The sequence below is a fragment of the Methylocystis sp. sgz306128 genome (genome assembly GCF_056032725.1).
In genome coordinates this window covers 170980-227128 of record NZ_JBVYWO010000002.1, presented here as the reverse complement: position 1 = coordinate 227128, position 56149 = coordinate 170980, and the positions used below count along the sequence as shown (strand labels likewise).

Genomic DNA, 56149 nt, shown 5'->3' with positions numbered 1-56149 from the left:
TGCATCACACCGGTTCGGCGCTGCGCCCGCGCACCGACGCCGACAAGGCCGCAATCGCCGCCGCGCTGAAACGGCATGTCTGGCCGCTGCTGGAAAAGGGGCTGTGCAGGCCGGTGATTGATTCCACATTCAGCCTGACGCAGGCGCCCGAGGCGCACAGGCGGATGGAAAGCTCGGGACATATCGGCAAGATCGTGCTGACGCTCTGAAAATCCGGCGTGAAAATTGCCGTCCGCCAGCGATAGAATTTGCCTTTGAACGCGCTTGCGCATATAGAGGAGCTATTCCCGTCATGAACAAGAATAGAAGGGACGCGCCTCACAGCCCGTTCCTGCCCCGAAAGGGCCTGACTTGGCATGGCCGCAAGCAAGATCGATGGAGTTTTTTATGAGCAACGCCCCCTTGATGCCGAAGGCAACCGCCGTATGGCTCGTTGAAAATACATCGCTGACGTTCCAGCAGATCGCGGATTTCTGCAAGCTCCATCCGCTCGAGGTGAAAGGCATTGCCGATGGCGAAGTCGCCACCGGCATCAAGGGCCATGATCCTGTGACTTTCGGCCAGTTGACGCGCGAGGAAATTGCCAGAGGCGAGAAGGACCCTGACCATCACCTCCAGCTCGCCGTCTCCAAGGTGAAACTGCCTGAGCCCAAAAAAATCCGCGGTGCCCGTTACACGCCGCTCTCGCGCCGGCAGGACCGGCCGAACGCCATTTTGTGGCTGCTGCGCAACCATCCCGAGCTCAAGGACGCCCAGCTGATGCGTCTTGTCGGCACGACAAAGACGACGCTGGATTCGATCCGCGAGCGCTCGCACTGGAATTCGGCAAACCTGACGCCGATGGACCCCGTGACGCTTGGCCTCTGCTCGCAGATCGATCTCGATTTCGAGGTGGCGCGCGCCTCCAAGGACAAGCCGCGCGTCGAGGAAGATCGCAGCCAGACCCTCGTCTCCGCGGAAGTTACGACGGGCCGCGCCGCACCGGAGCGCACCTCGGAAGAGGAAGTGTTCGGCATCCGCGTGCCGCAGGCGCCCAAGGACGACGAAATCGATGTCGACAGCGTCTTTGCCCAGCTCAAAAGCCTGAAAGACAAGGACTGAATGTCCGGCTGGCACCATGAGATCCGCGTCTATTATGAGGACACGGATTTTTCCGGGCTTGTCTATCACGCCTCCTACCTGCGCTTTCTGGAGCGCGGCCGCACGGAGGTTCTGCGCGCGCTCGGCATTCTGCAGTCCGAGGCGCATGAAGGCGAGGCGCTCGCCTTTGTCGTGCGGCGGATGACGATCGATTTTCTCAGGCCGGCACGCATGGACGACCTCATCCGCGTCGAAACGCAAGTCGCGGAAATCGGCGGAGCGTCGCTGCTGATGCGGCAGAAGATCCTGCGCGGCGAAACCTGCCTGATCGAGGCGGATGTAAAGATCGCCGTGATGAAAAATGGCCGTGCGGCGCGTCTGCCCGACAGTCTTCGCGCAGTTTTGTCGCAAAACACTTGATCCGCAGTCAAAGCGGGGTCATATAGAATTGTTATCCACCTCCGGCCTTGAACCGGCGTGTCAGGAGCTGAACATGTTTATCCAGACTGAATCCACCCCGAATCCGTCCACACTCAAATTTTTGCCCGGGCGCAGCGTGCTTGAAGGCGGCGCCGTCGAATTCACCAGCATCGAAGACGCGCGCCAGTCGCCGCTGGCTTCGGCGCTGTTCGCCGTCAATGGCGTCACCAATGTATTTTTTGGTTCGGATTTCGTTTCCGTGACCAAATCCGCCGGCGAATGGCAGCATCTGAAGCCTGCGATTCTCGGCGCGATCATGGAACATTTCATGTCCGGAGCGCCCTTGCTTGAGGGCGAGGCCGCCGCCGACAGCGATGGCGGCAGCGAATTCTTCGCGCCGTCGGACGCTGAAACGGTCGCCACCATCAAAGAATTGCTGGAAACGCGCATACGCCCGGCGGTTGCGGGAGACGGCGGCGACATCACCTTCCGCGGCTTCAAAGATGGCGTCGTTTTCCTGAAAATGAAGGGCGCCTGCTCGGGCTGCCCGTCCTCGACGGCCACGCTGAAACATGGCATTCAGAACCTGTTGAAACATTTCCTGCCGGACGTGCGTGCGGTCGAGCAGGTCTAACTTCGGAATCGGCATGAATATTCTCGCGCTGGATACATCACTGGGTGCAGTATCAGCCTGTGTCCTGCGCGTGGAAGACGATGCCGTTCTGGCCCGTGAGACAATTGAAATGGAGCGGGGCCATGCCGAGGCCCTGCTGCCTCTGGTCGACCGCGTGATGTCGCAGATCAAGGGCGGTTTCGATTCGCTGGGCCGTATCGCCGTTACTGTCGGCCCAGGCTCGTTCACCGGCATACGTATCGGCATTTCGGCGGCGCGCGCGTTTGGCCTGGCCTGCGACGTGCCCGTTGTCGGGGTCTCGACTCTGGCGGCACTGGCCGCGCCGCTCATCCGGCAGGAGCCGCGCTGGACCACGGTCGCCGCCATCGATGCCCGCCATGGACATATTTACGTACAGGCATTCACGCCCGAGGGCCGCACATTGGTGACGGCGCGCCATGCGCCGGTGCGCGAAACCGTGCGGCTGTTTGGCTCCGGCCCGCTGCGCCTTTCCGGCTCGGGCGCGCAGGCGGTCGCCATAGAAGCGTGGGGCATGGGCCTCAAAGCCGAAATCGCTGACGTGCTGAACGCGCCGGACATTACCTTCGTCGCGCGGCTCGGCCTGCTTGCGGACCCGGATACCGCCGCCCGCCCGCTCTATCTCAAGGCGCCCGACGCCAAGCCGCAGACTGCCAGACGCCTGCCGGTGATGGGTGCATGAATGTTTGGTCTGTTCAGATCGCCGACGCCTTCCTTCCGCGCCCTGACCAGCCGCGATGGCGGCGAATGCGCCGCGCTTCATGCGCCGGCCTTTGCCCATCCCTGGAGTCGCAGCGATTTTGAAAAGCTGCTTGCCGACAGGTCGAGCATAGCGGACGGCGCATTCATCAGCCGCGCGATGGCCGGATTCTGCCTGGCGCGCCATGCGGCGGGAGAAGCGGAGATTCTCACCATCGTCGTCGCTGAACACGCGCGTCGCAAAGGCATTGGCCGGGGCCTTCTGGCCCATTGCATCGCACGTCTGGCTGCGGCAGGCGCGCGCGAGCTTTTTCTGGAAGTGGAAAGCGGCAATGCCGCGGCAATCGCGCTTTACCGCGAGTTCGGCTTCGCTCAGGTGGGCGAGCGTCCCGCATACACCCGTCTCAGAGACGGAACTCTGGCCAAAGCGCTGATCATGCGGCGCGCCCTGACATGAGGTGTCACGCGATGGTCAAATGGATGGGCAAGATTCCGTCATGATGATCACCCTGCGCCTTGGCCTTATTCTGCTGCTTGTATCGGCTTTCGTGCTGATCGGCATTCCGTTCAATGCGCTGGCGCGCCGGTTTTACCCGCGCCTGCAGGCCTTCATTCCGCTTCTCTTCCACCGCTGCCTGATCCGCATTCTGCGTCTGCGCGTCCACAGGCTCGGCGAGATCGCCGCGCCGCCGGCGCTGCTCATTCCCAACCATGTCTCGTGGACGGATATTTCCGTCATCGGCGCGCTGGCGCCGCTCTCCTTCGTTGCCAAGAGCGATGTGGCGCACTGGCCGGTCTTCGGACGTCTCGCCAAAGCGCAGGGGACAGTCTTCGTCGATCGCAACCGGCGCTCCGGCGTGCACCGGGTCAATCTTGCCATGGCGGAGCGGCTCAGGGCGGGGCGCTCGGTGGTGTTGTTCCCCGAAGGCACGACGGGAGACGGCAACCGCCTGCTGCCCTTTTTCACGTCGCATTTTGCCGCCGCGCGCGAAGTTCTGCGGCAGAACCCGCATCTGCGGTCGATCCCGGTTCAGCCGGTTTCCATACTCTACCAGCGCCGTCAGGGCATGAACATGGATCGCCTGACGCGGGCGCATGTGGCCTGGTATGGAGATACGACGCTGCTGCCGCACCTGCTCTGGCTGTTGCGTCAGGGGCCGTTCGACGTGACGCTGAAATTCCATCCGCCGCTGGCATTCGAGCGGGGCACGGACCGCAAGCATCTGGCCCGGATTGCCGCGCATCATATCCGCGCCGGAAATTATGCGCTCAATTACGGGCGTGGTGGCCGATTGACCCCGCCAATGGTGTGAAAGGATGCTGCGCAGCCCTTCTCAAGACCTGACAAAAACCGTAAACTGCACATGATTTTTATGGGCTTGCCGCTCCGGATGGCCTATAAAGCGAAAATACCCAAAGCCGAGAGTCAATGTCATCCTCTGAACCGCAGACATCCCAAAAACCGAAATCGAACCGGCGCAAGCTGTTCATCAAATCCTATGGCTGCCAGATGAATGTCTATGACGCCGGACGCATGGCGGATGTACTTGCGCCCGAAGGCTATGAGGAAACGGCACAGGCCGATGACGCCGACCTCGTCATTCTCAACACCTGCCATATCCGCGAGCGCGCCTCGGAAAAAATATTCTCCGAACTCGGCAAGATCCGCGAGATCAAGGACGCGCGCGCCGCGCAGGGCGCGGAAATGACCATTGCCGTCGCCGGCTGCGTGGCGCAGGCCGAGGGACGCGAGATTTTCCGCAGGCAGAAGGCCGTCGATCTGGTCGTCGGGCCGCAGAACTATCATCGCCTGCCGCACCTGCTGCGCAATGCCCGCGACAATGGGCCTGTGCTCGATACGGACTTTCCCGTCGAGGATAAATTCGATTTTCTTGCGCCGCCAAGCCCTGAAAAGACACGTTCGCGCGGCGTGACCGCCTTCCTGACGATTCAGGAAGGGTGCGACAAATTCTGCACGTTCTGCGTGGTGCCCTACACGCGCGGCGCGGAAGTTTCCCGTCCGGCGGCCAAAATCCTCGGCGAGGCCCGCGTTCTGGCTGAATCGGGCGTGCGGGAAGTGACGCTGCTCGGCCAGAACGTCAATGCCTATCACGGCGAAGGGCTGGACGGGAAAATCTGGCCATTCGAGCGTCTTGCCGAGGAAATAGCCAAGGTTCCCGGCATTGCGCGCATCCGCTATTCGACGAGCCATCCGCGCGACATGAGCGAGGGCCTGCTGCGCGCCCACCGCGACCTGCCGGCGCTGATGCCTTACCTGCATCTGCCCGTGCAATCCGGTTCAGATCGGATTCTCCAGGCCATGAACCGCGATCACAGCCGCAACGAATATTTCGATATTGTGGCGCGGCTGCGTGAAATGCGGCCCGATATCGCGTTGTCCTCGGATTTCATCGTCGGCTTTCCGGAAGAATCGGATGAGGATTTCGCCGACACGCTTGATCTTGTCGAGAAGGTGAGATTCTCGGCGGCATATTCCTTCAAATATTCGCCCCGCCCCGGCACGCCCGCTGCCGGAATGGCGCAGGTGCCCGAGCGGATCAGGCAGGAGCGTCTGGCCACGCTTCAGCGGGTGCTGGATGCCCAGAAGCAGGCGTTCCACGAACAGGCGCTCGGCCAGACATTCGATATCCTGTTTGAAAAGCCGGGCCGCAAAGCCGGGCAGATCGGCGGCAAATCGCCCTATCTGCACGGTGTCCACTGCGAAGGTCCGCCGCACCTAATCGGCCGGATCGGCAGGGTTGAAATCATCGCTACCGGCGGCACGTCGCTGCAGGGGCGCTTACTTGAAGGCGAGGAACCATGAAAGCTTCCGACCGGTCCGCTCCCACAGATCTTGCACTGAAGGCAGAACAGGCGGGCGCCGAGCCGCAGGTGGAAGCTGCTCTCTCCTTTGAGGATAATCGCGTCGCTTCGGAAGTTTTTGGCCAGTATGACCAGAATCTCGCCCAGATCGAGCGCAAGCTCAACGTCATCGCCCGCGCCAACGGCAATCAGATCACACTGAAAGGCACGAGCGAAGCCTGCGCCTATGCCCGGCGTGTGCTGGTGGCGCTGTACACGCAGGCGCGCAACGGGCGGCCGATCACCATGGGCGATGTCAACGGCGCCATTGCCGAGAGCGCCCTGCAGGGCCAGCTTTTCCCGAAACAGACGCCAAGCGCGGCGCAGGTGGTGTTCGACCAGATCGGCACGCGCAAGCGCGGCCCGGTCAAGGCGCGCAATGTCGCGCAGGACATATATCTGCGGGCGCTCAAGCAATATGAACTGGTGTTCGCCGAAGGGCCGGCGGGCACTGGCAAGACATGGCTTGCCGTCGGCCATGCCGTCGCGCTGCTCGAACAGGGTGTTGTCGAGCGGCTGATCATCTCCCGCCCCGCGGTGGAGGCGGGCGAGCGTCTCGGCTTCCTGCCCGGCGACATGAAGGAAAAAGTCGATCCCTATCTGCGCCCGGTGTATGATGCGCTGTTCGATTTCATGGAAGGACGCGTGGTTGAACGCGGCATGCAGACCGGCATGATCGAGGTCGCGCCGCTGGCCTTCATGCGCGGACGCACGCTCTCGCATGCCGTTGTCCTGCTCGACGAGGCGCAGAACACCACCTCCATGCAGATGAAAATGTTCCTCACCCGTCTGGGGGAGGGATCACGCATGATCATCACCGGCGATCCGACGCAGACCGACCTGCCGCCGGGCCAGAAATCCGGCCTGGCGGAAGCCATCGATCTGCTGTCCGGGCTGGAGGGGATCGGGCATGTCAGGTTCAAGGATGTCGACGTCGTGCGTCATGATCTGGTGCGGCGCATCGTCGGCGCCTATGAAGCCGCGGCCAGGCCGCCGCAAGGTCTGCCAAGATGATGGAACTGGATTTCGCGATCGAATCCGAACTCTGGCAGGGCCTGCCCAACGCGCAAGAACTGGGGCGCACAATGTTGGCCAAAGCTGCGGCGCTGAGCGGCAAGGCGCTGCACCCTGACGCCGAGATCAGCATCGTTTTATGCGACGATGCGGCGATCCGCACCCTGAACAAGCAATGGCGCAAGATCGACAAGGCGACAAATGTGCTGTCGTTTCCGGCGGGGGACATGAACAATCTTGCCCGTTCGCCGCTGCTGGGCGATATTATCCTGAGCTTCGAGACGCTGGAGCGCGAAGCCGGGGCCGAGGGCAAGACAATGGCCGATCATTATTGCCACCTGATCGTTCATGGCTTCCTGCATCTGCTCGGCTTCGACCATGAGACCGAGGCCGAAGCCGAGGAGATGGAAGCGCTCGAAATCAGAATTCTCGCGGCGCAGGGCATCGCCAATCCCTATGCCGAGCCGGAGCCGGGGACCGGACAATGAGCGACGATCCGTCCAGACCGGCGCAGGGCTCCGCGCAGGATCATAAGCCGGGGCTTTTCGAACGCCTCAAGATGCTGATCGGGCTTGGTGCGCCCTCTGTACGCGACGATATCGAGGATGCGCTCGAAGACACCAAGACCGGCGATGATTTCTCGCCGCAAGAACGCGCAATGCTCAAGAACGTGCTTGGCCTGCATGAGGTGCGGGTCGAAGACCTGATGGTGCCGCGCGCGGATATCATCGCGGTGCAGTCTTCGGCCAGCCTTGCCGAAGTACTGTCCATGTTCCGCACGGCGGGACATTCGCGCCTGCCCGTTTTCCATGAAACGCTCGATGATCCGCGCGGCATGGTGCATATCCGGGATTTTCTCGATCATCTGGCGGCGCGGGCGGAGATCGGCAGCAATGGCCGCCGCCGCAAGACAGCCAGTCAGCCGCGAGTCGGGGCGCTTGATCTTTCCGTGCCGCTTGCCAATGCCAAGATCCTGCGCCCGGTGCTCTTCGTGCCGCCTTCGATGCCCGCTCTGGATCTGCTCATCAAGATGCAGGCCAGCCGCACCCATATGGCGCTGGTCATCGACGAATATGGCGGCACCGACGGGCTGGTTTCCATTGAGGATATTGTCGAAACCATCGTTGGCGATATCGAGGACGAACACGACGAAAGCGAAGGCCCGACCTTCCAGCGCAATGAGGACGGCTCGATCACAGCCAGCGCCCGCGCCAGCCTCGAAGAACTTGCCGAGGCCTGGGGACAGCCGCTGGCCGATGTCGAGGAGACCGAATCCATCGATACGGTAGGCGGCCTTGTCACCTCGCTGGCGGGCCGTGTACCGGTGCGCGGCGAAATCGTCGCCGGCGAGGCCGGACTCGAATTTGAAATTCTCGATGCCGATCCGCGGCGGGTGAAGCGGGTGCGCATCGCCTGGCATGCCTTCGAAGCCGACAGCGCCGCCGAAGCGGCCAAAACGCCGGCGCGGCAGGCTGCGAAGCGAAAGTCCGCGCATAATGAATCCGACAACCCCGATTCCAAACCGGATTAAATTCGCTAGACTCTGCGCGCAGCGATTCGCTCTGGCCTGAAATTCCTGAGATTAGGTGCTGGTTGTCCTTCATTGACTGGATCATTCTGTCTTCCGGGTGGCGGCGCGCCATAGTGGCCTTTCTGGCGGGCGCCAGCGGAGCGCTGGCGCTGGCGCCCTTCGATATCTGGCCGCTGATGGCCGTGGCCATGTGCGTGGCCGTCTGGCTGCTGGACGGCGCCGGACAGGACAGGACTGCAGCTAAGAACAAGGCGGGGCTCCGCCGGTGGCTGGGCAGTTGGGGCGGTTTCTGGACGGGCTGGTTCTGGGGATTTGGCTATTTCACCGCTGGCCTTTGGTGGCTGGGCGCGGCCTTTCTGGTGGAGGCGGATAAATTTGCGGCACTCATGCCGCTTGGCGTCATCGGCCTGCCCGCCGGCCTTGCCTTTTTTCCGGCATTCGGCTTTGTGATCGCCAGATTGCTCTGGTCGCCCGGCATCTTGCGGATCTTCGCTCTGGCTTTCGGCCTCGGACTTAGCGAATGGCTGCGCGGCCATATCCTGACCGGATTTCCCTGGAACGAGCCGGGCATGGCGCTGGGCGATAATCTGATTCTGGCGCAGGCGGCTTGTCTTTTCGGCCTTTATGGACTGAATTTTCTGGCCATTGCCATTTTTGCGGCGCCGGCGGCGCTGATTATACCGGGCAACCGGCGCTTCGTCGCGTTCATCAGCGGCGGCGGACTGCTGGCCCTAGCGCTTTTTGGCATGGTGCGGCTGCATCTCAACCCGACGCAATGGGTGCCGGACGTGCATCTTCGCCTGATGCAGCCCAATGTGCCGCTGGACGATAATTTCAGGCCGGCGAATAAAGTGCCCATCGTGCAGCGCTATCTGGCCCTTTCTGGCCGGGCTGACAAGACACATCCCGACGGCATCCGCGGAGTCACCCATCTCATCTGGCCGGAATCATCCTTCCCGACATTGCTGGCGCAGGATCCGGAAATTCTTTCGATGATCGGCCAGTTTCTGCCCGATAGCACCGTATTACTGACCGGCGCGGTGCGATATGACGATACGGCAGCCGACGGCCGGGCACATTACATGAACAGTCTCGAAGTCGTCACCAGCGGCGGCATCATTACTGGCAGCTATGACAAGGTTCATCTTGTCCCCTTCGGCGAATACCTGCCGATGGAGGGACTTTTGCGCATGCTGGGGCTGCGGCAGTTCGTACAGATGCCGGGCGGCTTTGATGCAGGCACGCTCAATCATCTCCTCAATGTGCCGAACATGCCGCCTGTGGCGCCCGCCATCTGCTATGAAGCGATATTTCCGGGCGAGGTCTATGGTTCGGGGCTGAGGCCGGGGCTGATTCTCAATGTGACGAACGACGGCTGGTTTGGCCGGACGCCGGGACCCTACCAGCATTTTGCTCAGGCGCGTCTGCGGGCCATTGAGGACGGCCTGCCGCTGATCCGCGATGCCAACAGCGGCATTTCCGCCGTGGTCGACCCGGTGGGACGGATTCTGTCCAGCCTGCCGCTTGAAGCAGCGGATGTGCTTGATTCGGATCTGCCCAAGGCGCTGCCCGAAACAATCTTCGTCCGATTCGGCCCGCTGATGCCGGTGATTCTGTTCGCGTTAACGGCGGTTCTGGCGCTTTGGGGCCGGTTTCGCCCCGAAAGACGCCCGATGCACACTCTTTGACATTGCAATTTGATTAAAATTCGCTTAATACGAGTAAGTGACCTTGCGTAAGTAATTGCCAAATATAATTAAGTATATATCATCTTGTCAGAAAGATGCAGACTGAATGAAAAAGGTTCCTAATCCCATTGATCAACATGTCGGCAGCCGGGTGCGGATGCGGCGTGTCCTGATAGGCATGAGTCAGGAAAAACTTGGCGACGCCCTGGGCCTTACCTTTCAGCAGGTACAGAAATATGAAAAAGGCACCAATCGCATCGGCGCCAGCCGCCTTCAGGAGATTTCCAAGACTCTGAACGTGCCGCCCGCTTTCTTTTTCGAGGGTGCGCCCATCGCCGATAAAGTCGCCTTCAGCGGCTTTGAGGAAGCCTCGCCGCCGGATACGAATTATGTCGTCGATTTTCTCTCGACGGCAGAAGGACTTCTGCTCAACAAGGCATTCGCCCGCATCCGCGATGCAAAGGTGCGCAAGCGTATTCTTGATCTGGTCATTGCCGTTGCCGGCGAGGACGCGGACAGCGAGTCCGAAACGCCTCTGCCATTATAACAGCGCGTTCTCTATAACGAACATATCGTCCGATATGGCTTGACATAACGAACGCCTGCAGGCAAAAAATGCCATTGAGCGCGATCGTTCACGGCCTGCGCCTCCTCGCGCCCGGAGGTCAGGCATTTCCAATCAAGGATGCTGATTGTGGCACGTTTGGATTATCTTTTTACCAGTGAATCTGTCTCCGAGGGGCATCCCGACAAGGTCTGCGACCGCATTTCGGATGAAATCGTTGATCTCTATTATCGCGAGGCGACGCGCCTTGGCATGGATCTGAGCCAGATTCGCGTGGCTTGCGAAACCATGGCGACAACCAACCGCGTGATTATCGCGGGCGAGGTGCGCGGTCCGATGCTCTCGCATGAACTGATCGAAAAGACTGTGCGCAGCACGATCAAGGATATCGGCTATTCGCAGGAAGGCTTCCATTGGGAAAACCTGCGGATAGAAATCCTGTTGCACGAGCAATCCTCGGATATCGCGCAGGGCGTCGATTCGAGCGGCAACAAGGACGAGGGCGCGGGCGATCAGGGCATCATGTTCGGCTATGCCTGCGACGAAACTCCGGAACTCATGCCAGCGCCGATTTATTATGCCCACCGCATTCTGCATTCGCTCTCCGAGGCGCGTCGCTCCGGTACGCTCCATGCACTGGGCCCGGACGCCAAGAGCCAGGTCACGGTGAAATATGTCGGCGGCAAACCCGTGGGCGTCACGCAGATTGTGGTTTCCCACCAGCATGTGCACGAAGACCTCACCTCGGAAGGCGTGCGCAATCTGATTGAGCCCTATGTGCTCGAGGCGCTGCCGAAGGGCTGGGTGACGAAAGACACCGTCTGGCACGTCAATCCGACCGGCAAATTCTATATTGGCGGGCCGGACGGCGATTGCGGACTCACCGGCCGCAAGATCATCGTCGACACCTATGGCGGCGCCGCGCCGCATGGCGGCGGCGCTTTCTCGGGCAAGGATCCGACAAAGGTGGATCGCTCCGCAGCCTATGCCGCCCGCTATCTGGCCAAGAATGTGGTCGCCGCAGGTCTTGCGCGCCGCTGCACGCTGCAGCTTTCCTATGCCATCGGCGTGGCACAGCCCCTCTCGATCTATGTGGATACGCACGGCACCGGCAAAGTGGCGGAAAGCGAGCTTGAAGACGTGCTGATGAATATCATCAGCCTGACGCCGCGCGGCATCCGCACCCATCTCAGGCTGAATGCACCGATCTACGCGCGCACTTCGTCCTATGGGCATTTTGGCCGCCCGGCGGAAGCAGACGGCGGCTTTTCCTGGGAAAAGACGGATCTTGTGCCGCTGCTGCGGCAGAAATTCGGCATCGCGGGATGACCGGCACGACGGAAGCGGAGCCCCATGTCCAGCATGAGGGCTCCATGCTTTATGGCCGGCGCAAGGGCAAGAAGCTGCGATCCTATCATGCGCAGCTTGTGGAAACCCTGCTGCCGCGCCTCAGGGTAGATGTGTCCGCGCCGGTTGCGGCACAGGGCCTGTTTGACGGCGCACGTGAAATCTGGCTCGAAATTGGTTTTGGCGGCGGCGAACATCTGCTCCAGCGCGCCGCTGAAAATTCGGAGACGGGCTTTATCGGCTGCGAGCCGTTCATCAACGGCGTCGCCAAGGCTCTGGCAGGAATAGACGGCCAGAAGCTCGAAAATATCCGGCTGCATGACGGCGACGCAGGCCTGCTCATCGACCAGCTGGCGCCCGGAACATTGGACCGCGTTTATCTGCTTTATCCCGATCCCTGGCCCAAACGCCGCCAGCGCAAGCGCCGCTTTGTCTCGGACGACATGCTCACGCGGCTGGCGCGCGCCATGAAGCCCGGCGCGGAGCTGCGCTTTGCCACCGATATCGACGATTATGCCGGATGGACACTGGCCCGCATTCTGCGCAGTCGGGATTTTGTCTGGGACGCGCGCAGCGCCGATGACTGGCGCAAGCCCTGGGCAGGCTGGAAAAGCACGCGCTACGAGGAAAAGGCGATACGCGAAGGCCGGCCATCGGCCTATCTGACTTTCATCCGCCGATAAACGTCACCGGAAGGCCTGATCATGAACGCCGGCAAGATCATCGTCCTGACCGATCTGCATGTCCTGCCACAGGGCAAGACCATTATCGGCATCGATCCGCTGCAACGCCTCAGTACGGCCATAGCACATATCAACCGCCTGCATCCGGATGCGCACCGTGTCGTGATCACGGGCGATCTCACCCATCGCGGCGACATCGAATCCTACAGGCGGCTGAATGCCGAACTGCAGCGGCTTTGCGTGCCAGTTCAGCTCATGATCGGCAATCACGACAACCGCCGCAATTTTCTTGAGATTTTTGCCGGAGCCAGCACGGATACAGGCGGATTTGTGCAATCGGCGCTGGATCTCGGCGATTATCGCCTGATTTTTCTCGATACTGCCGACAACGGGCCGCAGGGCGACAGCCTGATCGCCGATGGCCTGCTGTGCCGGGAGCGTCTGGACTGGCTGCGCGCACAGCTTGCCGGGGCCAGCGGCAAAAAGATCGTCATTTTCATGCATCATCCGCCCCATGCCACCGGATTTCCGGGCATGGATCGCATCGGACTTCGCAACGGGCCGGAATTTTACGATCTGATCGCGCAATTTCCTCAGGTGAGGCAGATTATCGCCGGCCATGTCCATCGCACCATCTCCGGTTCATTCCGCAATGTGCCCTTCGCCGTTTTCAAAAGTCCCGCACATCAGCAGCCGATGGATTTCAGCACTGCCGACAGCACGCTTTCCGTCGATGAACCGGGCGCGTACGGCATCCTTCTGCTGCAGCCCGAAGGTGTGATCGTGCATACGGATGATTTCGAACTGAATGGCAATCGGCCGCAATCTTATCTTGCTCCCGGCCAAGGTTCTGGTGTATAGAGTCGCAAAATTTCTCAGTGCGGTTGTTGTGAAACGATCGAAAATGAGAGTGGGCTCCCGAAAGGAACCCGCTCTTTTTTTATGCTTGAGCGGGAGCCTCCTGCTCGTGCATGGGTGCCGCAGCGCCGCCGCAAGGACAGACCATGACGACAGAACTCAATGCCGATCTGCATGAGCCGCGCTTCATTCATGAAACAGGACCAGCCGCACGCGTCGCGCATCTGGTGGAGCCGGTGCTCAACGATCTCGGATTCCGGCTGGTCCGCGTCAAGCTGAGCGCCGCCGGCGGCAACACGCTGCAGATCATGGCCGAGCGCCCGGATGGTTTTATCAATATCGAGGAATGCGAGGCCATCAGCGAGGCCGTGTCGCCGGTTCTCGATCTGGAAGATCCGATCGCTGCGGCCTACCGGCTGGAAATCTCCTCGCCGGGCATCGACAGGCCGCTGGTGCGCATATCCGACCTGCTGCGTGCGCTGGGACATGAGGCCCGTTTTGAAATGGCCGTTCTGGTGGGTACCCGCAAGCGGTTCCGCGGCCTGATCCATGCGGTGGAAGACGATGTGCTCGTGCTGGAGAAACTGGAGACGAAAGAGGGCGAAGAGCCTCTCGTGCGTCTCAGCCTTGCCGATATCGGCGAAGGCCGACTTGTCCTGACGGATGCGCTGATCCGCACGTCTCTCAAGGCGGGCAAACAGGCCGAAAAGCAGCAAAAAGAGATCAAGAAGGAATTGCGGAAGGCTCAGGCGCAGCAAAAGCGTCAGCCCGCCGCCAAGAATTAGAACCCGACAAGCGCCTGCCCGGGCAGGCCACAACAGTTAAGAGGAGATTGCCATGGCTGTCAGCGCCAACAGACTCGAACTACTGCAGATCGCGGATGCCGTCGCCCGCGAAAAATCGATCGACCGTTCAATCGTGTTGAAATCCATGGAGGAAGCCCTGCAGAAGGCAGCGCGCTCCCGCTATGGGCAGGAAACGGAAGTGCGGGCCGAGATCAACCCGAAAACCGGCGAGGTGCGCTTCTCGCGCCTGCTGCTCGTGGTGGACCAGATTGACAATGACGCCATTCATATTTCGCTGACCGAAGCGCGCAAGAAAAACCCGGCTGCGCAGGTTGGCGACTGGATTTCCGAAACGCTGCCGCCCTTCGATTTCGGCCGGATCGCCGCCCAGAGCGCCAAACAGGTGATCGTGCAGAAAGTGCGCGAGGCCGAGCGTGACCGCCAGTATGACGAGTTCAAGGATCGCGTCGGTGAAATCATCAACGGTCTCGTCAAGCGGGTCGAATATGGCAATGTCATTGTCGATCTTGGCAAGGGCGAGGCCATCATCCGCCGCGATGAGATGATCCCGCGCGAAATGTTCCGCCCCGGCGACCGCGTGCGCGCCTATGTCTACGACGTGCGCCGCGAGCAGCGCGGCCCGCAGATTTTTCTCTCCCGCACTCACCCCCAACTGATGGCCAAACTTTTCGCGGCCGAAGTGCCGGAAATCTATGACGGCGTCATCGAGGTGAAGGCCGTGGCCCGCGATCCCGGTTCGCGCGCCAAGATCGCCGTTGTCTCGCGTGATTCCTCCATCGATCCTGTTGGCGCCTGCGTCGGTATGCGCGGCTCGCGCGTGCAGGCCGTGGTCAATGAATTGCAGGGCGAAAAGGTGGATATCATTCCCTGGTCGCCGGATGCCGCGACGTTCATCGTCAATGCATTGCAGCCCGCAGAAGTGGTGAAGGTGGTGCTGGACGAGGATTCGGAACGCATCGAGGTTGTTGTGCCGGATGACCAGCTTTCGCTGGCGATCGGCCGCCGCGGCCAGAACGTGCGCCTTGCCTCGCAGCTGACCGGCTGGGACATCGACATTCTGACTGAAGCCGAGGAATCGGAACGCCGCCAGAAAGAATTCACAGCCCGCACCAAGACCTTCATGGACGCGCTCGATGTCGACGAGGTTGTCGGCCAGCTGCTGGCTTCCGAAGGTTTCCGCTCGGTGGAGGAACTCTCGGTCGTCGATCTTGCGGAGCTCACGTCGATCGAGGGCTTCGACGAGGATACTGCCGCCGAAATCCAGAACCGCGCCCGCGACTATCTCGCCCGCATCGAAGCAGAACATAATGCCAAGCGCATCGAACTGGGCGTCTCCGACGATCTGCTGCAAATCGACGGCCTGACCAGCGCCATGCTGGTGAAGCTGGGCGAAAACGGCATCAAGACGCTGGAGGATTTTGCCGATCTGGCCACCGACGAACTGGTTGGCTGGTCCGAGCGCAAGGACGGCGAAACCAAGCGTAACGCCGGCTATCTCGACGGCTTCGACATTTCTCGCACCGAAGCCGAGGCGATGATCATGAACGCGCGTCTCAAGCTCGGCTGGATCGACTCGCTTCCGGAAGCCAAGGTCGAGGACGCGCCGTCCGCCGAACAGGATTGACCTTGCCAAAGGACAGAACAGCGACGCCCGAACGCACCTGCATCGTCACGCGGAAAAGCCAGCCCGCGAAGGCGATGCTGCGTTTTGTGCTCGGGCCGGAAGGACTTATCGTCCCCGATCTCAAGGGCCGTCTGCCGGGACGGGGCGTTTATGTGTCGCTGTCCTCGGCGCTGGTGCGTCAGGCCATGAAAAAGAACATGTTCGCGCGGGCGCTGAAAACGCCGGCGCTCGTGCCGGACAGCCTCGCCGAAGACATTGATGCACTGATGCGCAAGGCCGCGCTGCAGGCGCTCGCGCTCGCCAACAAGGGCGGCGCGGTGATCGCCGGATTTTCAAAGCTGCTGGGCGCCCTGAATGAAGGACGCCTGAAGGCCCTGGTTCACGCCCTGGAAGCCGGCTCCGATGGAACCCGCAAGCTCGACAATCTGGCGCAGCGCCAGGAACATGACCGTAAAATTAAAATATTTCAGTTGTTTGGCACCTCGGAATTGGATATGGCTCTGGGACGGAGCAATTCGGTTCATGTCGGCATTACCAGCGCCGAGGCTGGCCAGTATTTCATCGACATGATTGAACGTTATGCGGCCTATCGCAGCGACCCGAAGGATCCGCATCAAGAAATAGTCTCCAATCCTGATGAAATATGTGATAATTCGGATGAAATTTCCGAAAAATAGGTTTATGAGCGGGCACGGCGTCCGAGACGAATAGGGTAACATGAACGACACGACGAACAATGGCGACAAGACTTTAACCGTTCCATCCAAAACCCTGACGTTGAAACGTCCGGTAGAGCAGGGCGTTGTGCGCCAGAGCTTTTCTCACGGACGTACCAAGCAGGTGGTGGTCGAAACGGTGAAACGCCGTTCGCATGCGCCCGGCGAAACGAAGCCCGTCTCAGCCGCGCCTGCGCCTGCGCCCGCCCCTGCGGCCGTGCAGAAAGCCGCGCCGCCCTCGACCGGACGACAGGTTCCGCCGTCACGACCCACGACCGGCGTCGTTCTGCCAACCCTGACTGAAGCCCAGCGCGATGCCCGTGAACGGGCGCTGGCAGAATCGCGGCTGCGCGAAGAGGAAGACCGCCGCCGCCAGGAAGCGGAAGCCAAGGCGCGCGCCGAACGCGAATTGCGCGAACGGGCGGAACGCGAAGCCGCCGAGGCGCGCAAGCGCGAGGAAGACGCCCGCCGCGCCGCCGAGCTCGATGCCAAGCGCAAGATTGAAGAAGAAGCCAAGCGCCGCCTTGCCGGAGGGCCGCCGGCTCCCGCACCCGCGCCGCAGTCAACTGCAGCCCAGCCGCAGCGCCGTCCGCTGACGCCGCTCACCCCAGCTGCCAAGCCTGTTCAGGCCGCGGTTCCGGGCAAGCGCACAGCCGAAGCCGAAGACGACGACATGAAAAAGACCGTCGTGCGCCGCCCCGGCGTGATGGTGCGTCCGGCCATTCCCGCCAAGACGCCCTCGCAGCGCGACCTTGAGCAGAAACAGCGCAGCCGTCTGACCGTGCACAGCATAACCAGCGACGAAGAAGAGCGCACGCGCTCCGTCGCGGCCTTCCGCCGCCGCACGCAGCGCCTCAAGGGCCATGCCTCGAACGAGCCGAAGGAAAAGATCGTCCGCGAAATCCAGCTTCCTGAAACCATCACCATTCAGGAACTGGCCAACCGCATGTCGGAACGCGCCGTCGATGTCATCAAGATCCTGATGAAGCAGGGCCAGATGGCGAAAATCACCGATGTGATCGACGCCGACACCGCTGAACTGATTGCCGATGAACTCGGCCATAAAGTGCGCCGCGTTGCGGAATCGGACGTCGAAGAAGGATTGTTCGACGCGCCTGAGGCCGATGGCGAGGACAAACTCGTGCATCGCCCGCCGGTTGTCACCATCATGGGCCATGTCGACCACGGCAAGACCTCGCTGCTCGATGCCATCCGCCACGCCAATGTCGTTTCGGGCGAGGCCGGCGGCATCACCCAGCATATCGGCGCCTACCAGATCGTTGCGCCCAACGGCGGCAAGGTCACCTTCATCGATACGCCCGGCCACGCCGCCTTCACGGCCATGCGCGCCCGCGGCGCCAAGGTGACGGATATCGTCGTTCTGGTGGTGGCGGCCGATGACGGCGTCATGCCGCAGACGGTTGAGGCCATCAATCACGCCAAGGCGGCAGGTGTGCCGATCATTGTCGCCATCAACAAGATCGACAAGCCGGACGCCAAGCCGGAGCGCGTGCGCGCCGAGCTTCTCCAGCACGAAGTGCAGGTGGAAAGCCTGGGCGGCGATGTACTCGAAGTGGAAGTTTCCGCCCTTAAGCGGATCAACCTCGACAAACTGCTCGAACTACTGGCGCTGCAGTCCGAACTGCTTGATCTCAAATCCAATCCCGACCGCGCCGCGGAAGGTACGATCATCGAAGCCCGTCTCGACAAGGGACGCGGGCCTGTTGCCACCATTCTGGTGCAGCGCGGCACGCTGAAAGTGGGCGACATCATCGTTGCCGGTTCGCAATGGGGCCGCGTGCGCGCCTTGCTCAACGACAAGGGCGCTCATGTCCATTCGGCAGGGCCGTCGATGCCGGTGGAAGTGCTGGGCTTCAACGGTGCGCCGGAAGCCGGCGACCGTGTCGCCGCCGTGCAATCGGAAGCGCGTGCCCGCGAAATCGCCGAATATCGCGAGCGTCAGCGCCGCGAGAAGCAGGCGGCCCGCGGCAATGTGGCCCGCGGCTCGCTGGCGGATATGATGAGCCAGCTCAAGACGGCCGGACGCAAGGAATTTCCGCTGGTCATCAAGGGCGACGTGCAGGGCTCGGTGGAAGCCATTCTCGCGACGCTGGAAAAGCTCAGCACGGATGAGGTCGCCGCGCGCGTCATTCACGCCGGCGCAGGCGGCATCACCGAATCCGACGTGACATTGGCTGAAGCCTCGCACGCCGCCGTCATCGGCTTCAACGTGCGCGCCCACAAGGAAGCGCGCGAGCTTGCGGAGCGTCTCGGCATCGAAATCCGCTATTACAACATCATCTACAACCTCGTGGACGATGTGAAGGCGGCCATGTCCGGCCTGCTCGCGCCCACCTTGCGCGAAACCATGCTGGGCAATGCGCAGATTCTGGAAGTCTTCAATATTTCCAAGGTCGGCAAGGTCGCAGGCTGCCGCGTCACGGACGGCAAGGTGGAACGCGGCGCTTCTGTGCGCCTCATCCGCGACAATGTCGTCATTCACGAAGGCAAGCTCTCGACGCTCAAGCGCTTCAAGGATGAAGTCAAGGACGTGCAGGCCGGCCAGGAATGCGGCATGGCCTTCGAGAAATATGAGGATATGCGCGCGGGCGACATCATCGAATGTTACCGGGTCGAGGAGATCAAGCGCAGTTTGTAAGCCCTTGCGGCTTGAAATTGAATCAGGCGCCGGACATTGCGTCCGGCCCTGACTGTTGAGCAGGCTTCCCATGTCAAGACAGCATCATAGTGGAAAAACCCAGTCGCAGCGCATGCTCCGGGTCGGGGAACTCATTCGCCACGCCATGGCGGATGTTCTCGCGCGCGGCATACTGAACGAGCCGGAACTCAGCGGCCTTGTCATCACCATTCCCGAAGTACGTGTCAGCCCCGATCTCAAGCTGGCAACGGTCTATGTCATGCCGCTTGGCGGCGAAAAGCTCGACATCGTGCTCAAGGCGCTGGAGCGGCATAAGAAATTCCTGCGCGGAGAGATCGCCCACAAGGTCAATCTGAAATTCGCGCCGGACGTGCGTTTCAGGGCCGACGAGAGCTTTGCCGAGGGCTCGCGCATCGACGAGCTTCTGCGTTCGCCGCAGGTGCAGCGCGATCTTGGCGCCGATGCGGCATCTTCCGGCCACGACCTGCCGCCCGATGACGATGAGAACTGATCAGAATGAATGCTCCGCGCTCAAACCGCATCGAGGTCAACGGCTGGATCGTTCTTGACAAGGCCTATGGCATGACATCGACACAGGCCGTGTCGAAGCTCAAATATCTTTTTCGCGCCAAAAAGGCCGGTCATGCCGGCACATTGGATCCGCTGGCTTCCGGTATCCTGCCTGTTGCCTTCGGCGAGGCAACCAAGACGGTGCCCTTCGTGCAGGATGGTGAAAAATCCTACCGCTTCACCGTGCGCTGGGGTGCGGAAACCACGACGGACGACCTTGAGGGTCCGGTGACAAAAAGCTCGCAGGCGCGCCCCGCACCCGAGCAGATCGCCGCGCTTTTGCCCCGCTTCATCGGCGAGATTGAGCAGATTCCGCCGCAATTTTCCGCGATCAAGGTCGACGGCGCGCGCGCCTACGATCTCGCGCGCGAAGGCGAGACGCTGGATCTTGCCGCCCGCACCATCGTCATCCACGACCTGCGGCTGATATCGGCGGGCCCGGACGAGGCCGTTCTCGAGGCTGATTGCGGCAAGGGCACCTATGTGCGCGCCGTCGCGCGCGATCTGGGGCGGTTGCTGGGCTGTTATGGCCATGTCTCGGCGCTGCGGCGCACCCGCGTCGGGCCTTTCATGGAAGCGGATGCGGTGACGCTGGCCGGACTCGAGGCCATGAGCGATATCAGTGAAGCGCTGCAGCCGGTTGAATCCGGCCTGACGGAAGTGCCCTGCGTCATCGTCGACCGCAATCTGGCAGCGCGGCTCAAGCGCGGACAATCGATCATTCTGCGCGGGCGCGATGCCCCGGCTGGCGGCATGGCCTATGCGGCCTGCGGCGGCGTGCCTGTTGCGTTCGGTCCGGTGCAGCAGGGCGAACTGCACCCGCACAGGGTGTTCAACCTCGACTATTGAACTGCCTAAAATTCAGGCTCGCTTGATCTCGCCATCCGGCACGACTATAGAACGAAAGTTCTATATGACGCCAGGATGAACGGACCTTCGCGAGATTTGAATGATGAGCATTAATGTGATGCCGGCCAGCGAGGCCGAAAAGGACCTGCCTTTGCGGGAAGATATCCGGCTGCTGGGACGCATGCTCGGCGATACGGTACGCGAGCAGGAGGGCGAGGATGTTTTCGCCATAGTCGAATTCATCCGCCAGACATCGACGCGGTTTCATCGCGAGCAGGATTCGTCGGTCGGCAATGCGCTGGAAGCCATGCTGAATCAGCTCACGCCGCGCCAGACAGTGAAAATCGTGCGCGCCTTTTCCTATTTTTCGCATCTTGCCAATATAGCCGAGGATCAGCATCACATCCGCCGCACGCGCGCCCATGCCATTGCCGGCTCGGCGCCGCGGCCGGGTTCCATGGCCTATGCGCTGGCGCAGGCGAAAAAGGCCGGCATAACCGCCCGCCAGCTGGCTGATTTTTTCGCCCGGGCGCTCATCAGCCCCGTCCTGACGGCGCATCCCACCGAAGTACGCCGCAAGAGCACGATGACGCGCGAAATGGAGATTTACGCCCTGCTCGGCCGGCGCGACATTCCGCTGACCCCCGACGAACACAAGCAGATTCTGGAAGACCTGAAGCGCATTGTCGTCACGCTCTGGCAGACCAGCCTGCTGCGGCAGAACAAGCTGACCGTGCTCGATGAAGTCGCCAACGGCCAGAGCTATTACGATTACACCTTCCTGCGCGAAGTGCCGAAATTGCATGCCGCGCTGGAAGACCAGCTGCGCCAGTCCGAACCGGGTGCGGATATTGCTGTGCCCTCGTTCCTGCGCGTCGGCAACTGGATCGGCGGCGACCGCGACGGCAACCCTTTCGTCACGGCCGAGGTGCTCAAAGCCACAACCCACATGCATTCAAAACTGGCGCTCCAGTTCTATCTCGATGAATTGCATGCGCTGGGCGCCGAACTTTCCGTCACCGACCGGCTTGTCGAGGTCACGCCCGAATTGCGCGCGCTGGCGCAGAAAGGCGGAGACCGTTCGCTGCACCGTGCCCGGGAGCCCTACCGGCAGGCGCTGATCGGCATTTATGCGCGCGTCGCCGCCACGATGCGCCTGCTGCATGGCGTGGACGATCCGCGCCACCCCGCAGCCAGCGCCGAGCCCTATGCCGCTTCGGGCCAGTTGTTGGACGATCTCCAGACCATAGACACGTCACTGCGCTCGCATGGCTCGCAAATTCTGGCGGATGGCCGCCTGCGCCGCCTGCTGCGCGCCGTGGACTGCTTCGGATTTCACCTCACCAGCACCGATCTGCGGCAGAATTCCGCCGTGCACGAGCGCGTCATCGCCGAACTGCTGGAACGGGCAGCGCCCGGCACAAATTATGCCGGCCTTGACGAGACCGGGCGCATCGACGTGCTGCGGCGCGAACTCACGACACCGCGCCCGCTTGTCTCGCCCTTCCTGACCTACAGCGAAGAAACGCAGAAGGAACTGTCCGTATTCCGCACCGCCGCCGAGGCGCATCAGCGCTTTGGCCCGCAGGTGATCACCACCTGCATCATCTCCAAGGCCGAGGGCGTCTCGGACATGCTGGAGCTGGCCGTGCTGCTCAAAGAAGTGGGACTGGTGCGGGCCGAAGGCTCCAGCGCAGTGCATCTCGTGCCGCTGTTCGAGACCATCGAGGACCTGCGCGCCTGCATCGATGTGATGGACGCGCTGTTCTCCCTGCCCGAATACCGCTCGCTCGTCGCCAGCCGCGGCAATGTGCAGGAAGTGATGCTCGGCTATTCCGATTCCAACAAGGATGGCGGTTTTGTCACGTCCGGATGGGAGCTTTACAAGGCGGAAATCGGGCTGGTCGAGGTGTTCAGCCGGCACAAGGTGGGCATCCGCCTGTTTCACGGGCGCGGCGGCTCGGTGGGGCGCGGCGGCGGGCCGAGCTATGACGCCATTCTGGCGCAGCCGGGCGGCGCAGTGAACGGACAGATCCGCATCACCGAACAGGGCGAGATTATCTCGTCGAAATATTCCAATGCGGAAGTGGGGCACCGCAATCTCGAAATTCTCGCCGCCGCGACACTGGAGGCAAGCCTGCTGCAGCCGGATCATCCGGCGCCGCAGGCCTCCTATCTGGAAGCCATGGCCGAATTGTCCGATGTGGCCTATGCCGCCTACCGGGGCCTTGTCTATGAAACGCCACGCTTCGAGGACTATTTCTGGGCCAGCACGGTGATCACCGAGATCGCCACGCTCAATATCGGCTCGCGTCCGGCCTCGCGCACCAAGACGCGGCGGATCGAGGATCTGCGCGCCATTCCCTGGGTATTCTCATGGGCGCAATGCCGCCTGATGCTGCCGGGCTGGTTTGGTTTCGGCAGTGCCGTCACGGCCTATCTCGCCGCGCATGACGACGGGCTTGCGCACCTGCAGGCCATGTACAGGGAATGGCCGTTCTTTCGCACGCTGCTGTCCAACATGGACATGGTGCTGGCCAAGAGCAGCCTCGCCATTGCCTCGCGCTATGCCGAGCTTGTCGCGGATGAAGAGCTGCGCACAGCCATATTCGGCCGCATCAGCGCCGAATATCACGAGACGATCAAACATCTGCTGGCGATCATGGGCCAGAGCAGCCTGCTCGAGAAAAACCCGCTGCTGGAGCGCTCAATCCGCAACCGCTTCCCCTATCTCGACCCGCTGAACCATATTCAGGTGGAACTGCTCAAAAAGCACCGCGCCGACGGCATGAACGAGGAAACCCTCACCGGCATCCAGCTCACCATCAACGGCATTTCGGCGGGCCTGAGAAACAGCGGTTAGAGCTATCTCAGCGCCTTTTGCATTGTGGCGGAAACGGCTGTCAGCGCTCGCTCTCCCCTCATCCTGAGCTTGTCGAAGAATGAGGGGAGAGGGATTGAACACAAAAATCGCAACAGCGTCTAAAAGGCAAACTAGGGCAGGTCATTGCCTGCCGCCCTGGCGCTTTTAAGAGTGTCGTTACTGGCCAGCGGCGCGCAATTCTCATTGCCTTTTTCACTTCGTCCTTAACAAAGTCCCGCGCCCCTGCTATCAGGCTGTCATGACCACGCACAGCATTGATAATATCCGCAATTTCTCCATTGTCGCTCATATCGACCATGGCAAGTCCACCCTCGCCGACCGCCTGATCCAGCAAACCGGAACAGTGGCCGCCCGCGACATGGAAGAGCAGATTCTCGATTCGATGGATATCGAGAAGGAACGCGGCATCACCATCAAGGCCCAGACCGTGCGCCTCGAATATAAGGCGCTGGACGGCAAGACCTATATTCTCAACCTGATGGACACGCCCGGCCACGTCGACTTCGCCTATGAGGTCTCGCGCTCGCTGGCCGCCTGCGAAGGATCGTTGCTCGTGGTGGACGCCTCTCAGGGCGTCGAGGCGCAAACTCTGGCCAATGTCTATCACGCGCTCGATGCGGGCCACGAGATCGTGCCGGTGCTCAACAAGATCGATCTGCCCGCCGCCGAGCCGGAGCGCATCAAGCAGCAGATCGAGGAAGTGATCGGGCTCGATGCCTCCGACGCCGTGCCGATCTCCGCCAAGACCGGCATCGGCATCGACCTCGTGCTCGAGGCCATTGTCAATCGCCTGCCGCCGCCCAAAGGCGACGAAAACGCGCCGCTGAAAGCCCTGCTGGTGGACAGCTGGTATGACGCCTATCTCGGCGTCGTCGTGCTGGTGCGCATCGTCGATGGCGTGATGAAGCGGCATCAGAAGATCAAGATGATGGGCACGGACGCCCATTACACAGTTGAAAAAATTGGTGTCTTCACGCCCAAGATGAATGACCGCGACCAGCTCGGCCCGGGCGAGATCGGCTTCATCACCGCCCAGATCAAACAGGTGGCCGACACGCGCGTCGGCGACACGATCACCGATGAGCGCCGCCCCTGCTCCGGCATGATGCCGGGCTTCAAGCCCGCCCAGCCGGTGGTGTTCTGCGGCCTCTTTCCGGTGGATGCGGCCGATTTCGAAGATCTGCGCTCCGCCATGGGCAAGCTGCGGCTCAATGATGCGAGCTTCTCGTTTGAAATGGAAAGCTCTGCGGCGCTGGGCTTCGGCTTTCGTTGCGGCTTTCTCGGCCTGTTGCACCTTGAAATCATTCAGGAGCGGCTGGAGCGCGAATTCAACCTTGATCTCATCGCCACCGCGCCCTCCGTCATCTACAAGCTGGCGCTGCGCAATGGCGAGGAGATCGAACTGCACAATCCGGTCGACATGCCGGATATCATGCAGATCGAGACCATTGCCGAGCCATGGATCAAGGCGACGATCCTCACGCCGGACGATTATCTCGGCGGCGTTCTCAAGCTCTGCCAGGAACGGCGCGGCGTGCAGATCGATCTCAATTATGTCGGCAAGCGGGCCATGGTGACCTACGAGCTGCCGCTCAACGAGGTGGTCTTCGATTTTTATGACCGCCTGAAAAGCATTTCCAAGGGCTATGCCAGCTTCGATTATCATCTCATCGACTATCGCCCCGGCGATCTGGTGAAAATGTCGATCCTCGTCAATGCCGAGCCGGTGGACGCGCTCTCGATGCTGGTGCACCGCGACCGGGCCGACATGCGCGGACGTGCGATGGTGGAAAAGCTCAAGGAACTGATTCCGCCGCATATGTTCCAGATTCCGGTGCAGGCGGCCATCGGCGGCAAGATCATCGCACGCGAGACAATCCGGGCGCTGCGCAAGGACGTCACCGCCAAGTGCTACGGCGGCGATGCGACGCGCAAGCGTAAATTGCTCGACAAGCAGAAGGCTGGTAAAAAGAAGATGCGCCAGTTCGGCAAGGTGGAAATTCCGCAGGAAGCCTTCATTGCCGCGCTGAAAATCGATTCCTGATCAGTCTGCCGACAGCAAAGGAGGAGCAACCATGCGAATCAGTCTTTGCCTATCGTTGATGCTCTGCACGGCGGGGCCTGCTTTCGCCACCGAAATCATCCAGCTGCCGACACTGGCACAGGACCCCTCGGCCTCTCCCTGGACGGCCGGGTTCGAGGCCGGCGGCCTCTCCACCGACGGGATCGGAGCCAAATCCTTCAGCGCCCCCATCGGCGGCGGCTGGAAGCTCGAAGTCAGCGGAACCAATGGCTCTGGTCTGCCGCAATTCGGCTTCGCTCTGCCCTCGGCAGGCTTTACCGGCTCACAGACCAAGCTTTCCTATGACATGGGCAGTTTCAAGCCCTTCGTCTTCTCCGGGCTTTCCTCCGGTCCTGCCAGCGCATTTGGCGCGGCACCGCTGCTGAACCCGCAATTTGCCGCCTCACCCTTCTCGCGCAACAGCGTAACCGCCGGTTTCGGCGCGGATTACCAGCTTGGCGCCAACTCCAGCATTGGCTTTGCCGTGGGCGTATCCACCAGCCAGACGCAAACCATGCCCTGAGCCGCACCGGCCAGAGCAGATCATTCACATAAAAGGAGTTCGCATGTCCCTCACGTCCGCCCTCGCACAGCAGATCATCGCCGAGACGCTGAAAGTCTGCCGGGAGAAGAATTTCAATCCGATGGCCGTCGCCGTGCTTGATGCGCGCGGCGCTGTCCTTGGTTTGCAGGCGGAGGACGGCTGTCCGCCGATGCGCTGGCGCATTGCGCTGGGCAAAGCCGCCGGCTGCGTGGCACTGGGCATGGGCGGCCGCCGCCAGCATAATCTCGCCGTGGAGCGGCCGCATTTCATCAATGCTGCGGCGGAGCTTTCGGCCAATGGTCTGGTGCCGGTGCCGGGCGGGGTGTTGATCCGCGACAGCGAAAAGAACATTCTCGGCGCTGTCGGTGTTTCCGGCGACACTTCGGATAATGACGAAGCCGCCGCCAGCGCCGCTATTGCGGCGGCTGGCCTCGTCGCTGATGGCGGCTAGGCGCACCTTGCAGCTTGCCCTCATCCTTCAACAAGCTCAGGATGAGGGAAGCGTGCACGAATGGAGAAAAGTCAGCGCACGAAGCCCATGATGTCCTTGACATCATTCATGATCGGCGCGGCTATGGCCCGGGCGCGTTCAGCGCCATGGCGCAGCACCCCGTCGATATATCCGGTATCCTGCTGCAGGCGCTTCATTTCCGTGGCGATAGGGCTGAGCTTGGCCACGGCAAGATCAACCAGAGCCGCCTTGAAGCTGGAGAATTGCGCTCCGCCAAAAGCACCGAGCACATCTTCGCGGCTCTGGTCGTTGAGCGCCGCATAGATGCCGACGAGATTATCGGCCTCGGGGCGGCTGGCCAGCCCGGCAATTTCCGACGGCAGAGGCTCCGAATCGGTTTTTGCCTTGCGCACCTTGGAGGCTATGGCGTCGGCATCGTCGGTGAGATTGATGCGCGACAGGTCGGACGGGTCCGACTTCGACATTTTCTTCGTGCCGTCGCGCAGGCTCATCACGCGGGTGGCCGGACCTTGAATCACCGGCTCAGGCAGCGGGAAGTAACCGCCCTCGGCGCCAACGCCAAGGCCAAGCCCGGCAATGCGGGCGGCATAATCGAAATTGAACTTCTGCGCGATGTCGCGCGAAAGCTCCAGATGCTGTTTCTGGTCTTCGCCCACCGGCACATGGGTGGCACGGTAGGCCAGAATGTCCGCCGCCATCAGGACCGGATAATCATAGAGGCCGATAGAAGCCTTTTCGCGATCCTTGCCGGCCTTTTCCTTGAACTGGGTCATGCGGTTGAGCCAGCCGATGCGGGCAACGCAGTTAAAGATCCAGGCAAGTTCCGCATGAGCCGAAACCTGGCTCTGGTTGAAGATGATGTGTTTCTGCGGATCAACGCCTGCGGCAATGAATGCCGCGGTCACTTCCCGGATGGTTCGCGTCAGTTCGACGGGATCCTGCGGCACGGTCACTGCATGCAGATCGACGACGCAATAGATGCACTCGAAATTCTCCTGCAGGGCCACGAACTTGGTGATGGCGCCAAGATAATTGCCCAGATGCAGATTGCCGGTTGGCTGAACCCCCGAAAAAACGCGCGGCGCAAAGCTCATTGATAAGACCCTCGAATTTCTGCGCGTTTATGGCAACAGGGCTCGCTCAGCGCAAGCGGGATTTTAGGCGGCGGACCGCCATTCGCGCCAATTCAGACATCCCAGCAGGGCGCAAGCACCGACATAGGTCAGAAGCCCCGCGCCGATAAGCCCGGCCAATAGGCCAATGCGTGTCGTGAAGGGCGTTGCAGCGGCAAAGGACAGGCCGGCATAGCGCAGCGCAAACCATAAAAGCAGCGCTATCAGGACGCTGGCAAAGAGCAGGCGCAGCAGGCGCGTCCATTGCGGCATGCTGAACGCGAGCCGTTGTTCACGCCACAACAGCCATCCAAGGCCAAGAGCGTTGAACCAGCCGGCCAGTGCCGCAGCGAGGGCGATGCCCGTCTGCGAGAGGCTGGGAAAGCTGAAATAAGCGATGAGAAAATCCAGCAGCGCCCCGGCAAGAGCCAGAATGAGCGGCGCGCGCATCTGATGCGCGGCAAAAAAGTTCGGCTGCAGGCTTTTGGCGATGATGAAGGCCGGAAGCCCGAGCGCATAGATTCGCAGGGCCTGCGCGGTGGCCTGTGTCGACCCGGCGCCGAACGCGCCATGCTCGAACAGGACATTGACAACAGGAACTGCCAGAACGACAAGCCCCGCCGTTGCCGGCAAAATCAGAAAAAGCGCCAGTTCGAGCGCCAGAAACTGCATCCGGCGCGCGGCAGGTTCATCGCCACTGGCCAGATGCGCGGCCAGCGGCGCAAGCAAAATCTGACCCAGCGCCACGCCGACAATGCCCAGCGGCAACTGATAGACGCGGTCGGCATAATAAAGATGCGCAACAACGCCCGGCACAGCCGAACCAACGAACGACCCGATGAAGGCATTGATCTGCGTGATACCGCCTGCCAGAAGTCCGGGAACAAGGACAAGAACCAGCCGCCGGGTAGCGCCATCGAGGCGCGGACGCATGAAACGTGGCGCATAACCGGCGCGGATCAGCCCGCGCCAGCACCACAATGCCTGCAAGAGGCCGGCGAGACTCACGCCAAGGCAAAGCGCCATAGCAGCGCGGCCAGTACCGGCCAGCCCCAGTGCATCGGCCAGAACCAGCGCCATGATCAGCACGATGTTGAGAATGACCGGCGCATAGGCGGCGATGAAATAGCGGCCGCAGATATTGAGCAGGGCCGAATAAAATGCCGATATCAGCGAAAAAGCCAGAAAGGGCGCGGCAATACGCCCCATGATGATTGCAAGGCCGGCAGTGCCGCCGTCATGAAACAGACCCGGCGCCAGCGCGAAGATCAGCGGGCGCATCCCCCATTCGGCCAGCAGAACCAGCAGGACGCCCAGCACCGTCAGGCCGGCAAGAACCTGCCCGGCAAAATTCCGCGCCGCCTCTTCTCCGGACTGATTGCGCATCCGGATAAAGATCGGCACGAATCCGGCATTGAACGCACCCTCCGAAAACAGACGCCGAAAAAGATTGGGCAGGCGAAAGGCCACGACAAAGGCATCGGCGACAGGCCCGGCGCCCAAACTGGCCGCGATCAGCACGTCACGCACAAAACCCAGCAGCCGAGAAGCGGCCGTGCCGCTTCCGACCGTGAGAAAATTGCGTGCAAGGGACATCCGTGTGGTCCCGTCAGAGAATGAACCGGCTCAGATCCGCATTGCGCGCCAGATCACCGACATGCTTTTCAACGAATGCACCATCGATGATGATCTTCTCGCCCCTGCGGTCCGGCGCAGTGAAGCTGACCTCGTCGAGGACGCGCTCCATCACCGTCTGCAGGCGGCGGGCGCCGATATTCTCGACCGAATCATTCACCTGCACCGCAATGCGCGCCAGAGCGTCGATCGAATCGGCCTCGAAAACCAGTTCGACGCCTTCGGTTTCCAGCAGGGCCACATATTGTTTGACCAGACTGGCTTCTGTGTCGGAGAGAATCCGCTTGAAATCCTCCTCATTGAGCGAGGACAATTCGACGCGGATCGGCAGGCGCCCCTGTAATTCGGGAAGCAGGTCGGACGGCTTGGCCACATGGAACGCACCTGAGGCGATGAACAGGATATGATCTGTCTTGACCGAGCCGTGCTTGGTGGACACCGTCGTACCCTCGATCAGGGGCAGCAGATCGCGCTGCACGCCCTCGCGCGAGACATCCGCGCCGCCGCGCCCCTCCCGCGCGCAGATTTTGTCGATCTCATCAAGGAAGACAATGCCGTTGTTCTCGACCTCGCGGATCGCCTCGGCCACAGTGGCGTCGCCATCGATCAGCTTATCCGATTCTTCCGCAATCAGCGGCGCATAGGCATCGTGCACAGTGAGACGGCGCGTCTGCTTGCGTCCGCCAAAGCCTTTGCCGAACATGTCGGACAGATTGATCGCGCCAATCGAAGCGCCCGGCATATTGGGCAGCTCGAACATGGGCATGCCGCCGCCCGATTGTGCAAGTTCTATCTCGATTTCCTTGTCGTCGAGCTCGCCTGCGCGCAATTTCTTGCGGAAGGATTCGCGCGTGTTGGGGCTGGCGCCGGGTCCGACAAGGCCATCAAGCACCCGCTCCTCGGCGGCAAGCTCGGCCTTTGCCAGCACCATCTTGCGCTTGCCTTCCTTGACCTGCGCAATGCCTATTTCGAGAAGATCGCGGATGATCTGCTCGACATCACGGCCCACATAACCGACTTCGGTAAATTTTGTCGCCTCGATCTTGATGAACGGCGCGTTGGCCAGCCGCGCCAGACGACGGGATATCTCCGTCTTACCGCAGCCGGTGGGGCCGATCATCAGAATATTTTTCGGCAGCACCTCGTCCCGCATCGGCGGGGTGAGCTGCAAACGCCGCCAGCGGTTGCGCAGGGCGATGGCCACCGCGCGCTTGGCGGCCTGCTGACCGACAATATGGCGGTCGAGTTCGGAAACAATTTCGCGGGGAGAAAAATCAGGCATGTCTCAAAGACTTTCGATCACCAGATTGCTGTTGGTGTAAACGCAGATATCGGCGGCAATGGCCATGGAGCGGCGCACGATTTCCTCGGCATCCATCTCGACGGGAAGCAGCGCGCGGGCCGCCGCAAGCGCATAATTGCCGCCCGAGCCGATACCCATGACGGCGCCGTGTTCGGACGCGGTGGGCTCAAGCACATCGCCGGTACCGGTAAGCACAAGGCCGGCCTGCCGGTCGGCAACAAGCATCATGGCTTCGAGGCGGCGCAGATAGCGGTCCGTGCGCCAGTCCTTGGCCAGTTCGACGCAGGCGCGGGTAAGCTGGCCGGGATATTGCTCAAGCTTGGATTCAAGCCGCTCAAACAGCGTGAAGGCATCGGCGGTGGCACCGGCAAAACCGGCGATCACGTCGCCCTTGCCAAGGCGGCGCACCTTTTTCGCATTGCCCTTGATGATGGTGGCGCCCAGACTGACCTGCCCGTCGCCGCCAATAACAGTGCGGCCACCTTTGCGCACCATGAGAATGGTGGTGGCATGCATGGTTTGATTTTCACTCATGAAAAATCCCGATCAAATGCAACTTATCATAAACAGACTGAGCAGCATCTATGAAGCGGCGGGGCCCGTTACAAGGGGCAAATGCCAGCTGAGCAGCAAAGGGGTGGTATTTTGGCCTGCGGCTTGCTAGAAGCGCATGTCAACTCACGATAAGAGCAGCATCATGCGTCAGGCAGAAATTACCCGCGCCACCAAGGAAACCGATATTTCCGTCAAGGTTGAGCTGGATGGCAGCGGCATCGCCGATATGGCCACCGGCATCGGTTTCTTCGATCATATGCTGGATCAGCTTGCCCGCCATTCGCTGATGAACATCACGGTACGGGCCAAGGGCGACCTTCATGTCGACGACCACCACACGGTGGAGGATGTCGGCATCGCGCTTGGACAGGCCATCCGCAAGGCGCTGGGCGATCTCAAGGGAATCACGCGTTATGCCGACGTGCATCTGCCGATGGACGAGACGCTGACCCGTGTCGCGATCGATATTTCAGGCCGGCCCTTTCTGGTCTTCCGCACCGAATTTTCCGCTGCAAAGATCGGAACCTTCGATACGGAGCTGGTGCGCGAGTTCTTTCAGGCGATAGCCATGAATTCAGGCATGACCTGCCATGTCGAGACCTTATATGGCACGAACAATCACCATATAGCGGAAAGCTGCTTCAAGGCGCTGGCGCGCGCGCTGCGCACCGCCATCAGCATTGACGCGGGACAAAAAGACCGCGTCCCCTCGACCAAGGGATCCTTGTAATCCATGTCAGTCTACACCATCCACGTCAAAAGCGGCGACGAGACCGGAGCCGAGGCCCGCTTCATCCGCGAGGGCTTCAGCATCCCGGCCTTCATCTTTGGACCGCTCTGGCTGCTGGCGCATCGCCTTTGGCTGGAATTTCTTGTATTTGCTGCGCTTTTCAGTCTCATTTCGACGCTTGCCTACCTGCTGCAGCTGCCGGATTGGGCAGGCGGCGCAATGGAAATGCTGCTCATGTTCTATCTGGGCTGGGAGGGCAACCAGCTGCGCCGAAACGCATTGCAGCGCCGGGGCTGGCTTTATGCCGATGTCGTCAGCAGCAAGAACCTCGAATCTGCGGAACGCATTTTCTTTTCGCGCTGGCCGCGCGCCGCCGCACGTACTGACACGCCGCCGGCACAGCCCTTGCAGCACGCCGTATCCTTCCCCGGCACCGACATTCTCGGCCTGTTTCCGCAAAAGGGCATGTGAGATGATCGTCGCCATAGTCGATTATGGATCGGGAAACCTGCACTCGGCCCACAAGGCGTTCGAGCGCGCCGCGCGTGAACGCGGCCTCGAGGCGAAGATCCACGTTTCCAGCGATGCGGATTTTGTCTCGCGCGCAGATCAGATCGTGCTGCCCGGCGTTGGTGCCTTTGCCGATTGCCGCAGCGGCCTTGAAGCCGTTGACGGCATGGTGGAAGCGCTTGAATTTGCCGTGATGGACAAGGGACGCCCCTTTTTCGGAATTTGCGTCGGCATGCAGCTCATGGCCACGCGCGGGCTTGAACACAAGATCACGTCCGGGCTGGACTGGATCAAGGGCGATGTCGTCGCCATCACGCCTGACGATCCGCAGCTGAAAATTCCGCATATGGGCTGGAACGATCTCGAACGGCGCGAACATGCCGTGCTGAACGACATCCCCGCCGGCCTGCATGCCTATTTCGTGCATTCCTACCATATGAAACTGGAAAATGATCAGGATTGTCTGGCCACGACCGATTATGGCGGCCCCATTACCGCGATGATCGGGCGCGACAATATGATCGGCACCCAGTTTCACCCTGAAAAGAGCCAAAGCCTCGGGCTAGCGCTCATAAGCCAGTTTCTGAGGTGGCGTCCGTGATTCTGTTTCCTGCAATTGATCTGAAAGAGGGCGAATGCGTCCGCCTTATCCATGGCGACATGGATCAGGCCACCGTGTTCAACACCGATCCGGCGGCGCAGGCCGCCGCGTTCGAAGAACAGGGCTTCGCCTATCTGCATGTCGTGGATCTCGACGGCGCCTTTGCCGGCAAACCGATGAACGCGGCCGCCGTGCGCAACATTCTGGCGCGGGTCAAAATGCCGGTGCAACTCGGCGGCGGCATCCGCGACCTGCGAACCATAGAGGGCTGGCTCACTCAGGGTGTCAGCCGGGTGATCATCGGCACCGCCGCAGTGCGCGACCCCGCGCTGGTGCGCGAGGCGGCCCGCCTCTTTCCGGGCCGCGTCGCTGTCGGCATTGATGCGCGCGACGGTCTGGTGGCGGTGGACGGCTGGGCCAAGACCTCGCAGATCACGGCGCAGGATCTCGGCCAGAGATTCGAGGATGCCGGCGTCTGCGCCATCATCTACACCGACATCGCGAGGGATGGCGTCCTCAAGGGCCTGAATATCGAAGCGACGCTGGACCTGGCGCGCGCTGTGTCCATTCCAGTCATCGCCTCGGGCGGGCTCGCCTCGCTGGATGACATCCGCCGCCTGCTGCAGGACGATTGCGCCATTCTGGAGGGCGCCATAACGGGCAGGGCACTCTATGACGGCCGCATCGATCCAAAAGAAGCGCTCGCGCTCATCAGGCAGGCTTCCCATGCTTAAAGTCCGCGTCATCCCCTGCCTCGACGTCAAGGATGGCCGTGTGGTCAAGGGCGTGAATTTCGTCGATCTTGTCGATGCCGGCGATCCGGTGCAATGCGCCATTGCCTATGACAAGGCCGGGGCCGACGAGCTGTGCTTTCTCGACATCACCGCCACTTCGGACAACCGCAGCATCCTGCTCGATGTGGTGCAGCGCACGGCCGAACATTGCTTCATGCCGCTGACGGTGGGCGGCGGCGTACGCAAACTTGATGATATCCGCAATCTGCTGCTCGCCGGGGCCGATAAGGTTTCGATCAATTCCGCCGCCGTGGCGCGGCGCGAATTCGTGCGCGAGGCTGCGGAAAAATTCGGCAGCCAGTGCATTGTCGTCGCTATCGACGCCAAGCGGACAGGTGCTGGCAAATGGGAAATATTCACCCATGGCGGGCGCAAGGAAACCGGAATCGACGCCATCGCCTTCGCACAGGAAGTTGTGGCGCTCGGCGCGGGCGAGATTCTGCTCACCTCGATGGACCGCGACGGCACCAAGGCGGGATTTGACAATGATCTCACCCGCCGGGTTGCCGATGTCGTGAGCGTGCCGGTGATCGCCTCCGGCGGCGTCGGTTCGCTGGATCATCTCGTGGATGGGGTACGTCAGGGCCATGCCAGCGCGGTTCTGGCGGCATCCATCTTCCATTTCGGCACATTCACCATCGGCGAAGCCAAGCAGCACATGGCCCGCGCCGGATTGCCCATGCGTCTGGAAGCCTGACATGTTCACACTGGAAGATCTCGCGCGTCTCATTGCCAGCCGGGCTGCCGCGTCCGGCGATACGTCCTATACCCGCAGCCTGATCGACGGCGGGCCGGCGAAAGCCGGCAAGAAGCTTGGCGAGGAGGCGGTGGAATGCGTGATTGCCGCTCTCCAAAACGACCCGAAGGCCCTGAAGATGGAAGCGGCTGACCTGCTCTATCATCTTTTAGTCGTGCTTCAAATCGGCGGCGTGCCGTTGCAGGATGTCGTCGAGGAACTGGGCCGGCGCACCCATCAATCCGGATTGCAGGAAAAAGCATCCCGCGCACCCGGAACATAAGGGCTCCGCGACGGGCCAAGGGGAGAAAATGAAGACACAGTCCGATATGTCGCCCTATCGGCATTTCACCCGTGATGAATGGGCGGAATTGCGTGCCGACACCCCTCTCACCCTTAATCTCGATGACCTGCTGCGGCTGCAAAGTCTGCATGATCCCATCTCCCTTGAAGAGGTTGTGGCGATCTACCTGCCGCTTTCGCGCCTGCTGGTGCTCTATGTCGCGGCAACGCAGGGGCTCTACAAGGCCACGCAGCGCTTTCTCGGCGCTGAGGACGGCAGCAAGGTGCCCTATATCATCGGCATTGCCGGTTCGGTTTCAGCCGGTAAATCCACCACCGCCCGCGTGTTGCGCGCGCTGCTGTCGCGCTGGCCCAATACGCCGAAGGTGGATCTCATCACCACCGACGGATTTCTGCACAATAATGCCGAACTGATGCGGCAGGGGCTGATGGAGCGCAAGGGCTTTCCCGAAAGCTACGACGGTAAGGCTCTGATTCAGTTTCTTTCGGACGTGAAGGCAGGCAAGAGCAATGTGCGCGCGCCGGTCTATTCCCATCTCGTCTATGATGTCGTGCCCGGCGAGTATGCCATTGTCGATCGCCCTGACATTCTCATCGTCGAGGGACTGAACGTATTATTGCCAAACCGCCTGTCGCGCGATGGTGAGGAAATACCGTTCGTGTCGGATTTCTTCGATTTTTCGGTCTATCTCGATGCCGATGAAAAGCTGCTGGAAAAATGGTATGTCGAGCGCTTCATGCGTCTGCGTGAGACGGCCTTCCGGGACCCGCGCAGTTTTTTCACCAAATATGCCGATCTGACCGACGAACAGGCCGTTTCAACCGCAAAAGGATTGTGGAACCGGATCAACCTGCCCAATCTGCACGAAAACATATTGCCGACACGCCCGCGCGCCAGCCTGGTGCTGACCAAGGGCGCCAGCCACCGCATCGAAAAAGTGGCGCTGCGCAAGCTTTAAGGCGAGAACCGTCCGGATAAACCGGGCAGTTCAACGCAAACGGTGCCTGCTCCTCAGAGCGGCAGGTCATGCGCACGGGCCAGACGGCGCAGGTCATCGAGCGGGCGCGCGCCAACATGCTGGATGATCTCGGCCGCTGCGAGCGCTCCTAGACGCGCACTGACCTCATGCGGCTTGCCACGCACCAGACCGGTGAGAAATCCGGCAGCAAAGAGATCGCCAGCGCCGGTTGAATCAACGAGCGCGCGGATCGGATAAGCCGGCACGGCGCTTATTTCGCCGCGATCCAGCACCACGGCGCCAAGTTCGGAGCGGGTGACGACCGCAAGAACCTGTTCTTTCGCAGCTTCCTGCAAGGCCAGATCAAAATTGGACGTCTGATAGAACGAGGTCAGTTCGGCTTCATTGGCAAAAATAATATCGACGGTTCCAGACCGCACCAGATCAATAAATTCGCCGCGGAAGCGCTCCACGCAAAACGAATCCGAAAGCGTGATCGCGACACGGTTTCCCGCCGCGTGTGCAATGGCCGAGGCCTTCAGAAAAGCCTGTTTGGCGGCAGGCTTGTCCCACAAATAGCCTTCGAGATAGGTGATATCGCTGTTTTGCACGAGTTCGGGCTCGATATCCTCAGGCGTCAGGTTCTGGCAGGCGCCGAGATAGGTGTTCATCGAGCGCTCGCCGTCGTCGGTGACAAAAATGAACGAGCGGGCGCTGGCCGGGCCGTCGACAGCGAAAGGCACGTCAAAATACACGCCGGTGCGCCGCAGATCCTCGCAGAACAGCGCACCGACCGCATCATCCTTGACCTTGCCGATAAAGGCGGCGGAAGCGCCGAGATTGGCGATGCCGACCGTCGTGTTGGCTGCCGATCCGCCGGAAATGATGGTGGCTTCGCTCATGCTGGCATAAAGATCGTCGGCCCGGGCTTCATCGATCAGATTCATCGCGCCCTTGATGATGGCTTTGCGGTGCAGAAAGGCGTCATCGGTCGATGCAATCACATCGACAATCGCATTGCCGATTCCCAGAATTTCAAATTTCGCCATAAGCCCCACCCAAATCGCTGCGCGTGATGTGCCATTTCAACCCATAAGGGTCAAGCCTCAGCCGCCGCGATTGGGCTTCGTCCGCGCCGATTTCAGAAAGCCGAGCATCATGGCAATGTCGCCGGGACCCAGATCGGCGATCTGGCGGGACAGCACATTGGCCAGTTCTGTCGCTTCCGGGCTGAGGCCGCCTGTCTCGATCACGACGCGCGGATCGGAAATCTGCGCGAGTTGCACGAGCTCCTCGGCCTCGTCCCAGATAATGTTGAAATAGGTGATGATCCGCTGCACCAATGTCCATGTCGGCGTGCCGCGCCGGCCATGCTCCAGCGCGGAGAGATAGGCAGCAGAAACCCCGATATCATAGGCCATTGTCTTGAGCGACAGGCCGCGATCTTCCCGGAGCTTGCGTAATCGGCGGCCGAACGGCGTCATTTCAGCCGCTCCAGACGACGGATGCGCACGTAAAACGCGCCGCTTCCGCCATGAACCTGACCGGCCTCCTCGAACCCGATGACGAGACTGCGCAAATTGGCGGCACGGAGCCAATGCGGCAGGGAACGGCGCAGAACGCCTGTCATGGACTCGGGCGACAAGCCCGGTTCTTCGCCCGAGCGGCCCTTGCCGGTAATGACCAGCACAACCCGGTGCTGCCGCCGTTGCGCCTCGATGAGAAAATTGATGAGAATGGCATGAGCTTCGGCCTGCCGCAGCCCATGCAGATCCAGTGTTGCTTCCGGCTGCAGCCGGCCGCGCGTCAGTTTTTGCCGCAAGCGGCGCTCCAGCGGCGAGAGCGGCGCGGTATGAAAATGCAATTCGGGCGCGACATGCAGCGGTTCGATGGGCCTTTTGAGCGGCCGCGCCTTCGGGATATGCGGCACGGGCGCATGCCGCTGCACCGTATGGCCGATCTCATTCCACAGATTGAGCTCTTCTTCGCTCAACTGACGCTTGCGCCGCTCTGCGCGCGGCGGAAGATCCGGGAAAAAATCTTTCATATTCATGATTTTGGCAACAAGACTGTAAAGCGGGCGGGATGACGGATATTGCCGGCATGATATCCGGCGCTCTCGCCGGTTCCAAAGAATATATCCGCGCGCGCCGCGCCGACAATAGCCGAGCCCGTATCCTGAGCCAGCATCAGTCGCCCGAACGATTCGGTTCCGTTACCTTTCCAGGGCAGGGACGCCGATATCCAGAAGGGCAGGCCATAAGACCATATCGTGCGGTCTATGGCGAGCGAGCGCAAAGGTGTCAGCGGCAGGCCGGCACCACCGATGGGGCCCTCATCGGCGGACAGAGAGTCATCCATGGCAAAAAACACATAGGATTCGTTGCGCTGCATGATCTCCCGTGCCAGACCTCCCGGCGCCAGACCATGCGACCTCAGCCAGGCTTTCAGCGCCGCAAGCGACATATCCTCCTCCCGGATATGGCCATTCTCAATCAGGATTCGGCCAATGGAGGTGTAGGTGCGCCCGTTACGCCCATCATAGCGCAGCCGGAGCAGCTTGCCGCCGGGCAGGCGCACGCGGGCCGACCCCTGCACCTGAATGAGAAAAACCTCAACCGCATCGCGCAGATAGACCAGCGGCCGCAGGCCGCGCACCACGCCGGATTCTATTTCAGCCCGCGAAGGATAGACACTGAGGACGCCGTCCGCGCCGCGCCGCAGCGCCATGACGCCGCCATGCGCTGCCGAGGGCTCGGAAAGCGTGATGAGATCATCCGGCCGGGCCAGAACGGGAGCCGAAAAATCAGCCGAGACTTGTAACGCGCCCTCCACTTCCGGCTCATAATAGCCGGTGACAAACCCCGGAGCCTCGGCATGAACGGCGAAGGGCTGGAAATGCCGCTCGAAAAAGGCGCGTGACGGCGCTTCGGTCAGATTGCCTTGTTGCAGAGCGAGGCGGAACATGGACATCAGCGCGGCATCCGGCGCTCTGGCTGCCCGAAGCGGCGGCTTTTGCGCCAGCGCATGGCGCGCAGTTTGCTGAAACAAGGCAAAGGTTTCAGCAAAGCCATCCGTCTCGCCAACGAGGCTGGCAAATTCTACCGGCGCGAGCCGCATGGCTCAGGCATCCAGAATGGCGATCAGTTTCCAGTTCGGATCGCGCGACGTAAGATCTCGGGCGAAGGTCCAGACATCCTGCACGTCAATGACCTGCTGCATATTGCCTTCGATGACTTCACCAGCCCCGTTCTTTGTCCACGTGATCATTTTGCAATGGAACCGGACCGTCAAGCGCGCTTCATTGCCGACAAGCTGCACGGATTCGAATGAGGACTTTTCTTCGGAAACCAGAGTTGTCTCCATGGTCTCCCCGCGGGACTGGCGCCCTTCGATGGCCGAACTGAAATTGGCCAGCACATCGGTCCCCAGAAGCATTTTCAACGTTTTCACATCGCCCGAGGCAAAGGCCAGCAGGATCATTTCATGCGCCTTGACCGCGCCATTGAGAAAGGCGCCGGGATCGAAATTCGCGTCCTTCTGGCGGATGGAGGACAACCCGTTCCAAAGATCGGAACCGGGCGCGGCAAAATCCTGCCACTGGTCGACCGGAGGTCTGGACAGGCTTTCGCCTGCGGGACCGGGCAGACGCGCGACATTGTCGCCATTGGCGCGCGGCGCCGGACGGAACATGTCCGCCGATTGCGGCGGGCCCTGCGGCTCATCGGGATTTCGCTCGCCCAGCACGGAGCGCAGCTTCCACACCACGAAAATCGCCAGCAGCACAAAAATGATAGTTGTGAGGTCAAACGGATCGTGCATGTTAAATCTCAGCGAAATTGAAGTGTTCTTGAAGTCTTATATGGGGCCTGAGTCAAGCCTTTGTAAGACTGGCTTCTGGCATAATCGGGACGGGCAACCCATATAAGACGCTTGTCTTGACCCGGCAAACAGCCGAAACTGCGCCCTGTTCCTAAATCTGTTTCAGAGTTAACGATGTCCCGTCCCATTCCCCTCGGCTTGATCCTGATTCTCTGGCTTGTCGGGGAATATGTCGCCTTTTTTTATGTCGTCGGACTGGTGGGCATTCTAGGTGCTTTCCTGATCGGTCTTGGCACCGAAGTGCTGGGGCTGCGCGCCCTGCAGAAACTGGGCCGCACGGGGATTGTCGAATTGCGCCAGCAGATGCGCAGCCCGTCTGAGCGGGCTGGCATAGCGCTCGACCATCTTCTTTATGCTATTGGCGCTATCTTTCTGATTTTACCGGGTTTTCTCTCGGATATTGCCGGGCTTGCCCTGCTGTCGCCCTCGCTGCGCGGCTGGCTGGCACTGCGCTTTGCGCAGATAAATGTTTCACGGAACGGCCCGACGCAGGATCAGCGGATCATAGATCTCGCCGAAACCGACTGGCGGCGCGTCGATGACCCCGACACCAGAACCAAGAAGTAAAGCAGAGCCGAAACGGCTGATTACTTGTCGCATTGCTCATTCCATGTTAGCAGCGTAGTGCAATTTGCGACAGGAGAAACATACATGGCCGACGGAAACGGCAACGGCGCGGAAGCACCATCGCTCAATATTCTCGTGCAATATACCAAGGATTTTTCCTTTGAAAATCCGAATGCGCCGCGTTCGCTCGGCCCGCAGGAGACAAGCCCGAATATTTCCATTCAGGTCAATGTCAATGCACGCCCGCTCTCCGAAGAGGATTTCGAGGTGGATGTGTTGCTGGAAGGCACCGCAACAACGGCAGACATCACCCTGTTCAAGTTTGAACTGACCTATTCCGGCGTGTTCAAGATCCGCAACATGCCGCAGGAGCATCTGCATCCGCTGGTGATGGTGGAATGCCCGCGTCTGCTGTTCCCCTTCGCCCGGCAGATCGTGGCTGAAGCCGTCCGCAATGGTGGTTTTCCGCCGCTTTACATCGATCCGATCGACTTTGCCGCGCTCTATCAGCAGCGCGCTGCACAGGCGCAGGCCTGATCCGGATTGCATTTGCCAAACTGATCAGAAGCCGCACCCTTCAGGGCTGCGGCTTTTCTTCTGCTGCGGCGCGATAAAGGTTCCAGACAGCCTTGTCGCCCATCTTGCCGATAAAGGCGTCGTGCGCGGCCAGTTCCTCGGCGCTCAGACGCGGCGGCAAAGGTTCAGGCCGGGGACGCGCGGTTTTTGCTGTAAGCCTGGCTCTTGTTCTGCTGGCTTCGCCAAAACCGAGATTGCTTTGCCGCCCGCCGAGCAATTCGGCATAGACTTCCGCCAGAATCTCCGAATCCAGCAGCGCGCCGTGTTTGGTACGGCGTGAATTATCGATATTGAAGCGCGCGCATAAGGCATCAAGCGAATTGGAGCCGCCGGGATTGCGCCGGCGCGCCAGCGCCAGCGTATCGACCACGCGGTCAAAGAGCAGCGCGGGTCTGGCATGGCGTTTCAGTTCGGCGTTCAGAAACCGCATGTCGAATTCGGCATTATGAATCACCAGCCTGTCGCCACCGATAAACATCAGAAAATCGTCGACGATTTCAGCAAAGCGCGGCTTGTCGGCCAGAAATTCCGCAGAAAGACCATGCACGCGGCGCGCTTCCTCCGGCATATCCCGCTCGGGATTAATATAAACGTGAAACACCTGACCGGTGGGAATGGAATTCAGCAGTTCGACGCAGCCTATCTCAACGATACGATGGCCCTGCGCCGGATCGAGGCCGGTGGTTTCGGTATCCAGAACAATTTCACGCATGATTTTCCCGTTCCGTCACATGCTTCAGCAGCGCCATGACCTGCGATTCGGCAGCAGCAAGGCCTGCATCGGTATGAATAACATAATCGGCGCGGGCGCGCTTCTGTGCATCGGGAATCTGCCTGGCCAGAATGGCGGCGAGGCGTTCTTCGGTCATGCCGGGGCGCTCCAGCACGCGCTGGCGCTGCACCGGTTCGGGCGCGGAGACAACCACCCTGTAATCGACATCACGATCTGCGCCCGTTTCAAACAGAAGCGGAATATCGAGAACGACAACCGGCGCTCCCTCTGCTCTGTGCCGGTCGATAAATTTGCGCCGTTCGGCCATCACCAAAGGATGAATGATCGACTCCAGCTTTTTCATCTTGTCGGGATCGGGCAGGACGATACGGCCCAGCGCCTGCCGGTCGATGACGCCCTGACGCAGGACGCCGGGAAAGGCGGCCTCGATCAGGGGCGCCGCTGCTCCCGCGTAAAGCGCATGAACCGCCGCATCGGCATCATGCACGGGCACGCCGGCGGCGCGGAACATCTGTGCCGTCGTGCTCTTGCCCATGCCGATTGAGCCTGTCAGGCCAAGGACGATCATTTTCTGTTTATTTCCGCAATGATGAGCTGACGCAATTCGTCCGTGACCTGCGGCGCGCCGCCAAACCAGTGGATGAAGCCGGGGCGCGCCTGATGCAGCAGCATGCCAAGGCCATCGACGGCAACAAGATGATGCGCTCTGGCACCGGCAAGCAGCGCTGTCTCCAGCGGCACATAGACAATATCATGGACGATGAGCGACGGCCTGGCCTTGGCCCAGGGCAATTCCGGCATGGGCTGATCATTCATGCCGAGCGACGTCGTGTTGATAAGAAGATCGATCTCGCCGAAATATCTGCCGAGGTCGTGCCAGCCGATGCACAGGCAAGGCCGCTGGCAAAGCTGCGCCAGACCCTGCGCGCGCGCGATGCTGCGGTTGACGATGATAAGCCTGTCCATCGCCGTATCATTCAGCGCATGGACAATGGCCCGCGCCGCGCCGCCCGCGCCCAGCACCATGATTGTCCTGGCCTTGCGCCATGCCGGGGCAAATTCATCGAGATTTGCAGCAAAGCCGAGCGCATCGGTATTGTCGCCATGCAGGCCATCTTCCGCGAACCATAAGGTATTGACCGCGCCAATGGCTTTGGCGCGCGCGGTCAGATGATCGCACAGGGGCATCACCGCTTCTTTATGCGGGATGGTGACATTTGCTCCGCAAAAGCCGTTTTCCGGCATGGATCTGACGAAAGCCTGCAAATTTTCTGGCGCGACCTCCGCCAGTTCGTATGAACCTGCCAGATGCAGCTGCCGGAGCCAGTAATTATGGATCAGCGGCGAGCGTGAATGTTTGACCGGCCAGCCAATGACGCAGGCGCGCGTTGCATTTTGATTGGTATTCATCTGACCCATCCCATATTTCGCAGATAATCGAGCACAGGCAGCAAAGGGCAGCCGAGGATCGTGAAGTGATCTCCTTCGATCGACTGAAACAGATGGAGACCGCGCGACTCTACCTGATAGGAGCCTGGTGAATGAAATGCCGCATCGCCGATCTGGCCAAGATAAAAATCGATGAATTCCGCTGAGAGATCACGTATGTGCAAAAGCGCTGTATCGGTTACTGAAAACAGAATTTTTCCATCCTGCGCCAGAGCTGCAGAACTGCGCAATGCATGGCTTTTGCCGGACAGAAGCCGCAGTTGCCGCCGCGCCTGATCGTAATTTTCCGGCTTATGCAGCGCTGCGCCCTCAAACAGCAAAGTCTGGTCTGCGCCAAGCACGACATGTCCGGGGTGGCGGGCAGAAACGGCCAATGCCTTTTCTCTGGCCAGATGAAGACTGATCTCTTCGGCGCGCAAGCCTTGTTCGGCGCTGCGCTCGTCAAGGGCTGCTTCGGCCCCCACAGGAGCTAATCCAAGCTCTTCAAACATGTGTCGGCGAATCCGGCTGCGGGAGGCCAGAACGAACGGATGCGGATGAAGCCAGAAAGAGCCGGGGATATTCTGCATTATTCGGTGATAAATTTCATCCGGTGCTCTTTGTAAAGGTCAATAATCGCTGCAGCCGTTTCTTCAATCGAGCGGCGGCTGACATCGATCATCGGCCAGCCGCGCTGCGCGAAGAGCCGGCGGGAGGCAGCAAGTTCTTCAACCACCGAAACCCTGTCGACATAAGGTGTCTCATATTCGGCATTGAGGGCCAGAAGGCGGTTCTGACGGATCTGGATGATGCGGTCTGGCGAGGCGACGAGACCGACAATCAGCGGCTTGGACAGGTGATCAAGCTGCGCGGGCGGAGGCACATTGGGCACCAGCGGAATATTGGCAGCCTTGATGCCACGATTGGCCAGATAGATCGAGGTGGGTGTTTTTGACGTGCGGCTGACGCCAAGCAGGATGACATCCGCCTGTTCCAGATTTTCCGGAGCCTGTCCGTCATCCTGCATCATGGTGAAATTCAGGGCATCGATGCGGCGGAAATAATCGGCGTTCAGCATGTGCTGGGCGCCGGGCCTCGCAACAGAAACAGCGCCAAGATAGGACTGGAACAACCCGAGAATCGGCGTCAGAACGGAAAGTGCCGGACAACCGATTTCAGCGCAGGCCTTTTCAAGATGTTCGCTCAGAGCAACATCGACAAGCGTGAAGAGAACAATTCCCGGCGCGGCTTCTATATCGAGAATGACTTTTTCGAGTTGGGCGCGGGTGCGAATCAGCGGATAGACATGTTCGATCGAAGTTACGCCCTGATATTGCGCAGCCGCGGCGCGAGACGCGGCAATCAGCGTCTCTCCGGTGGCGTCGGAGACCAGATGGAGGTGAAAATAGTTCCGGGTCAATGATTTGGCCTTTTATACAGAGCGCTGGCCGGCCTCTGTGGACAACAAGCTTCCTCAGAGACGGCAAGGCATTTTGTCCGCTTTTTCCAGCGAGACAAGACCAAATCATTAACAATGTATTAACGATGGACAATTCAATACGACATGACGCAGCGAAATGATCCGCAAATTCATCCTCTGCCGATTCAAATGAGGAACCGGATATTAGGTCCTGAACTGATTAACGAAATTTTAACCTATCCACAGCCGGAAATAATATGCTGATAAAACTGGAAAGGTATGTTGCCTGTTCATGAACAGAGGATGGCTGTGCGTGTCGCAGAATCGACCTCTATAAAAATTAAAATCAGAAAGATTCTATAAATTATTGTTCAAAGCTGATTTAGTGAGCTGAGAAAATCTCATCAGGGAATCATCCACGTGAAGGGTAAAAAATTCATTAAGGCTTGCGATGGAGAGAAAAGTGCGATTCCTCCCATCTGGCTGATGCGGCAAGCAGGACGCTATCTTCCCGAATATCGTGAGATCCGCGCCAGCGTGCCGACCTTTCTCGATTTTTGTTACAATCCCAAATTGGCCAGTGAAGCGACTTTGCAGCCCATTCGTCGTTTTGGCTTCGATGCCGCTATTTTGTTTTCAGATATTCTGGTCGTGCCGGATGCACTTGGCCAGAGCGTGAGTTTTGAGCAGGGCGAGGGCCCGCGTCTGAAACCGCTGCAGACTCTCTCGGATATCATGGCGCTGGATGAAAAGCTCGATATCGAACGTCTGGCGCCTGTTCTGGAAACAATTGATCGTGTCAAGACAGCCTTGCCGGAGGAAACAGCTTTCATCGGCTTTTGCGGCGCGCCCTGGACAGTGGCGTCCTATATGATCGCCGGCCATGGCACGCCAGATCAGGCACCGGCACGGTTGTTTGCCTACCGGCATCCGGATTATTTTCAGGCATTGATCAATCTGCTGGTCAATGCATCGATAGACTATCTCTTTGCCCAGATTGAAGCTGGCGTGCAGGTGGTTCAGATTTTTGACTCCTGGGCGGGCGTGCTGCCGCGTGATGAATTTTTGCGCTGGTGCGCGGAGCCGGTCGAAAAAATTTGTGCCGCAGTTCGAAACCGATATCCGGCTATCAAAATCATTGCTTTTCCTCGCGGCGCAGGCACGCATCTGGCCGGTCTGGCTTTGTCAGGTTCCGCTCATGTGATTGGCCTCGATACATCTGCTGATCCGTTCTGGGCGGCGGAACATGTCCAGATTCACCGGGTCGTGCAGGGCAATCTCGATCCTTTGGTTCTGCTTGCGGGCGGAGATGCTCTTGTGCATCATGTCGCGCAGATCAAGTCGGCTTTTGCCGATGGCGCGTATATTTTCAATCTGGGCCATGGCATTCTGCCGCAAACGCCGGTGGCGCATGTTGAGCATCTGCTGCAATTGGTACGGACTTAGAGGGGACGGACATGGAACTTTGGGTGAAGGCGCTGCATATATTGGCCGTGATTTCCTGGATGGCCGGGATGCTCTATCTGCCGCGGCTGTTTGTTTACCATTGTGACGCAGCGCCCGGTTCTCAGATGTCGGAAACGTTCAAGGTCATGGAGCGGCGCCTGCTCAAGGGTATCATCAATCCGGCAATGATTGTCGCCTGGCTTGCCGGTCTCTGGCTGGCGTGGAACGGCCAGTTTTTTAACACCGGCTGGATGAGCGTGAAATTCTTGCTAGTGATTCTCATGTCCGCGGTGCACGGCTATCTGGCCAAGACTGTGCGGGTTTTTGCAATGGATCTGAATGAGAGACCTGCCGGTTTCTATCGCATCCTCAATGAAGTCCCGACAGTACTGATGATTTTCATTGTCATTCTCGTCGTGGTCAAGCCGTTCTGATGACGCGCCGGCTGATCTCAACGGGTTCGACCTTTGAAATTCAGGCCGGCTATTCCCGTGTTGTTGTTCAGGAGCCGTGGGCTTTTGTTTCCGGCACGACAGGATATGATTATCAGCGGATGCATCTGCCTTTGGAATTTGAGGCGCAGGTGCATCAGTGTTTTAGAAATATTTCGCTGGCGCTGGGTGAAGCCGGCTTTTCCATGAAGGATATTGTCCGTATCCACTACATTTTGCCGGATCGGGACAATGCGGGTCCATTGTTCAGCATCACCGGTTCATATTTGGAAGAAATCCGGCCAGCCGCTACTTTGCTTATCGCGGGATTGCTGCAGCCGGAAATGAAAATCGAAATCGAAGTGACGGCCCTTCGGCGCGATTGAATGTTTCACGTGAATCAGCAGGGCGCCATTTCATGGCACTTGCTGTCATCATCGAATCTTGCTAGAGGAAAGGTCCCTCCTCCAAGGCGAAACTAAATGAAGCGCTTCGCCGCTTCTCTTCGCAGGCTGAAAACACACCTGCCGCCTTTTTCATACATTCTGGCGCTGCCATCGCTAAGGAATTTCCATGCGGGAAATTAAACTCCAAGATTTAAAAACCAAAACGCCCACCGAATTGCTGGCCTTCGCCGAAGAACATGAGGTCGAAAATGCTTCGACCATGCGCAAACAGGAACTGATGTTTGCCATATTGAAGCAACTGGCCAGCCGCGACATCGAAATCATCGGCCAGGGTGTTGTTGAGGTCCTGCTTGACGGCTTTGGTTTCCTGCGTTCGCCCGATGCCAATTATCTGCCGGGCCCGGACGATATTTATATTTCCCCTTCCCAGATCCGCAGATTTGGCTTGCGTACAGGCGACACAGTTGAGGGAATGATCCGCAGCCCCAAGGAAGGCGAACGGTATTTTGCGCTTCTCAAAGTCAATACCATCAATTTCGAGGATCCTGATAAGGCCCGGCATAAGGTTCACTTTGACAACCTCACGCCGCTTTATCCCAATGAACGGCTTAAGCTTGAGATCGAGGACCCGACCCGCAAGGACATTTCTGCCCGCCTCATCGATATTGTCGCGCCGATCGGCAAGGGCCAGCGCGCGCTGATCGTGGCACCGCCGCGGACCGGCAAAACCGTGCTGCTGCAGAATATCGCGCAATCTATCACCACGAATCATCCCGAATGTTATCTTATCGTCCTTCTGATCGACGAGCGTCCGGAGGAAGTCACGGACATGAAGCGTTCCGTGAAGGGCGAGGTGGTTTCGTCAACCTTCGATGAACCGGCGGCGCGCCATGTGCAGGTGGCCGAAATGGTGATTGAAAAGGCCAAGCGGCTTGTGGAGCATGGCCGCGACGTGGTTATTTTGCTGGATTCGATCACGCGCCTTGGCCGCGCCTATAACACGACGGTTCCTTCGTCCGGCAAGGTTTTAACGGGCGGCGTGGATGCCAATGCGCTGCAGCGGCCCAAGCGCTTCTTCGGCGCGGCGCGCAACATCGAAGAGGGCGGTTCGCTTACTATCATCGCGACAGCCCTGATCGATACCGGCTCGCGCATGGATGAGGTGATCTTCGAAGAATTCAAAGGCACCGGCAATTCGGAAATCATTCTCGACCGCAAGGTTTCCGACAAAAGGGTGTTTCCGTCGCTCGATATCACCCGTTCTGGCACGCGCAAGGAAGAGTTGCTCGTTCCTGCCGACACGCTCAAGAAGATGTATGTGCTGCGTCGTATTCTCAACCCGATGGGTACGGTTGATGCGATCGAGTTCCTGCTTGGAAAATTGCGTGAAACCAAGGTCAATGCTGAATTCTTCGAGAAGATGAACACGTGACGTTTCACGTGAATCAACTCGATTCGGATCAGTAACAAACCAGCGGGTCTGTGTTGTGGCTCAGACGATCTATGCATTGGCGACTTCGGCTGGCCGTGCCGCGGTCGCGGTAATCCGCGTTTCCGGGCCCCGGGCGGCAGACGCTGTCCGCCGTCTCGCCGGGAAAATTCCTCCGCCGCGCCACGCTGAATATGCTCGTTTGCGCGATGCTCAAGATGCTACGCTCGACTATGGACTGGTTCTCTGGTTTCCCGGGCCACAGAGCTTCACTGGCGAGGATTGCGCCGAGTTTCAGATCCATGGAGCCCGCAGCACCATTTCGGCGGTTCTCGGGGCTCTGGGACAGGTTGAAGGTCTGAGGCTCGCCGAGCCCGGCGAATTCAGCCGACGGGCGTTTCTCAATGGAAAGATGGATCTTGCCCAGGCGGAAGGGTTGGCCGATCTTATCGATTCGGAGACGGAAGGACAGCGCAGGCAGGCCGTGCGCCAGCTGGAAGGTGTTTTGGGCAAGGCGCTGATGCGCTGGCAGGATGAGCTGTTGCATTTGCGCGCATTGGTAGAAGCAGAACTGGATTTTTCCGATGAAGGCGACGTCAATGCCCTCCCGCTGCGCCACCTGAAGGATTCGGCGGCGAAACTTATCGGCGAGATTGATCAGGCCCTGGCCGGTTATCAGCGTGCCCGATATATTCAAAATGGCTTTCAGATTGCTATTATCGGCGCCCCCAATGTGGGTAAGTCGAGCCTGTTGAATTATCTGGCCGGCAGAGAGGCCGCCATCGTTTCCGACGAAGCCGGAACTACCCGTGATCTTGTCCAAGTTACTCTGAATATTGAACAAATTCCTGTTATTCTGACGGATACCGCCGGAATAAGAGAGACCGAACTACATGTGGAAAAATTGGGGATAGAGCGTGCACAAAAGGCGGCGGCGGAGGCTGATCTGGTGCTTTATCTCACGGACGGGACGCACGAGAGTCCGATCGGGGGTCTGAAGGTGCCTGTGCTGCGCGTTCAGACAAAGCAAGATATGCAGCCCCATCGCCATGAGAATATGGATCTGATGATTTCGGTGCAGACCGGGTTCGGTCTGGAGGAACTGAAGGATCGCTTAAGGCAATATCTGGATTCTGTGCCGCAAGGCTCGGGTCTGATCACCCGCGAGCGGCATGTGCTGGCGCTTCAGACCTGCAGGCAGGCTCTGAGCGATATAGTGGCGTGTCCGAGCGACATACTGCCGGAACTTGTCTCGGAAGATTTACGAGCTGCCGCTTTCGAGTTGGGCCGAATTGTTGGACATTACGGCGTCGAGGATGTATTGGGAACAATATTTTCGACCTTCTGCATTGGCAAATAGGTCGTTTCACGTGAAACAGCGAACAAGGTAAATCATTGAATACGGACTGCCTCATGCAAGATTTTGACGTGATCGTGGTTGGCGGCGGCCATGCCGGCTGCGAGGCTGCGGCAGCCTCGGCGCGTCTTGGTGCGAAGACCGCCCTGTTGACGCACAAATTTGCAACGATCGGTGAAATGTCCTGCAATCCTGCCATTGGTGGTCTCGGAAAGGGGCATCTTGTCCGGGAGGTGGATGCGCTTGACGGCCTTATTGGCCGCATGGCCGACGCAGCGGGTATTCAGTTTCGGGTTCTGAATAGAAAGAAGGGACCTGCTGTTCGCGGTCCGCGGGCGCAGATTGATCGAAAATTATATCGCCACGCCATGCAAGCCAGCCTCTTAGCGCAGCAAAACCTGACCATTATCGAGGGAGAAGCGGCAGATCTGGTCATTGACGATGGTGTCGTCAGAGGGTTGGTGACCAAGGACGGGATTCGATTCGGCTGCGGTTCGATTGTCATCACCACGGGCACTTTCCTTCGCGGTTTAATTCACATTGGAGATAAGCGCATTCCGGCGGGCAGAATTGGTGAAGAGCCCGCCAGTCGTTTGTCATTGGTGTTCGAGCGGTTCAATTTTGTGCTCGGGCGGCTTAAGACGGGAACGCCAGCGCGGCTGGATGGCAAGACGATTAATTGGTCGGTATTAGAGATGCAGGCCGGAGATGTGGTGCCTGAGCCATTTTCTTTCATGACGCCGGGCATTGAACGTCAGCAGGTACAGTGCGGAATAACGCGCACGACGCCGGAGACGCATCGGATCATTCACGAGAACATGGGCCGTGCCCCGCTCTATACCGGCGCGATCCAAGGCCGCGGTCCCCGCTATTGTCCGTCGATCGAGGATAAGGTCGTGCGTTTTGGCGACAGAGATGGTCATCAGATCTTTCTCGAGCCAGAAGGTTTCGACGACGATACAATTTATCCCAATGGCATATCAACGTCCTTGCCTGAAGACGTCCAGGACGCGTTTTTGCGCTCGATACCCGGCTTGGAGGATGTCCGCATTCTGCGTTACGGTTATGCGATTGAATATGATTATATTGATCCCCGTGAGTTGAAAGCTACGCTGGAGACGAAGAAGGTGCAGGGCCTTTTCCTTGCCGGTCAGATCAACGGCACAACAGGCTATGAGGAAGCCGCTGCACAGGGCTTGATGGCCGGGATTAATGCAGCGGGACGTGTTCAGGGCAAAGCGCCTTTTATTCTTGACCGGTCTGAAGCTTATATTGGGGTGATGATTGACGATCTCATTACGAAAGGCGTCACCGAGCCCTACCGGGTCTTTACATCGCGGGCGGAATATCGCCTGAGTTTGCGCTCAGACAATGCCGATGACCGGTTGACGGCCAAGGGAATCGAGCTTGGTTGCGTCACGTCCGAGCGGCGGCGTCTTTTCGAAGATCGGGCAAACCAATATGCGCTATGGCGATCGCGTATGGCTGATCTCGTGCTGTCGCCTTCAGAAGCACGCCGTCATGAATTGGTGGTTAATCTGGATGGCCAGAAGCGCAGTGCTTTTGAACTTTTGTCTTATGCGGATATCGATATCGAGCGGCTAAGTACCATCTGGCCCGAACTGGCTGACATTGATCCGCAAATGGCCAGTAAAATTGAGTCGGATGCGAAATATTCTGTCTATCTTGATCGGCAAAATCGTGACATTGCCAGCTTCAAGGCTTTGGAACAGGCAGATTTGCCCGCTGATTTTGATTATCAGATGGTTGTCGGACTTTCAAATGAAGTGCGCGCCAAACTTATGGACATACGCCCGCAGAACATTGGCCAGGCCGGACGTATCGAGGGCATAACGCCTTCGGCTCTCGTTTTACTCGCGGCGCATATCAGACGCGGATCGGGAGCGGTGCGTTGATATGGACTCGCTGATTGCTCCATCATCGGCAGAAGCGCTCGGTGTTTCACGTGAAACTTTTCAGGATCTGCAAATTTATGTAGACTTACTGTTTCGCTGGCAGCGAATGCTCAATTTGGTTTCGCCAAAAACATTGCCGGACGTCTGGTCGCGCCATATAGCCGATTCCCTGCAGATTTTTCGCCTCGCACCTGATGTGCGTCATTGGGTTGATCTGGGCTCCGGAGGCGGATTTCCCGGCTTGGTGACGGCCATATGCCTGAAACATGCCGGTGCAGGATTTATCACGTTGATTGAAAGCGACCAGCGCAAATGCGCGTTTCTTCGTGAAGTCATCCGCGCCACGTCGGCGCCGGCCCGTGTTCTGTGTGGCCGTATCGAAGACATCTTGCCTGAGTTCGACCATCCGATCGAGGCATTCAGTGCGCGCGCTCTGGCACCACTGCCGATTCTGCTGTCAATGGTGAGGGTATATATCGCGCGCGGGGCAAAGGCCTATTTTTTAAAGGGGAAAGATTTAAAACAGGAATTGACCGCGATTCCTGATCTCTTTAGATATTCTTATCATATTTGGCCCAGTCAGATTCAAAGTGATGGATCAATTTTGGAAATTTGGTCAAATCCAGCCATTGAACAAGGGCGGACGACGGCGTGACAATGAATTCAGTCCCCACTTCTGTTTCCAAGAGCGAGATCCCTGGTCAGGCGCGCGCCCAGATGCGTGTTTTGGTGCTTGCCAACCAGAAGGGCGGTGTCGGCAAGACAACAACGGCCATTAATCTGGGTACAGCGCTCGCTGCCATTGGCGAAAATGTGCTCATTATTGATCTTGATCCGCAGGGCAACGCCTCGACAGGATTGGGGATCGATCATCGCGATCGCCATGTATCGACCTATCATGTACTGAATGGCGAAGCATCGCTGGCGGATGTTGTGCGTCCAACGGCGGTTCCCCGGCTGCATGTTGCGCCCTCCACGCTGGATCTGCTCGGAATAGAACTTGAAATAGCCGGAGATTCGGACCGGGCTTTCAAGCTGCGGCAGGCGATTGAGACTATGGCAGAGAGTTTGGCTGCTGCACACGGTAATCGTTTCTCATACGTTTTGATTGATTGCCCGCCTTCGCTGAATCTGCTCACCGTTAATGCCATGGCCGCTGCGGATGCGATTTTAGTGCCGCTGCAATGCGAGTTTTTTGCGCTTGAGGGTCTCTCGCAGCTGTTGACGACAGTGGAACAGGTGAGAAAATCACTCAATTCAGCACTGACAATTCATGGTGTTGTTCTGACGATGTTCGATCCGCGCAATAATCTTGCCATGCAGGTTGTTTCGGATGTGCGCTCGTTCATGGGTGAGAAAGTATATGACACCATCATTCCGCGCAATGTGCGTGTCTCGGAGGCGCCATCTCACGGCAAGCCCGTGCTTTTGTATGATTTGAAATGCGCCGGTTCGCAAGCTTATCTTAAATTGGCGTCTGAGGTGATTCAGCGTGAAAGACGTTTGCTGGCTTGATCGACAGGGAGTGACGACATTGGTTGAAGATTTCAAAAGTCCACGCCTTGGCAGAGGTCTTGCTGCTCTGATCGGCAATACGAATGAAGAGCCGGCCGCGCAAAATCAGACGCGTAAAGTACCAATCGAATTCCTGCGGCCAAATCCGCGCAATCCTCGCAAGGATTTTCGCGAGGAAGATCTGGACGATCTGACCAATTCCATTCGTGAAAAGGGGATTATTCAGCCGATCATCGCCCGCAGTCTCCCGCAGTTGCGCGGCGTTTATGAAATTATTGCTGGTGAACGCCGTTGGCGCGCAGCGCAGCGCGCCGGCTTGCATGAGGTGCCGGTCCTGCTTCTCGACATTGGCGACAAGGAAGCTCTGGAAATTGCAATTATCGAGAACGTACAACGTTCTGATTTGAACGCTGTTGAAGAAGCACTGGGATATCAACAGCTTATCGCGGAATTTAATTATTCCCAACAAGACCTTGGCCGTATAATCGGCAAAAGCCGCAGTCACGTCGCGAATACTTTGCGATTGACGAAACTGCCGCAGTCCGTGCAGGACATGGTGATAGACGGCCGCCTGTCGGCAGGCCATGCGCGTGCATTGCTTTCTGTTTCGCATCCGCAACAGGTGGCTGATGCCATTGTCGAGCAAGGATTGAGTGTGCGTGATGTCGAGCGTATCGTTCAGCGCGAAGCCCGCAGCCTGGAAGAACCCAAATCCGGAGTGGCGCGCGCCGCGCGGGAAAAGGACGCCGATACACGCTCACTCGAACAGGCTCTGAGCGATGTTCTGGGCCTGTCTGTGGTGATTGACCATCGCGGCGAAAAGGGTGAATTGCGCATCCGTTACAAGAATCTCGAACAACTCGATCTGCTCTGCCAGCGTTTGCGCAACTGATCAGCGGCGGCCGGCGGAGACCATCCCCGTGATGGACCACAAAACCCGGATGGCGAGGATTTCGCTTAGGCGGGGATGCTGGCGCGTACGGCTGATACATTCCTGCAATGCCTTGATGGCAAGCAGGAGCGCCTCCGTGCTCCATCTGGCCAGATAAGCAGTAACTATCTGTTTTCTTTGATAAAATATGCCCGATCTGGTCATCAGCGCATCCATATTGCCGCCATTTGCCAGTTCAAGTTTGATCTGGTGCAGCCGCAGGGCATGGCTGAGCGTAGCCGTCAAAAGATAAGTTGCATCGCCGCCCGTCTCGAATACGCGGGAGCAATTCTGCTCGACCTTGCTGCGCTGTCCGGCAAAGGCCGCGTCTATGGCCTGATCCATGGCCATGGCTGAGGCGTCATCCATGATTTCGTTGATATGGCCGATCGTTACCTTGGGCGCACCGAGACAGAACAGGCATAATTTTTCAAGTTCGCTACGTGTGATCAGGCGGTCATTGCCCAGTCGCGATACCAGATAATCGCGTGTTTCGGTGTCGATGGAGAGATTATTGAGCCGCATTGTAGACTCGACAAGCCGTTTAAGGTCGTCCGTTGTGTCCGGATAGCAGCCGACGCTGGCCGCGGCCTTCGCCGCATCAAGCAATTTGCGCAATGGCGCGGCAGGCTTGAGATTGCCGCCCTCAATGACAATACGGCACTTCTCGGGCGGATTTTCGATCTGATACAGGAGCTGATCGGTAAAACTCTTGCCGCCCGCTTCAATCCATATGACGCGCTCATCGCCAAAGAGACCAATGGAGCCGGTTTCATCGGCGAGCCGGCCGCGGTCGGCAGCAAGCATATCGCCATGGATGCGGACAATCTGAGGAGCGTCTCTGCCACCTGAGAGGCTGAGCTGCGCCATGCGTTTGGCGCGTTCATGTATCAGTCCTGTATCCGTGCCGTGAAACAGGAAAATGAACATTTGTGGCGGAACCTTGCCCGCCCACCGCTCAAATTCGTCGGACTTGATGATCAAAGCGCGGAAGATCCACCCTGGTTGGCAAAAAAGGCTGAGAGCCTGGTCTTAATGTCGCGCGCGAGAGATTCCGCAACGCGGATTTCGCTGTCGCGCGCCGCGCGAATATTGGCATAACGCTGGCTTGAGCGATCATATGGCGCCGTGGACGTCACGGTTCCGTGTGTGATTTCCTTGCCCGTGGCTATTTCGGTCAGACGATAATTGGCATTGACATAGACGCTGGCCGAATCGGCCCGGCCTGTCAGGCTGTCGATAACCAGCGTCTTGTTGGATTCATCCGCTGTTATGGTGAGGCGATATTTTGGCGTCTTGGCTTCGCCACTGCCATTGAGCTGGAAAATCAGTTCGGTATCGAGATAATGCCCTAACCGCTCAGGCAGCGGCGCCACTTCAATTTCACGCAGCTTGCTCATGACGCCCGTGTTGCTGTCATCCATGTAAACGGGCGTGAAACAGCCGGAAAGCGTCAGGGATAGGAGTAAAACCGCCCCTGCGGCACAGATTCGACGCCGAAATGAAGACTCAGACCACGACATTGATAATCCTCTGCGGAACAATGATCAGCTTTTTGACCGGGCGTCCTTCCAGAATCCTCTGCACGAAATCTTGTTCCAGAAGCAGCTTTTCCGTCAAGGCCGCATCGGCCTGGGCCGGAATTGTCAGATCTCCACGCTTTTTGCCGTTTATCTGAACCGGAAGCGTGATCTCATCCTGAACGAGAAGGCTCTCGTCGGCAAGAGGCAGCGCGGTTTCAGCCACCATTCCGGGCTGCCCCAGCGCCTGCCAGCATTCCTCGGCCAGATGCGGCATCATAGGCGCGAACAGCTGAACCAGCAGGCAGGCCGCTTCACGCAAGGCAAAATTGACATCCTCGCTCCGGCCGCTCAGGTCAATCGCCGCCAGATAATTGGTCAGTTCATAGATATGCGCGATGCAACGGTTGAAGCGCAGACGCTCAATGTCGTCAGAGACGCGCTTGAGCGCCTGATGTGCGGCCTTCCGGATGAGTTTGGCGTCGGCCGAGAAATCCGCCGGCGGCGCTGCGGGCGCTTTTACGTCCGCAAGTTCGCCGATCAGCCGCCACAGACGCTGCACGAAACGGCTGGCGCCCTGCACGCCTTCCTCGGTCCAGATCACGTCGCGTTCCGGCGGCGAATCTGAAAGCATGAACCAGCGCGCCGTATCGGCGCCATAGGTGCCGATGATATCGTCCGGGTCCACGGTATTACGCTTGGATTTCGACATTTTCTCGATCGAACCGATGCTCACTTCCTCGCCCGAATCAAGTGCAAATGCCCGTC

61 protein-coding genes (2 of these 61 running past the window's edge) are annotated in these 56149 nt (G+C 59.4%); 44 read left to right on the top strand and 17 right to left on the bottom strand.

The window, feature by feature from the left end; translation table 11 throughout:
* From AC0N03_RS04945 to AC0N03_RS04820, 26 genes are all read left to right on the top strand, one after another.
* Positions 1-209: the end of an NAD(P)H-quinone oxidoreductase gene (locus tag AC0N03_RS04945; protein WP_474287455.1), read on the top strand. Its footprint begins 775 nt before the window's first position; the window shows 209 of its 984 coding nt (coding positions 776-984); its start codon lies beyond the left edge, outside the window; its stop codon occupies positions 207-209.
* 178 nt (positions 210-387) lie between these two features.
* Positions 388-1101 (top strand): DUF1013 domain-containing protein, encoded by a 714-nt coding sequence (locus tag AC0N03_RS04940; protein ID WP_474287454.1) that lies wholly within the window; start codon positions 388-390, stop codon positions 1099-1101.
* Positions 1102-1500, top strand: a complete 399-nt coding sequence (gene ybgC, locus AC0N03_RS04935) for a tol-pal system-associated acyl-CoA thioesterase (RefSeq protein ID WP_474287453.1) — start codon at positions 1102-1104, stop codon at positions 1498-1500. It abuts the gene before it with no gap.
* 73 nt (positions 1501-1573) lie between these two features.
* Positions 1574-2134, top strand: coding sequence for a NifU family protein (locus tag AC0N03_RS04930; RefSeq protein WP_474287452.1), 561 nt, complete (start codon positions 1574-1576; stop codon positions 2132-2134).
* Positions 2135-2147: 13 nt separating this feature from the next.
* Positions 2148-2834 carry a tRNA (adenosine(37)-N6)-threonylcarbamoyltransferase complex dimerization subunit type 1 TsaB gene (gene tsaB / locus AC0N03_RS04925; protein ID WP_474287451.1) on the top strand — a complete coding sequence of 229 codons (687 nt, stop codon included), beginning with the start codon at positions 2148-2150 and terminating at the stop codon, positions 2832-2834.
* On the top strand, positions 2835-3308 hold the full coding sequence (locus tag AC0N03_RS04920) for a GNAT family N-acetyltransferase (RefSeq protein WP_474287450.1): 474 nt from the start codon (positions 2835-2837) through the stop codon (positions 3306-3308).
* Between the two features lie 19 nt (positions 3309-3327).
* Positions 3328-4164: a lysophospholipid acyltransferase family protein gene (locus AC0N03_RS04915; protein WP_474287449.1), complete on the top strand. Its 837-nt coding sequence runs from the start codon at positions 3328-3330 to the stop codon at positions 4162-4164.
* A gap of 116 nt (positions 4165-4280) precedes the next feature.
* Positions 4281-5675, top strand: a complete 1395-nt coding sequence (gene miaB, locus AC0N03_RS04910) for a tRNA (N6-isopentenyl adenosine(37)-C2)-methylthiotransferase MiaB (protein WP_474287448.1) — start codon at positions 4281-4283, stop codon at positions 5673-5675.
* Entirely contained in the window at positions 5672-6727 is a 1056-nt protein-coding gene (locus AC0N03_RS04905; RefSeq protein ID WP_474287447.1) for a PhoH family protein, read from the top strand. Before miaB ends, AC0N03_RS04905 begins: the two co-directional genes overlap by 4 nt.
* Complete coding sequence (gene ybeY, locus AC0N03_RS04900; RefSeq protein ID WP_474287446.1) at positions 6724-7215, top strand: rRNA maturation RNase YbeY; 492 nt, start codon at positions 6724-6726, stop codon at positions 7213-7215. The genes AC0N03_RS04905 and ybeY overlap by 4 nt, the downstream gene beginning before the upstream one ends.
* On the top strand, positions 7212-8258 hold the full coding sequence (locus AC0N03_RS04895; RefSeq protein ID WP_474287445.1) for a hemolysin family protein: 1047 nt from the start codon (positions 7212-7214) through the stop codon (positions 8256-8258). The genes ybeY and AC0N03_RS04895 overlap by 4 nt, the downstream gene beginning before the upstream one ends.
* 62 nt (positions 8259-8320) lie before the next feature.
* Positions 8321-9946, top strand: a complete 1626-nt coding sequence (gene lnt / locus AC0N03_RS04890; RefSeq protein WP_474287444.1) for an apolipoprotein N-acyltransferase — start codon at positions 8321-8323, stop codon at positions 9944-9946.
* Between the two features lie 106 nt (positions 9947-10052).
* Positions 10053-10493 (top strand): helix-turn-helix domain-containing protein, encoded by a 441-nt coding sequence (locus AC0N03_RS04885; protein WP_474287443.1) that lies wholly within the window; start codon positions 10053-10055, stop codon positions 10491-10493.
* A 138-nt stretch (positions 10494-10631) separates the two neighbouring features.
* Positions 10632-11840 (top strand): methionine adenosyltransferase, encoded by a 1209-nt coding sequence (gene metK / locus AC0N03_RS04880; protein ID WP_474287442.1) that lies wholly within the window; start codon positions 10632-10634, stop codon positions 11838-11840.
* A complete protein-coding gene (trmB, locus tag AC0N03_RS04875) occupies positions 11837-12541 on the top strand; it encodes a tRNA (guanosine(46)-N7)-methyltransferase TrmB (RefSeq protein WP_474287441.1) in 705 nt (234 codons plus the stop codon). Before metK ends, trmB begins: the two co-directional genes overlap by 4 nt.
* 21 nt (positions 12542-12562) lie before the next feature.
* Complete coding sequence (gene spdA / locus AC0N03_RS04870; protein ID WP_474287440.1) at positions 12563-13402, top strand: 2', 3'cyclic nucleotide phosphodiesterase SpdA; 840 nt, start codon at positions 12563-12565, stop codon at positions 13400-13402.
* A gap of 143 nt (positions 13403-13545) precedes the next feature.
* Positions 13546-14184: a ribosome maturation factor RimP gene (gene rimP, locus AC0N03_RS04865; RefSeq protein ID WP_474287439.1), complete on the top strand. Its 639-nt coding sequence runs from the start codon at positions 13546-13548 to the stop codon at positions 14182-14184.
* 52 nt (positions 14185-14236) lie between these two features.
* Positions 14237-15829, top strand: coding sequence for a transcription termination factor NusA (gene nusA, locus AC0N03_RS04860; RefSeq protein ID WP_474287438.1), 1593 nt, complete (start codon positions 14237-14239; stop codon positions 15827-15829).
* 2 nt (positions 15830-15831) lie between these two features.
* Positions 15832-16506, top strand: coding sequence for an RNA-binding protein (locus AC0N03_RS04855; RefSeq protein ID WP_474287437.1), 675 nt, complete (start codon positions 15832-15834; stop codon positions 16504-16506).
* A 40-nt stretch (positions 16507-16546) separates the two neighbouring features.
* Positions 16547-19204 carry a translation initiation factor IF-2 gene (gene infB / locus AC0N03_RS04850; protein WP_474287436.1) on the top strand — a complete coding sequence of 886 codons (2658 nt, stop codon included), beginning with the start codon at positions 16547-16549 and terminating at the stop codon, positions 19202-19204.
* Positions 19205-19274: 70 nt separating this feature from the next.
* Positions 19275-19715, top strand: a complete 441-nt coding sequence (rbfA, locus tag AC0N03_RS04845; protein ID WP_474287434.1) for a 30S ribosome-binding factor RbfA — start codon at positions 19275-19277, stop codon at positions 19713-19715.
* Positions 19716-19720: 5 nt separating this feature from the next.
* Complete coding sequence (gene truB, locus AC0N03_RS04840) at positions 19721-20623, top strand: tRNA pseudouridine(55) synthase TruB (RefSeq protein ID WP_474287433.1); 903 nt, start codon at positions 19721-19723, stop codon at positions 20621-20623.
* A 100-nt stretch (positions 20624-20723) separates the two neighbouring features.
* On the top strand, positions 20724-23486 hold the full coding sequence (gene ppc, locus AC0N03_RS04835) for a phosphoenolpyruvate carboxylase (protein ID WP_474287431.1): 2763 nt from the start codon (positions 20724-20726) through the stop codon (positions 23484-23486).
* A gap of 259 nt (positions 23487-23745) precedes the next feature.
* The gene (lepA, locus tag AC0N03_RS04830; protein ID WP_474287430.1) at positions 23746-25551 is read left to right on the top strand and encodes a translation elongation factor 4; all 1806 of its coding nucleotides are present in this window, start codon (positions 23746-23748) and stop codon (positions 25549-25551) included.
* 31 nt (positions 25552-25582) lie between these two features.
* Positions 25583-26092: a hypothetical protein gene (locus tag AC0N03_RS04825; protein ID WP_474287429.1), complete on the top strand. Its 510-nt coding sequence runs from the start codon at positions 25583-25585 to the stop codon at positions 26090-26092.
* A 43-nt stretch (positions 26093-26135) separates the two neighbouring features.
* The gene (locus AC0N03_RS04820) at positions 26136-26564 is read left to right on the top strand and encodes a GlcG/HbpS family heme-binding protein (protein ID WP_474287428.1); all 429 of its coding nucleotides are present in this window, start codon (positions 26136-26138) and stop codon (positions 26562-26564) included.
* Positions 26565-26635: 71 nt separating this feature from the next.
* On the opposite strand, the gene trpS is transcribed toward AC0N03_RS04820, so the two are convergent.
* From trpS to hslV, 4 genes are all read right to left on the bottom strand, one after another.
* A complete protein-coding gene (trpS, locus tag AC0N03_RS04815) occupies positions 26636-27679 on the bottom strand; it encodes a tryptophan--tRNA ligase (RefSeq protein ID WP_474287427.1) in 1044 nt (347 codons plus the stop codon).
* A 63-nt stretch (positions 27680-27742) separates the two neighbouring features.
* Positions 27743-29293 (bottom strand): murein biosynthesis integral membrane protein MurJ, encoded by a 1551-nt coding sequence (gene murJ / locus AC0N03_RS04810; protein ID WP_474287426.1) that lies wholly within the window; start codon positions 29291-29293, stop codon positions 27743-27745.
* A gap of 13 nt (positions 29294-29306) precedes the next feature.
* Positions 29307-30614 carry an ATP-dependent protease ATPase subunit HslU gene (hslU, locus tag AC0N03_RS04805; protein WP_474287425.1) on the bottom strand — a complete coding sequence of 436 codons (1308 nt, stop codon included), beginning with the start codon at positions 30612-30614 and terminating at the stop codon, positions 29307-29309.
* A gap of 3 nt (positions 30615-30617) precedes the next feature.
* Positions 30618-31169: an ATP-dependent protease subunit HslV gene (gene hslV / locus AC0N03_RS04800; protein WP_474287424.1), complete on the bottom strand. Its 552-nt coding sequence runs from the start codon at positions 31167-31169 to the stop codon at positions 30618-30620.
* Between the two features lie 163 nt (positions 31170-31332).
* Between hslV and hisB the strand changes: the two genes are divergently transcribed.
* The 7 genes from hisB to coaA are packed head-to-tail and all read left to right on the top strand — an operon-like array spanning position 31333 to position 35823.
* Positions 31333-31920 carry an imidazoleglycerol-phosphate dehydratase HisB gene (gene hisB / locus AC0N03_RS04795; RefSeq protein WP_474287423.1) on the top strand — a complete coding sequence of 196 codons (588 nt, stop codon included), beginning with the start codon at positions 31333-31335 and terminating at the stop codon, positions 31918-31920.
* Between the two features lie 3 nt (positions 31921-31923).
* Complete coding sequence (locus AC0N03_RS04790) at positions 31924-32391, top strand: DUF2628 domain-containing protein (RefSeq protein ID WP_474287422.1); 468 nt, start codon at positions 31924-31926, stop codon at positions 32389-32391.
* Between the two features lies 1 nt (position 32392).
* Complete coding sequence (gene hisH, locus AC0N03_RS04785) at positions 32393-33031, top strand: imidazole glycerol phosphate synthase subunit HisH (protein ID WP_474287421.1); 639 nt, start codon at positions 32393-32395, stop codon at positions 33029-33031.
* Positions 33019-33765 carry a 1-(5-phosphoribosyl)-5-[(5-phosphoribosylamino)methylideneamino]imidazole-4-carboxamide isomerase gene (gene hisA / locus AC0N03_RS04780; protein WP_474287420.1) on the top strand — a complete coding sequence of 249 codons (747 nt, stop codon included), beginning with the start codon at positions 33019-33021 and terminating at the stop codon, positions 33763-33765. The genes hisH and hisA overlap by 13 nt, the downstream gene beginning before the upstream one ends.
* Complete coding sequence (hisF, locus tag AC0N03_RS04775) at positions 33758-34522, top strand: imidazole glycerol phosphate synthase subunit HisF (protein WP_474287419.1); 765 nt, start codon at positions 33758-33760, stop codon at positions 34520-34522. The genes hisA and hisF overlap by 8 nt, the downstream gene beginning before the upstream one ends.
* Before the next feature lies 1 nt (position 34523).
* Positions 34524-34844 carry a phosphoribosyl-ATP diphosphatase gene (locus tag AC0N03_RS04770; protein ID WP_474287418.1) on the top strand — a complete coding sequence of 107 codons (321 nt, stop codon included), beginning with the start codon at positions 34524-34526 and terminating at the stop codon, positions 34842-34844.
* A 28-nt stretch (positions 34845-34872) separates the two neighbouring features.
* Positions 34873-35823 (top strand): type I pantothenate kinase, encoded by a 951-nt coding sequence (gene coaA, locus AC0N03_RS04765; protein ID WP_474287417.1) that lies wholly within the window; start codon positions 34873-34875, stop codon positions 35821-35823.
* Between the two features lie 53 nt (positions 35824-35876).
* On the opposite strand, the gene AC0N03_RS04760 is transcribed toward coaA, so the two are convergent.
* The 5 genes from AC0N03_RS04760 to AC0N03_RS04740 are packed head-to-tail and all read right to left on the bottom strand — an operon-like array spanning position 35877 to position 39645.
* Positions 35877-36872 carry an adenosine kinase gene (locus AC0N03_RS04760; RefSeq protein ID WP_474287416.1) on the bottom strand — a complete coding sequence of 332 codons (996 nt, stop codon included), beginning with the start codon at positions 36870-36872 and terminating at the stop codon, positions 35877-35879.
* Between the two features lie 57 nt (positions 36873-36929).
* Entirely contained in the window at positions 36930-37307 is a 378-nt protein-coding gene (locus AC0N03_RS04755; RefSeq protein ID WP_474287415.1) for a helix-turn-helix domain-containing protein, read from the bottom strand.
* A complete protein-coding gene (locus tag AC0N03_RS04750; protein ID WP_474287413.1) occupies positions 37304-37870 on the bottom strand; it encodes a Smr/MutS family protein in 567 nt (188 codons plus the stop codon). Before AC0N03_RS04750 ends, AC0N03_RS04755 begins: the two co-directional genes overlap by 4 nt.
* Positions 37871-37872: 2 nt before the next feature.
* Positions 37873-38943 (bottom strand): murein transglycosylase A, encoded by a 1071-nt coding sequence (gene mltA / locus AC0N03_RS04745; RefSeq protein WP_474287411.1) that lies wholly within the window; start codon positions 38941-38943, stop codon positions 37873-37875.
* 3 nt (positions 38944-38946) lie between these two features.
* Entirely contained in the window at positions 38947-39645 is a 699-nt protein-coding gene (locus tag AC0N03_RS04740; protein ID WP_474287409.1) for a Tim44/TimA family putative adaptor protein, read from the bottom strand.
* A gap of 174 nt (positions 39646-39819) precedes the next feature.
* Here AC0N03_RS04740 and AC0N03_RS04735 point away from each other — a divergent pair, with 174 nt between their 5' ends.
* Together AC0N03_RS04735 and secB are read left to right on the top strand one after the other, a co-directional pair.
* Positions 39820-40272, top strand: a complete 453-nt coding sequence (locus AC0N03_RS04735; RefSeq protein ID WP_474287408.1) for an FxsA family protein — start codon at positions 39820-39822, stop codon at positions 40270-40272.
* A gap of 84 nt (positions 40273-40356) precedes the next feature.
* Positions 40357-40809: a protein-export chaperone SecB gene (gene secB / locus AC0N03_RS04730; RefSeq protein WP_474287407.1), complete on the top strand. Its 453-nt coding sequence runs from the start codon at positions 40357-40359 to the stop codon at positions 40807-40809.
* 40 nt (positions 40810-40849) lie between these two features.
* Here the strand turns inward: secB and dnaQ are convergent, their stop codons facing one another.
* From dnaQ to AC0N03_RS04705, 5 genes are read right to left on the bottom strand one after another with little or no spacing between them, the layout of a single operon-like run.
* On the bottom strand, positions 40850-41560 hold the full coding sequence (dnaQ, locus tag AC0N03_RS04725) for a DNA polymerase III subunit epsilon (RefSeq protein WP_474287406.1): 711 nt from the start codon (positions 41558-41560) through the stop codon (positions 40850-40852).
* Positions 41553-42149 (bottom strand): dephospho-CoA kinase, encoded by a 597-nt coding sequence (gene coaE / locus AC0N03_RS04720; protein ID WP_474287405.1) that lies wholly within the window; start codon positions 42147-42149, stop codon positions 41553-41555. Before coaE ends, dnaQ begins: the two co-directional genes overlap by 8 nt.
* Positions 42146-42991 (bottom strand): shikimate dehydrogenase, encoded by an 846-nt coding sequence (locus AC0N03_RS04715; RefSeq protein ID WP_474287404.1) that lies wholly within the window; start codon positions 42989-42991, stop codon positions 42146-42148. Before AC0N03_RS04715 ends, coaE begins: the two co-directional genes overlap by 4 nt.
* A complete protein-coding gene (locus AC0N03_RS04710) occupies positions 42988-43599 on the bottom strand; it encodes a Maf family protein (RefSeq protein WP_474287403.1) in 612 nt (203 codons plus the stop codon). The genes AC0N03_RS04715 and AC0N03_RS04710 overlap by 4 nt, the downstream gene beginning before the upstream one ends.
* The gene (locus tag AC0N03_RS04705) at positions 43599-44429 is read right to left on the bottom strand and encodes a pyruvate, water dikinase regulatory protein (RefSeq protein WP_474287401.1); all 831 of its coding nucleotides are present in this window, start codon (positions 44427-44429) and stop codon (positions 43599-43601) included. Before AC0N03_RS04705 ends, AC0N03_RS04710 begins: the two co-directional genes overlap by 1 nt.
* Positions 44430-44840: 411 nt before the next feature.
* On the opposite strand from AC0N03_RS04705, the gene hemE reads away from it, so the two are divergent.
* The 9 genes from hemE (at position 44841) to AC0N03_RS04660 (ending at position 53822) form a co-directional block, all read left to right on the top strand.
* Positions 44841-45875: a uroporphyrinogen decarboxylase gene (hemE, locus tag AC0N03_RS04700; RefSeq protein WP_474287708.1), complete on the top strand. Its 1035-nt coding sequence runs from the start codon at positions 44841-44843 to the stop codon at positions 45873-45875.
* An 11-nt stretch (positions 45876-45886) separates the two neighbouring features.
* A complete protein-coding gene (hemJ, locus tag AC0N03_RS04695) occupies positions 45887-46309 on the top strand; it encodes a protoporphyrinogen oxidase HemJ (protein WP_474287400.1) in 423 nt (140 codons plus the stop codon).
* Positions 46309-46692 carry a RidA family protein gene (locus AC0N03_RS04690; protein WP_474287399.1) on the top strand — a complete coding sequence of 128 codons (384 nt, stop codon included), beginning with the start codon at positions 46309-46311 and terminating at the stop codon, positions 46690-46692. Before hemJ ends, AC0N03_RS04690 begins: the two co-directional genes overlap by 1 nt.
* A gap of 187 nt (positions 46693-46879) precedes the next feature.
* On the top strand, positions 46880-48145 hold the full coding sequence (gene rho, locus AC0N03_RS04685) for a transcription termination factor Rho (protein ID WP_474287398.1): 1266 nt from the start codon (positions 46880-46882) through the stop codon (positions 48143-48145).
* Positions 48146-48200: 55 nt separating this feature from the next.
* Positions 48201-49502, top strand: a complete 1302-nt coding sequence (gene mnmE, locus AC0N03_RS04680) for a tRNA uridine-5-carboxymethylaminomethyl(34) synthesis GTPase MnmE (protein WP_474287397.1) — start codon at positions 48201-48203, stop codon at positions 49500-49502.
* A 53-nt stretch (positions 49503-49555) separates the two neighbouring features.
* A complete protein-coding gene (gene mnmG / locus AC0N03_RS04675) occupies positions 49556-51415 on the top strand; it encodes a tRNA uridine-5-carboxymethylaminomethyl(34) synthesis enzyme MnmG (protein WP_474287396.1) in 1860 nt (619 codons plus the stop codon).
* Position 51416: 1 nt separating this feature from the next.
* Positions 51417-52070, top strand: coding sequence for a 16S rRNA (guanine(527)-N(7))-methyltransferase RsmG (gene rsmG / locus AC0N03_RS04670; RefSeq protein WP_474287395.1), 654 nt, complete (start codon positions 51417-51419; stop codon positions 52068-52070).
* A gap of 2 nt (positions 52071-52072) precedes the next feature.
* Complete coding sequence (locus AC0N03_RS04665; RefSeq protein WP_474287707.1) at positions 52073-52930, top strand: ParA family protein; 858 nt, start codon at positions 52073-52075, stop codon at positions 52928-52930.
* A gap of 19 nt (positions 52931-52949) precedes the next feature.
* Entirely contained in the window at positions 52950-53822 is an 873-nt protein-coding gene (locus AC0N03_RS04660; protein WP_474287394.1) for a ParB/RepB/Spo0J family partition protein, read from the top strand.
* On the opposite strand, the gene holA is transcribed toward AC0N03_RS04660, so the two are convergent.
* The 3 genes from holA to leuS form a co-directional block, all read right to left on the bottom strand.
* A complete protein-coding gene (gene holA / locus AC0N03_RS04655; protein WP_474287393.1) occupies positions 53823-54845 on the bottom strand; it encodes a DNA polymerase III subunit delta in 1023 nt (340 codons plus the stop codon).
* Positions 54842-55285, bottom strand: a complete 444-nt coding sequence (locus tag AC0N03_RS04650; RefSeq protein ID WP_474287391.1) for a hypothetical protein — start codon at positions 55283-55285, stop codon at positions 54842-54844. The genes holA and AC0N03_RS04650 overlap by 4 nt, the downstream gene beginning before the upstream one ends.
* An 85-nt stretch (positions 55286-55370) precedes the next feature.
* Positions 55371-56149 carry the final stretch of a leucine--tRNA ligase gene (gene leuS / locus AC0N03_RS04645; protein ID WP_474287705.1) on the bottom strand. The gene runs 1825 nt beyond the window's last position, so the window shows 779 of its 2604 coding nt (coding positions 1826-2604); its start codon lies off the right edge, out of view; the stop codon is at positions 55371-55373.

What these genes read in the sequence shown, in the direction of transcription:
- AC0N03_RS04940 (WP_474287454.1), top strand. Translation starts at nt 388, where the DNA reads ATGAGCAACGCCCCCTTGATGCCGAAGGCAACCGCCGTATGGCTCGTT.
- ybgC (WP_474287453.1), top strand. Translation starts at nt 1,102, where the DNA reads ATGTCCGGCTGGCACCATGAGATCCGCGTCTATTATGAGGACACGGAT.
- AC0N03_RS04930 (WP_474287452.1), top strand. Translation starts at nt 1,574, where the DNA reads ATGTTTATCCAGACTGAATCCACCCCGAATCCGTCCACACTCAAATTT.
- tsaB (WP_474287451.1), top strand. Translation starts at nt 2,148, where the DNA reads ATGAATATTCTCGCGCTGGATACATCACTGGGTGCAGTATCAGCCTGT.
- AC0N03_RS04920 (WP_474287450.1), top strand. Translation starts at nt 2,835, where the DNA reads ATGTTTGGTCTGTTCAGATCGCCGACGCCTTCCTTCCGCGCCCTGACC.
- AC0N03_RS04915 (WP_474287449.1), top strand. Translation starts at nt 3,328, where the DNA reads ATGGATGGGCAAGATTCCGTCATGATGATCACCCTGCGCCTTGGCCTT.
- miaB (WP_474287448.1), top strand. Translation starts at nt 4,281, where the DNA reads ATGTCATCCTCTGAACCGCAGACATCCCAAAAACCGAAATCGAACCGG.
- AC0N03_RS04905 (WP_474287447.1), top strand. Translation starts at nt 5,672, where the DNA reads ATGAAAGCTTCCGACCGGTCCGCTCCCACAGATCTTGCACTGAAGGCA.
- ybeY (WP_474287446.1), top strand. Translation starts at nt 6,724, where the DNA reads ATGATGGAACTGGATTTCGCGATCGAATCCGAACTCTGGCAGGGCCTG.
- AC0N03_RS04895 (WP_474287445.1), top strand. Translation starts at nt 7,212, where the DNA reads ATGAGCGACGATCCGTCCAGACCGGCGCAGGGCTCCGCGCAGGATCAT.
- AC0N03_RS04885 (WP_474287443.1), top strand. Translation starts at nt 10,053, where the DNA reads ATGAAAAAGGTTCCTAATCCCATTGATCAACATGTCGGCAGCCGGGTG.
- metK (WP_474287442.1), top strand. Translation starts at nt 10,632, where the DNA reads ATGCTGATTGTGGCACGTTTGGATTATCTTTTTACCAGTGAATCTGTC.
- trmB (WP_474287441.1), top strand. Translation starts at nt 11,837, where the DNA reads ATGACCGGCACGACGGAAGCGGAGCCCCATGTCCAGCATGAGGGCTCC.
- spdA (WP_474287440.1), top strand. Translation starts at nt 12,563, where the DNA reads ATGAACGCCGGCAAGATCATCGTCCTGACCGATCTGCATGTCCTGCCA.
- rimP (WP_474287439.1), top strand. Translation starts at nt 13,546, where the DNA reads ATGACGACAGAACTCAATGCCGATCTGCATGAGCCGCGCTTCATTCAT.
- nusA (WP_474287438.1), top strand. Translation starts at nt 14,237, where the DNA reads ATGGCTGTCAGCGCCAACAGACTCGAACTACTGCAGATCGCGGATGCC.
- infB (WP_474287436.1), top strand. Translation starts at nt 16,547, where the DNA reads ATGAACGACACGACGAACAATGGCGACAAGACTTTAACCGTTCCATCC.
- rbfA (WP_474287434.1), top strand. Translation starts at nt 19,275, where the DNA reads ATGTCAAGACAGCATCATAGTGGAAAAACCCAGTCGCAGCGCATGCTC.
- truB (WP_474287433.1), top strand. Translation starts at nt 19,721, where the DNA reads ATGAATGCTCCGCGCTCAAACCGCATCGAGGTCAACGGCTGGATCGTT.
- ppc (WP_474287431.1), top strand. Translation starts at nt 20,724, where the DNA reads ATGATGAGCATTAATGTGATGCCGGCCAGCGAGGCCGAAAAGGACCTG.
- lepA (WP_474287430.1), top strand. Translation starts at nt 23,746, where the DNA reads ATGACCACGCACAGCATTGATAATATCCGCAATTTCTCCATTGTCGCT.
- AC0N03_RS04825 (WP_474287429.1), top strand. Translation starts at nt 25,583, where the DNA reads ATGCGAATCAGTCTTTGCCTATCGTTGATGCTCTGCACGGCGGGGCCT.
- AC0N03_RS04820 (WP_474287428.1), top strand. Translation starts at nt 26,136, where the DNA reads ATGTCCCTCACGTCCGCCCTCGCACAGCAGATCATCGCCGAGACGCTG.
- trpS (WP_474287427.1), bottom strand. Translation starts at nt 27,679, where the DNA reads ATGAGCTTTGCGCCGCGCGTTTTTTCGGGGGTTCAGCCAACCGGCAAT.
- murJ (WP_474287426.1), bottom strand. Translation starts at nt 29,293, where the DNA reads ATGTCCCTTGCACGCAATTTTCTCACGGTCGGAAGCGGCACGGCCGCT.
- hslU (WP_474287425.1), bottom strand. Translation starts at nt 30,614, where the DNA reads ATGCCTGATTTTTCTCCCCGCGAAATTGTTTCCGAACTCGACCGCCAT.
- hslV (WP_474287424.1), bottom strand. Translation starts at nt 31,169, where the DNA reads ATGAGTGAAAATCAAACCATGCATGCCACCACCATTCTCATGGTGCGC.
- hisB (WP_474287423.1), top strand. Translation starts at nt 31,333, where the DNA reads ATGCGTCAGGCAGAAATTACCCGCGCCACCAAGGAAACCGATATTTCC.
- AC0N03_RS04790 (WP_474287422.1), top strand. Translation starts at nt 31,924, where the DNA reads ATGTCAGTCTACACCATCCACGTCAAAAGCGGCGACGAGACCGGAGCC.
- hisH (WP_474287421.1), top strand. Translation starts at nt 32,393, where the DNA reads ATGATCGTCGCCATAGTCGATTATGGATCGGGAAACCTGCACTCGGCC.
- hisF (WP_474287419.1), top strand. Translation starts at nt 33,758, where the DNA reads ATGCTTAAAGTCCGCGTCATCCCCTGCCTCGACGTCAAGGATGGCCGT.
- AC0N03_RS04770 (WP_474287418.1), top strand. Translation starts at nt 34,524, where the DNA reads ATGTTCACACTGGAAGATCTCGCGCGTCTCATTGCCAGCCGGGCTGCC.
- coaA (WP_474287417.1), top strand. Translation starts at nt 34,873, where the DNA reads ATGAAGACACAGTCCGATATGTCGCCCTATCGGCATTTCACCCGTGAT.
- AC0N03_RS04760 (WP_474287416.1), bottom strand. Translation starts at nt 36,872, where the DNA reads ATGGCGAAATTTGAAATTCTGGGAATCGGCAATGCGATTGTCGATGTG.
- AC0N03_RS04755 (WP_474287415.1), bottom strand. Translation starts at nt 37,307, where the DNA reads ATGACGCCGTTCGGCCGCCGATTACGCAAGCTCCGGGAAGATCGCGGC.
- AC0N03_RS04750 (WP_474287413.1), bottom strand. Translation starts at nt 37,870, where the DNA reads ATGAAAGATTTTTTCCCGGATCTTCCGCCGCGCGCAGAGCGGCGCAAG.
- mltA (WP_474287411.1), bottom strand. Translation starts at nt 38,943, where the DNA reads ATGCGGCTCGCGCCGGTAGAATTTGCCAGCCTCGTTGGCGAGACGGAT.
- AC0N03_RS04740 (WP_474287409.1), bottom strand. Translation starts at nt 39,645, where the DNA reads ATGCACGATCCGTTTGACCTCACAACTATCATTTTTGTGCTGCTGGCG.
- AC0N03_RS04735 (WP_474287408.1), top strand. Translation starts at nt 39,820, where the DNA reads ATGTCCCGTCCCATTCCCCTCGGCTTGATCCTGATTCTCTGGCTTGTC.
- secB (WP_474287407.1), top strand. Translation starts at nt 40,357, where the DNA reads ATGGCCGACGGAAACGGCAACGGCGCGGAAGCACCATCGCTCAATATT.
- dnaQ (WP_474287406.1), bottom strand. Translation starts at nt 41,560, where the DNA reads ATGCGTGAAATTGTTCTGGATACCGAAACCACCGGCCTCGATCCGGCG.
- coaE (WP_474287405.1), bottom strand. Translation starts at nt 42,149, where the DNA reads ATGATCGTCCTTGGCCTGACAGGCTCAATCGGCATGGGCAAGAGCACG.
- AC0N03_RS04715 (WP_474287404.1), bottom strand. Translation starts at nt 42,991, where the DNA reads ATGAATACCAATCAAAATGCAACGCGCGCCTGCGTCATTGGCTGGCCG.
- AC0N03_RS04710 (WP_474287403.1), bottom strand. Translation starts at nt 43,599, where the DNA reads ATGCAGAATATCCCCGGCTCTTTCTGGCTTCATCCGCATCCGTTCGTT.
- hemJ (WP_474287400.1), top strand. Translation starts at nt 45,887, where the DNA reads ATGGAACTTTGGGTGAAGGCGCTGCATATATTGGCCGTGATTTCCTGG.
- AC0N03_RS04690 (WP_474287399.1), top strand. Translation starts at nt 46,309, where the DNA reads ATGACGCGCCGGCTGATCTCAACGGGTTCGACCTTTGAAATTCAGGCC.
- rho (WP_474287398.1), top strand. Translation starts at nt 46,880, where the DNA reads ATGCGGGAAATTAAACTCCAAGATTTAAAAACCAAAACGCCCACCGAA.
- mnmG (WP_474287396.1), top strand. Translation starts at nt 49,556, where the DNA reads ATGCAAGATTTTGACGTGATCGTGGTTGGCGGCGGCCATGCCGGCTGC.
- rsmG (WP_474287395.1), top strand. Translation starts at nt 51,417, where the DNA reads ATGGACTCGCTGATTGCTCCATCATCGGCAGAAGCGCTCGGTGTTTCA.
- AC0N03_RS04665 (WP_474287707.1), top strand. Translation starts at nt 52,073, where the DNA reads ATGAATTCAGTCCCCACTTCTGTTTCCAAGAGCGAGATCCCTGGTCAG.
- AC0N03_RS04650 (WP_474287391.1), bottom strand. Translation starts at nt 55,285, where the DNA reads ATGGATGACAGCAACACGGGCGTCATGAGCAAGCTGCGTGAAATTGAA.